51 protein-coding genes (1 of these 51 cut by a window edge) are annotated in these 56,449 nt (G+C 71.6%); 26 read left to right on the top strand and 25 right to left on the bottom strand.

Annotated features, from left to right (window positions below; all coding sequences use genetic code 11):
* The 4 genes in view from ACIBK5_RS28365 to ACIBK5_RS28350 are tightly spaced (at most 50 nt apart) and all read left to right on the top strand, a layout consistent with a single transcriptional unit that may run on beyond the window.
* Nucleotides 1–286 carry the end of an MMPL family transporter gene (locus tag ACIBK5_RS28365; RefSeq protein WP_399023760.1) on the top strand. Its footprint begins 1,811 nt before the window's first position, so only the last 286 of its 2,097 coding nucleotides appear in the window; its start codon lies beyond the left edge, outside the window; it ends in the stop codon at nt 284–286.
* A gap of 50 nt (nt 287–336) precedes the next feature.
* Nucleotides 337–1,581 carry a sensor histidine kinase gene (locus ACIBK5_RS28360; protein WP_399023758.1) on the top strand — a complete coding sequence of 415 codons (1,245 nt, stop codon included), beginning with the start codon at nt 337–339 and terminating at the stop codon, nt 1,579–1,581.
* Nucleotides 1,578–2,240 carry a response regulator gene (locus tag ACIBK5_RS28355; RefSeq protein ID WP_399023756.1) on the top strand — a complete coding sequence of 221 codons (663 nt, stop codon included), beginning with the start codon at nt 1,578–1,580 and terminating at the stop codon, nt 2,238–2,240. The genes ACIBK5_RS28360 and ACIBK5_RS28355 overlap by 4 nt, the downstream gene beginning before the upstream one ends.
* A 39-nt stretch (nt 2,241–2,279) precedes the next feature.
* Nucleotides 2,280–3,464 (top strand): exo-alpha-sialidase, encoded by a 1,185-nt coding sequence (locus tag ACIBK5_RS28350; RefSeq protein WP_399023754.1) that lies wholly within the window; start codon nt 2,280–2,282, stop codon nt 3,462–3,464.
* A gap of 231 nt (nt 3,465–3,695) precedes the next feature.
* Here ACIBK5_RS28350 and ACIBK5_RS28345 read toward each other — a convergent pair whose 3' ends face one another.
* From ACIBK5_RS28345 to ACIBK5_RS28325, 5 genes are read right to left on the bottom strand one after another with little or no spacing between them, the layout of a single operon-like run.
* On the bottom strand, nt 3,696–4,628 hold the full coding sequence (locus tag ACIBK5_RS28345) for a dihydrodipicolinate synthase family protein (RefSeq protein ID WP_399023752.1): 933 nt from the start codon (nt 4,626–4,628) through the stop codon (nt 3,696–3,698).
* Nucleotides 4,625–5,644, bottom strand: coding sequence for an oligopeptide/dipeptide ABC transporter ATP-binding protein (locus ACIBK5_RS28340; RefSeq protein ID WP_399023750.1), 1,020 nt, complete (start codon nt 5,642–5,644; stop codon nt 4,625–4,627). Before ACIBK5_RS28340 ends, ACIBK5_RS28345 begins: the two co-directional genes overlap by 4 nt.
* The gene (locus ACIBK5_RS28335) at nt 5,641–7,614 is read right to left on the bottom strand and encodes a dipeptide/oligopeptide/nickel ABC transporter permease/ATP-binding protein (protein ID WP_399023747.1); all 1,974 of its coding nucleotides are present in this window, start codon (nt 7,612–7,614) and stop codon (nt 5,641–5,643) included. Before ACIBK5_RS28335 ends, ACIBK5_RS28340 begins: the two co-directional genes overlap by 4 nt.
* Complete coding sequence (locus tag ACIBK5_RS28330) at nt 7,611–8,573, bottom strand: ABC transporter permease (protein WP_399023745.1); 963 nt, start codon at nt 8,571–8,573, stop codon at nt 7,611–7,613. Before ACIBK5_RS28330 ends, ACIBK5_RS28335 begins: the two co-directional genes overlap by 4 nt.
* A 31-nt stretch (nt 8,574–8,604) precedes the next feature.
* The gene (locus ACIBK5_RS28325) at nt 8,605–10,233 is read right to left on the bottom strand and encodes an ABC transporter substrate-binding protein (RefSeq protein WP_399023743.1); all 1,629 of its coding nucleotides are present in this window, start codon (nt 10,231–10,233) and stop codon (nt 8,605–8,607) included.
* Nucleotides 10,234–10,477: 244 nt separating this feature from the next.
* Here ACIBK5_RS28325 and ACIBK5_RS28320 point away from each other — a divergent pair, with 244 nt between their 5' ends.
* The 4 genes from ACIBK5_RS28320 to ACIBK5_RS28305 all read left to right on the top strand — a co-directional run bounded on the left by ACIBK5_RS28320 (nt 10,478) and on the right by ACIBK5_RS28305 (nt 13,459).
* A complete protein-coding gene (locus tag ACIBK5_RS28320; RefSeq protein ID WP_399024049.1) occupies nt 10,478–11,200 on the top strand; it encodes a FadR/GntR family transcriptional regulator in 723 nt (240 codons plus the stop codon).
* An 82-nt stretch (nt 11,201–11,282) separates the two neighbouring features.
* Nucleotides 11,283–11,720 carry a protein phosphatase gene (locus tag ACIBK5_RS28315; protein WP_399023741.1) on the top strand — a complete coding sequence of 146 codons (438 nt, stop codon included), beginning with the start codon at nt 11,283–11,285 and terminating at the stop codon, nt 11,718–11,720.
* Between the two features lie 119 nt (nt 11,721–11,839).
* Entirely contained in the window at nt 11,840–12,982 is a 1,143-nt protein-coding gene (locus ACIBK5_RS28310) for an abortive phage infection protein (RefSeq protein ID WP_399023739.1), read from the top strand.
* Between the two features lie 39 nt (nt 12,983–13,021).
* Nucleotides 13,022–13,459, top strand: coding sequence for a VOC family protein (locus ACIBK5_RS28305; RefSeq protein WP_399023737.1), 438 nt, complete (start codon nt 13,022–13,024; stop codon nt 13,457–13,459).
* A gap of 1 nt (nt 13,460) precedes the next feature.
* Here the strand turns inward: ACIBK5_RS28305 and ACIBK5_RS28300 are convergent, their stop codons facing one another.
* The 3 genes from ACIBK5_RS28300 to ACIBK5_RS28290 all read right to left on the bottom strand — a co-directional run bounded on the left by ACIBK5_RS28300 (nt 13,461) and on the right by ACIBK5_RS28290 (nt 16,035).
* Entirely contained in the window at nt 13,461–14,933 is a 1,473-nt protein-coding gene (locus tag ACIBK5_RS28300) for an alpha/beta hydrolase (protein ID WP_399023735.1), read from the bottom strand.
* A 65-nt stretch (nt 14,934–14,998) separates the two neighbouring features.
* Complete coding sequence (locus ACIBK5_RS28295) at nt 14,999–15,220, bottom strand: DUF397 domain-containing protein (protein WP_399023733.1); 222 nt, start codon at nt 15,218–15,220, stop codon at nt 14,999–15,001.
* Nucleotides 15,202–16,035, bottom strand: a complete 834-nt coding sequence (locus tag ACIBK5_RS28290; RefSeq protein ID WP_399023731.1) for a Scr1 family TA system antitoxin-like transcriptional regulator — start codon at nt 16,033–16,035, stop codon at nt 15,202–15,204. The genes ACIBK5_RS28295 and ACIBK5_RS28290 overlap by 19 nt, the downstream gene beginning before the upstream one ends.
* Before the next feature lie 116 nt (nt 16,036–16,151).
* On the opposite strand from ACIBK5_RS28290, the gene ACIBK5_RS28285 reads away from it, so the two are divergent.
* The 6 genes from ACIBK5_RS28285 to ACIBK5_RS28260 all read left to right on the top strand — a co-directional run bounded on the left by ACIBK5_RS28285 (nt 16,152) and on the right by ACIBK5_RS28260 (nt 21,338).
* Nucleotides 16,152–16,358, top strand: a complete 207-nt coding sequence (locus tag ACIBK5_RS28285; protein WP_229845541.1) for a hypothetical protein — start codon at nt 16,152–16,154, stop codon at nt 16,356–16,358.
* A complete protein-coding gene (locus ACIBK5_RS28280) occupies nt 16,355–16,570 on the top strand; it encodes a hypothetical protein (RefSeq protein WP_189723394.1) in 216 nt (71 codons plus the stop codon). The genes ACIBK5_RS28285 and ACIBK5_RS28280 overlap by 4 nt, the downstream gene beginning before the upstream one ends.
* A 62-nt stretch (nt 16,571–16,632) precedes the next feature.
* Complete coding sequence (recO, locus tag ACIBK5_RS28275) at nt 16,633–17,379, top strand: DNA repair protein RecO (RefSeq protein WP_189723392.1); 747 nt, start codon at nt 16,633–16,635, stop codon at nt 17,377–17,379.
* Nucleotides 17,380–17,418: 39 nt separating this feature from the next.
* On the top strand, nt 17,419–18,249 hold the full coding sequence (locus ACIBK5_RS28270) for an isoprenyl transferase (RefSeq protein ID WP_391097412.1): 831 nt from the start codon (nt 17,419–17,421) through the stop codon (nt 18,247–18,249).
* A gap of 158 nt (nt 18,250–18,407) precedes the next feature.
* Entirely contained in the window at nt 18,408–19,808 is a 1,401-nt protein-coding gene (locus tag ACIBK5_RS28265) for an MFS transporter (protein ID WP_399023727.1), read from the top strand.
* Between the two features lie 156 nt (nt 19,809–19,964).
* Nucleotides 19,965–21,338, top strand: a complete 1,374-nt coding sequence (locus tag ACIBK5_RS28260) for a histidine-type phosphatase (protein WP_399023725.1) — start codon at nt 19,965–19,967, stop codon at nt 21,336–21,338.
* A 90-nt stretch (nt 21,339–21,428) separates the two neighbouring features.
* On the opposite strand, the gene ACIBK5_RS28255 is transcribed toward ACIBK5_RS28260, so the two are convergent.
* From ACIBK5_RS28255 to ACIBK5_RS28240, 4 genes are read right to left on the bottom strand one after another with little or no spacing between them, the layout of a single operon-like run.
* Nucleotides 21,429–21,845, bottom strand: a complete 417-nt coding sequence (locus ACIBK5_RS28255) for a Fur family transcriptional regulator (RefSeq protein WP_399023723.1) — start codon at nt 21,843–21,845, stop codon at nt 21,429–21,431.
* A gap of 58 nt (nt 21,846–21,903) precedes the next feature.
* Nucleotides 21,904–22,806, bottom strand: coding sequence for a metal ABC transporter permease (locus ACIBK5_RS28250; protein ID WP_399023720.1), 903 nt, complete (start codon nt 22,804–22,806; stop codon nt 21,904–21,906).
* Complete coding sequence (locus ACIBK5_RS28245; protein ID WP_399023718.1) at nt 22,806–23,573, bottom strand: metal ABC transporter ATP-binding protein; 768 nt, start codon at nt 23,571–23,573, stop codon at nt 22,806–22,808. Before ACIBK5_RS28245 ends, ACIBK5_RS28250 begins: the two co-directional genes overlap by 1 nt.
* A gap of 20 nt (nt 23,574–23,593) precedes the next feature.
* Entirely contained in the window at nt 23,594–24,544 is a 951-nt protein-coding gene (locus ACIBK5_RS28240; RefSeq protein WP_399023716.1) for a metal ABC transporter substrate-binding protein, read from the bottom strand.
* Nucleotides 24,545–24,736: 192 nt separating this feature from the next.
* On the opposite strand from ACIBK5_RS28240, the gene ACIBK5_RS28235 reads away from it, so the two are divergent.
* The 4 genes from ACIBK5_RS28235 to ACIBK5_RS28220 all read left to right on the top strand — a co-directional run bounded on the left by ACIBK5_RS28235 (nt 24,737) and on the right by ACIBK5_RS28220 (nt 28,603).
* The gene (locus ACIBK5_RS28235) at nt 24,737–26,119 is read left to right on the top strand and encodes a glycine--tRNA ligase (protein ID WP_399023714.1); all 1,383 of its coding nucleotides are present in this window, start codon (nt 24,737–24,739) and stop codon (nt 26,117–26,119) included.
* A gap of 137 nt (nt 26,120–26,256) precedes the next feature.
* The gene (locus ACIBK5_RS28230; protein WP_399023712.1) at nt 26,257–26,892 is read left to right on the top strand and encodes a LysE family translocator; all 636 of its coding nucleotides are present in this window, start codon (nt 26,257–26,259) and stop codon (nt 26,890–26,892) included.
* 78 nt (nt 26,893–26,970) lie between these two features.
* Nucleotides 26,971–27,987 (top strand): aldo/keto reductase, encoded by a 1,017-nt coding sequence (locus ACIBK5_RS28225; protein ID WP_399023710.1) that lies wholly within the window; start codon nt 26,971–26,973, stop codon nt 27,985–27,987.
* A gap of 25 nt (nt 27,988–28,012) precedes the next feature.
* Nucleotides 28,013–28,603 carry a TetR family transcriptional regulator gene (locus ACIBK5_RS28220; RefSeq protein WP_399023708.1) on the top strand — a complete coding sequence of 197 codons (591 nt, stop codon included), beginning with the start codon at nt 28,013–28,015 and terminating at the stop codon, nt 28,601–28,603.
* Between the two features lie 45 nt (nt 28,604–28,648).
* On the opposite strand, the gene ACIBK5_RS28215 is transcribed toward ACIBK5_RS28220, so the two are convergent.
* The 3 genes from ACIBK5_RS28215 to ACIBK5_RS28205 all read right to left on the bottom strand — a co-directional run bounded on the left by ACIBK5_RS28215 (nt 28,649) and on the right by ACIBK5_RS28205 (nt 31,471).
* Nucleotides 28,649–29,641 carry a YncE family protein gene (locus ACIBK5_RS28215; protein WP_399023707.1) on the bottom strand — a complete coding sequence of 331 codons (993 nt, stop codon included), beginning with the start codon at nt 29,639–29,641 and terminating at the stop codon, nt 28,649–28,651.
* Nucleotides 29,642–29,714: 73 nt separating this feature from the next.
* Nucleotides 29,715–29,921 carry a hypothetical protein gene (locus tag ACIBK5_RS28210; protein ID WP_382493367.1) on the bottom strand — a complete coding sequence of 69 codons (207 nt, stop codon included), beginning with the start codon at nt 29,919–29,921 and terminating at the stop codon, nt 29,715–29,717.
* A gap of 116 nt (nt 29,922–30,037) precedes the next feature.
* Nucleotides 30,038–31,471 (bottom strand): MFS transporter, encoded by a 1,434-nt coding sequence (locus ACIBK5_RS28205; protein WP_399023705.1) that lies wholly within the window; start codon nt 31,469–31,471, stop codon nt 30,038–30,040.
* 102 nt (nt 31,472–31,573) lie between these two features.
* Between ACIBK5_RS28205 and ACIBK5_RS28200 the strand changes: the two genes are divergently transcribed.
* Nucleotides 31,574–32,464, top strand: coding sequence for a helix-turn-helix domain-containing protein (locus ACIBK5_RS28200; protein WP_399023703.1), 891 nt, complete (start codon nt 31,574–31,576; stop codon nt 32,462–32,464).
* Nucleotides 32,465–32,522: 58 nt separating this feature from the next.
* Here ACIBK5_RS28200 and ACIBK5_RS28195 read toward each other — a convergent pair whose 3' ends face one another.
* Complete coding sequence (locus ACIBK5_RS28195) at nt 32,523–33,977, bottom strand: MFS transporter (RefSeq protein ID WP_399023701.1); 1,455 nt, start codon at nt 33,975–33,977, stop codon at nt 32,523–32,525.
* 78 nt (nt 33,978–34,055) lie between these two features.
* On the opposite strand from ACIBK5_RS28195, the gene dusB reads away from it, so the two are divergent.
* Nucleotides 34,056–35,189, top strand: a complete 1,134-nt coding sequence (dusB, locus tag ACIBK5_RS28190; RefSeq protein WP_399023699.1) for a tRNA dihydrouridine synthase DusB — start codon at nt 34,056–34,058, stop codon at nt 35,187–35,189.
* 23 nt (nt 35,190–35,212) lie between these two features.
* On the opposite strand, the gene ACIBK5_RS28185 is transcribed toward dusB, so the two are convergent.
* The 3 genes from ACIBK5_RS28185 to ACIBK5_RS28175 form a co-directional block, all read right to left on the bottom strand.
* Nucleotides 35,213–37,009, bottom strand: a complete 1,797-nt coding sequence (locus ACIBK5_RS28185; RefSeq protein WP_399023698.1) for a sulfatase-like hydrolase/transferase — start codon at nt 37,007–37,009, stop codon at nt 35,213–35,215.
* Nucleotides 37,010–37,186: 177 nt separating this feature from the next.
* Nucleotides 37,187–39,124, bottom strand: a complete 1,938-nt coding sequence (locus ACIBK5_RS28180) for a glycogen debranching N-terminal domain-containing protein (RefSeq protein ID WP_399023696.1) — start codon at nt 39,122–39,124, stop codon at nt 37,187–37,189.
* Nucleotides 39,121–40,533: an MGH1-like glycoside hydrolase domain-containing protein gene (locus ACIBK5_RS28175; RefSeq protein WP_399023694.1), complete on the bottom strand. Its 1,413-nt coding sequence runs from the start codon at nt 40,531–40,533 to the stop codon at nt 39,121–39,123. Before ACIBK5_RS28175 ends, ACIBK5_RS28180 begins: the two co-directional genes overlap by 4 nt.
* A gap of 121 nt (nt 40,534–40,654) precedes the next feature.
* Between ACIBK5_RS28175 and ACIBK5_RS28170 the strand changes: the two genes are divergently transcribed.
* The 4 genes from ACIBK5_RS28170 (at nt 40,655) to ACIBK5_RS28155 (ending at nt 46,979) form a co-directional block, all read left to right on the top strand.
* Nucleotides 40,655–41,917 (top strand): ROK family protein, encoded by a 1,263-nt coding sequence (locus ACIBK5_RS28170; RefSeq protein WP_399023692.1) that lies wholly within the window; start codon nt 40,655–40,657, stop codon nt 41,915–41,917.
* A 405-nt stretch (nt 41,918–42,322) separates the two neighbouring features.
* Nucleotides 42,323–45,070: a pyruvate, phosphate dikinase gene (gene ppdK, locus ACIBK5_RS28165; RefSeq protein ID WP_399023690.1), complete on the top strand. Its 2,748-nt coding sequence runs from the start codon at nt 42,323–42,325 to the stop codon at nt 45,068–45,070.
* Between the two features lie 175 nt (nt 45,071–45,245).
* The gene (locus ACIBK5_RS28160; RefSeq protein ID WP_399023688.1) at nt 45,246–45,545 is read left to right on the top strand and encodes a hypothetical protein; all 300 of its coding nucleotides are present in this window, start codon (nt 45,246–45,248) and stop codon (nt 45,543–45,545) included.
* Between the two features lie 99 nt (nt 45,546–45,644).
* Nucleotides 45,645–46,979 carry an erythromycin esterase family protein gene (locus ACIBK5_RS28155; protein ID WP_399023686.1) on the top strand — a complete coding sequence of 445 codons (1,335 nt, stop codon included), beginning with the start codon at nt 45,645–45,647 and terminating at the stop codon, nt 46,977–46,979.
* Between the two features lie 7 nt (nt 46,980–46,986).
* On the opposite strand, the gene ACIBK5_RS28150 is transcribed toward ACIBK5_RS28155, so the two are convergent.
* The 6 genes from ACIBK5_RS28150 to ACIBK5_RS28125 form a co-directional block, all read right to left on the bottom strand.
* The gene (locus tag ACIBK5_RS28150) at nt 46,987–48,177 is read right to left on the bottom strand and encodes a serine hydrolase domain-containing protein (RefSeq protein ID WP_399023684.1); all 1,191 of its coding nucleotides are present in this window, start codon (nt 48,175–48,177) and stop codon (nt 46,987–46,989) included.
* Nucleotides 48,174–48,692, bottom strand: a complete 519-nt coding sequence (locus ACIBK5_RS28145; protein WP_399023682.1) for an NUDIX hydrolase — start codon at nt 48,690–48,692, stop codon at nt 48,174–48,176. The genes ACIBK5_RS28150 and ACIBK5_RS28145 overlap by 4 nt, the downstream gene beginning before the upstream one ends.
* Before the next feature lie 91 nt (nt 48,693–48,783).
* Complete coding sequence (locus ACIBK5_RS28140) at nt 48,784–49,290, bottom strand: excalibur calcium-binding domain-containing protein (RefSeq protein ID WP_399023680.1); 507 nt, start codon at nt 49,288–49,290, stop codon at nt 48,784–48,786.
* 109 nt (nt 49,291–49,399) lie between these two features.
* Entirely contained in the window at nt 49,400–50,557 is a 1,158-nt protein-coding gene (locus ACIBK5_RS28135) for an alkaline phosphatase PhoX (protein ID WP_399023678.1), read from the bottom strand.
* A 222-nt stretch (nt 50,558–50,779) separates the two neighbouring features.
* Entirely contained in the window at nt 50,780–52,267 is a 1,488-nt protein-coding gene (locus ACIBK5_RS28130) for a sensor histidine kinase (protein WP_399023676.1), read from the bottom strand.
* Nucleotides 52,264–53,130: a response regulator transcription factor gene (locus tag ACIBK5_RS28125; RefSeq protein ID WP_399023674.1), complete on the bottom strand. Its 867-nt coding sequence runs from the start codon at nt 53,128–53,130 to the stop codon at nt 52,264–52,266. The genes ACIBK5_RS28130 and ACIBK5_RS28125 overlap by 4 nt, the downstream gene beginning before the upstream one ends.
* 217 nt (nt 53,131–53,347) lie before the next feature.
* On the opposite strand from ACIBK5_RS28125, the gene ACIBK5_RS28120 reads away from it, so the two are divergent.
* Together ACIBK5_RS28120 and ACIBK5_RS28115 are read left to right on the top strand one after the other, a co-directional pair.
* The gene (locus tag ACIBK5_RS28120) at nt 53,348–53,953 is read left to right on the top strand and encodes a carbonic anhydrase (RefSeq protein WP_328338405.1); all 606 of its coding nucleotides are present in this window, start codon (nt 53,348–53,350) and stop codon (nt 53,951–53,953) included.
* A gap of 650 nt (nt 53,954–54,603) precedes the next feature.
* Nucleotides 54,604–56,334, top strand: coding sequence for a SulP family inorganic anion transporter (locus ACIBK5_RS28115; RefSeq protein WP_399023672.1), 1,731 nt, complete (start codon nt 54,604–54,606; stop codon nt 56,332–56,334).
* Nucleotides 56,335–56,449: the final 115 nt, after the last annotated feature.

Below are 56,449 nucleotides of genomic sequence, written 5' to 3'. Positions count from 1 at the left end.
GCTGATCGCGTTGCGGACGACGGGTGGGGTGATCGCTTCCGCGGGGGTGGTGCTGGCGGCGACCTTTGCGGTGCTGACGACGCTGCCGATGGTCGGGCTGGTGGAACTCGGGTTCGTCATCGCTGTGGGGGTGTTGCTGGACACGTTCCTGGTGCGTACGTACTTGGTGACCACGGCGAGTGTGCTGCTCAAGCGGCGGATGTGGTGGCCGGGCAGGCTCTCCCGCGCGCCGGAGCGGACGGCCCCTCCGGAGGAGCGGAAGCCCCAGGCCGCGAACGCCCCCTGACCGGCCGAAGGCGTCCCTCCCCTCCCGGAGGGACGCCTTCCTCGCCGAGGATGACGCCTGTGCAGGCACCCACCACCACGACGGCGACCTGGTCGCGTCCCGCAGAGCGGATCATGGCCGCCATCAACCGCGATCCCATGACCGCCCCCCACGCCCTCCGCAACGACTCGGTCCTCGCCGTCGTCGTCGCCGCGTTCGCCGTCGTCGTCGCGCTGCTCATCGACGACGGCCGCAGGCCCGACGCGCTCGGCTGGGCCCTGCTGCTCGTCTCCCACGTGCCGCTGGTGTGGCGCCGCCGCCGTCCGGTGCTCGTCCTGGTCGCCGTGATCACCTGCGTGTTCCCCTACCACTTCCTCGACTACCCGCACACCGCGGCCACCCAGGCCGCCTACGTCGCCCTGTACACCGTCGCCGTCACCGGCCGGCCGCTGCGCACCGTCCTGGTCGGCATCGGCGTCATCACCATGGCGGTGGGCGTGCTGCTCACCATCAGCGCGCAGGAGGCGCTGGGACTGCTGAAGGCGTCCGGCTGGGTCGTCGCCGTCCTGTTCCTCGGCGTCGACGTGCGCTTCTACCGCCAGTACGTCGCCTCCATCGTGGGACGCGCCGAACGGGCCGAACGCACCCGGGAGGAGGAGGCCCGGCGGCGGGTCGCCGAGGAGCGGCTGCGGATCGCCCGGGATCTGCACGACCTGCTCGCCCACAGCATCACCCTCATCGGCGTGCAGACCTCCGTCGCCGCCCATGTGCTGTCCGCCGACCCGGAGCGGCTCGACCGGGAGACGGTCGCCAAGGCCCTCGACGACATCGCCGAGACCTGCCGCAGCGCCCGCGGCGAACTCCGTACGACGCTGGAGGTGCTGCGCGAGCACGGCCCGCCGGAGGCCCGCGGCCCGCTGCCCGGCCTCGACGGCCTGCCCGACCTGGCTCGGGCCGCGCGGCTTGCCGGTGCCCGGGTGGAGCAGACCGTACGGATACGGCAGGCACCGCCCGCCGTCGGCGCCGCCGTCTACCGCATCGTGCAGGAGGCCCTGACGAACGCGGTCCGGCACGCGGGACCCGGCGTCTCGGTCCGTGTGGAGCTGGACGAGCGCCGGGGCGCCCTGCGTCTGTCGGTCAGTGACGACGGCACCGGACCGGCCCCGGGCGGCGAAGCCACGGGCTTTGGGCTCGTCGGAATGCGGGAGCGGGCCCGCAGTGTGGGTGGCACACTCGACGCCGGACCGCGCCCCGGGGGCGGCTTCGAGGTGGCCGCGGTCCTGCCGCTGACGATGACGGGGGAGAGAGCCGGATGACCATTCGGGTGCTGCTCGCGGACGACCAGACCCTGGTGCGGGAGGCGTTCGCGATGCTCGTGGAGTCGGCCCGCGACATGGAGGTCGTCGGCCAGGCCGCCACCGGCAGGCAGGCCGTGGAACTGGCCCGCGGCGGGCGCGCCGACCTCGTGGTGATGGACATCCGCATGCCCGACCTGGACGGCATCGAGGCGACCCGGCTCATCGCGGCCGACGACGACCTCGCGGGCGTCCGCGTCCTGGTCCTCACCACCTACGACACCGACGAGTACATCGTGGACGCCCTGCGCGCCGGCGCCTCCGGGTTCCTGGTCAAGGACACCAGGCCGGCCGAACTCCTGGACGCCATCCGCACGGTCGCGGCCGGGGACTCCCTGCTGTCGCCCGGGCCCACGGCACGGCTGATCGAGCGGTTCCTGCGCAGCCCCTCGGCACCGGCGGCCGGCGGGCCGGAGTGCCTGTCCGAGCGCGAGCGGGAGGTGCTCGCCCTGGTCGCGCGCGGCCTCAACAACACCGAGATCGCCGAGGTGTTGGGCCTGAGCCCGCTGACCGCGAAGACCCACGTCAGCCGCATCATGGGCAAGCTGGCGGCGCGGGACCGGGCGCAGTTGGTCATCGTGGCGTACGAGTCGGGGATCGTGACACCGGGGAACATCTGACGGACAGGCACCATCCGACGCCCCCGCTTCAGGAGCAGGATGAGACTCCTCAGCCGCACCCTCCTCGTCACCGCCGTCCTCCTCACGTCCCTCACCGCGACGGCCACCGCCTCGGCCACCCCCGGCTGTACGTCCTCCGTCCCGTACGTCTCGGGCGAGGGCGGCTACGACACGTACCGCATCCCCGCCACCGTCACCACGCGCGAGCACACCGTCCTCGCCTTCGCCGAGGGCAGACGCGGCGGCGCGGGGGACACCGGCGCCATCGACGTCGTCCTCAGGCGCTCGGCGGACGGCGGCTGCACCTGGGGCCCGCTCACCGTCGTCGCCGCCGGGAAGGGCGACACCCGGGGCAACCCGGCCCCCGTCGTCGACCCGCGCACCGGCGCGGTCGTGCTCCTCACCTCCTACAACAGCGGCAAGGTGACGGAGGCCCAGATCATGCGGGGCGAGGTCACGCCCGAGCAGAGCCGCCGGGTGTTCGTGCAGTACAGCCGGAACGACGGCCGGCACTTCACCGCACCCCGTGAGATCACGCGGCAGGTCAAGCGCCCGTCCTGGCGCTGGTACGCGACCGGCCCCGGCCACGCGATCGCCCTCACCCGGGGTCCGCACGCGGGTCGGCTGGTCGTCCCCGCCAACCACTCGGCGGCCCCGCCCGCCGGCTCTCCGGACACCGGCCAGGAACCCCGCCACTACGGCGCCCACGCGCTCCTCAGCGACGACGGCGGCAGGACCTGGCGCCTGGGCTTCGTCGACGACTCCTACGACGGCGTGAACAACGCCAACGAGTCGATCGCCGCCCAGCTCCCCGACGGCAGGGTCTACTTCAACGCGCGCGACCAGCACGGCACGAGCCCCGGCAACCGCCTCGACAGCCATTCGCGTGACGGCGGCCGGAGCCTCGACCGGCCCTACACCGTGCAGCCCACCCTGAACGAGGTACCCGTCGTCCAGGGCAGCGTCCTGCAACTCGCCGGGAAGCGAGGACCCTTGCTGTTCTCCGGACCCTCCGTCCCCACCGCCCGCCGGGCGATGGCTCTCTGGCGCAGCACCGACGGCGGCGCCACCTTCACCAAGGCGCTGACGCTCTCCCAGCAGCCCGCGGCCTACTCCGATCTGGTGCCGCTCGGCCGCAAGACGGTGGGGATCCTCTACGAGACGGGAGCCCGGGGGACCTACGAGACGATCGAGTTCCGCCGCCTGCGGACCGACCGGCTTTAGGCCGTGTCCGCAAAGTCCCGCCTGCCCCGCGACGCCTGGCACGCTCCCCCACTGCCTCAAGGGCGTGGGAGGTGCCCCCACTCGCCGCACCGGGCGAACCCCCAAGTACATCCAGTACGAGGGGCTCCGCCCGGCACTCCCCCAGCCTTCGGCCGGGGGGACCCCCAGAGCACGCACCAGACGCCGCGGGGCCCGCCCTCCGGGCGGACGCCGGGACTTTGCGGACACGACCTAGAGCAGCCCGGCCGCCGCCAGGTACTTCCCGACCCGCTCCACCTCGTCCGGCGACAGCGGCACCTGCGGCTCCGCCGTCGCCGGGCAGTCGATCACGCCCCGCAGGTGCAGCGCGGCCTTGAAGGCACCGATCGCCGAGGAACCGGGGCCCATCCGGGCCGGGTCGCCGACCGTCACCATGCCGAACAGGGCGCACAGCCGCTCCTGTTCGGCACGGGCCTCCTCCCAGTCCCCGGCGCGGCACAGGCCGTCCAGGCGGACGTAGCCGTGCGGGTCGACGTTGCCGAGGCCGGGCACCGTCCCGTCCGCGCCGAGCGCGAGCGCCGCGTCGACGATCAGCTCGGAGCCGGTCAGCACGCTGAAGCCGCTGATGCCCTGGCGGTCCCGGGCGCCGGTCAGGACCTGGCGGAAGGCGGCCAGGTCCCCGCTGGAGTCCTTCAGACCGGCCAGCACACCGTCGGCGGCCAGTTCCAGGACCACGTCCGCGGGCAGCTTGGTGTGGACGGCGGCGGGAAGGTCGTAGGCGATGACCGGTACGGGGCTGCCGGCCGCGACCGCGCGGAAGTGGCGGGCGATCTCCGCCGGGTGGGTGCGGGCGTAGAACGGGGCGGTGACGACGACCGCGTCCGCTCCGGCCGCCGACACCGACGCGACATGGTCCAGGACCCGGGCCGTCGTCATGTCGATCGCCCCGGCCAGCACCGGGAGCCGCCCGCTCACATGCGCCGCGACCGACTCGACCACCAGTCTGCGCTGCCGGTCCGGCAGATACGCCGCCTCGGACGTGGAGCCGAGCACGAACAGTCCGCTCACTCCACCGGCCAGCAGATGGTCGACGAGCCTGAGCAGCGAGGGGACGTCCACCTCGCGGTCCGGTGTCAGGGGTGTGCACACGGGCGGGATGACACCGGTCAGCGGGGTGAGGGTCATGGAGCCTCCATCGGGGCGCGTCGGCGGGCGAGGTCGCGGGTCGACTCGTCCTCCTGGACAGGATGGTGGCAGCGGAAGCGGTGCGCGGGGGCCGACGCGGCCGAGAAGTCCGGCATCGCCTCCGCACACGTCCCGTCCGCCTTCCAGCAGCGCGTCCGGAACGGGCAGCCGCTCGGCGGGCGGGTCGCCGACGGCACCGGACCGACCAGCGGGATCGGGTCGATCGGGTCGAGCAGGCCGGGCGTGGCGGAGAACAGGGCGCGGGTGTACGGGTGCCGGGCCCGGTCGGTGACCAGGGCGGCCGGGGACTCCTCCACGATCCGGCCCAGGTACATGGTGATCACACGGTCGCTCATCCGCCGTACCGTCTGGATGTCGTGCGAGACGAACACCAGGGCCAGGCCCAGGCGTTCCTTCAGATCCAGCAGGAGATTGAGGATCTGCGCCCGGACCGACACGTCCAGGGCACTCGTCGGCTCGTCCGCCACGACCAGGTCCGGGTCCAGCGCCAGCGCCCGGGCGATCGCCACGCGCTGCCGCTGCCCGCCCGACAACTGGCCCGGCAGGGCGTCGGCGAGGGCCCGGGGGAGACCGACGAGCGACATCAGCTCCCGCACACGATCCTCGCGACTGCTTCTGGTGCCCCGGTCGTGCACGTCGAGCGGGTCCCGCAGGATCTGCCGGACGGGCAGGCGGCGGTTGAGGGCCGTCGACGGGTCCTGGAAGATCATGCCGGTGCTGCCGCCGACGGCCCGCCGGCGCTCCCCGGCCGGCATCGCCCACAGGTCCCGGCCCCGGAACGACACCGTCCCCCGGGTCGGCCGCTCCACCCCCACCAGCACCTTCGCCAGCGTCGACTTCCCACAGCCCGACTCGCCGACCACACCGATGGTCTCGCCGGGCGCGATGGCCAGATCGGCGCCGGTCAGGGCATACACCCGGTCCCGGGTGAACAGGCCGCCGCTGCGGGCCTTGTGGACGACGTGAGCGTCCGCCAACTCCACGAGCGCGTTCATGACACCGCCTCGGTCTCGGTGGCCGACAGCTCTATGGCCGGGTGATGGCAGGCCGCCGTGTGCGCCTCGGGGCCGGCCAGGGCCGGAGCCGTCGTCCGGCAGACCTCGCTCGCCCGCGGGCACCGGTCCGCGAACCGGCAGCCCGCCGGGAAGTCCGCCGGAGACGGCACGATGCCCCTGATCTGCGTCATCCGCTCCTGCGCCGACTCCAGCGACAGCACGCTGCCCAGCAGGCCGCGCGTGTAGTGGTGGGCGGGTGCCTCCACCAGGTCGGCGGTCACACCCGTCTCCACGATCTGCCCGCCGTACATCACCACCACCCGGTCGGTGACGTCCGCGATCAGCGCCAGGTCGTGCGAGACGAGGATCAGCGCGAAGCCCAGCTCCTCGCGCAGCCGCAGCAACAGCTCTATGACCTGGGCCTGCACGGTCACGTCGAGGGCCGTCGTCGGCTCGTCGGCGACGATCAGCTTCGGGTCGCGGGACAGGGCCATGGCGATCAGGACGCGCTGGCGCTGCCCACCGGACAGTTCGTGCGGGTAGCTGCGCAGGGTGCGTTCGGGGTCGAGGCCGACCATCGTCAGCAACTCGGCCGGACTGCGCCGCCCGCCGCGCCGGACGACCTGCCCCAGCTGGGCGCGGATCGTCATCGCCGGGTTCAGCGACGACAGCGCGTCCTGGTAGATCATCGCCATCTCGTGGCCCAGGAGCTTGCGGCGTACGCGCATCGGCTCGGCGATCAGATCCCGCTGCTGGAACCGCACCTGTCCGCTGACGCGCGCCCCCTTCGGCTGGAGGCCCATGACCGCCAGCGCGGTCAGCGACTTGCCGCAGCCCGACTCGCCGACCAGGCCCAGCACCTCACCGGGATGCACCTCGAAGCTGATGCCGTCCACGATGTCCACGCCGCCGTGCCGCTGGTCGAAACCGATCGCGAGGTTCTCCACCGCGAGCACCGGCTGACCGTCCCTGGACACCCGGCGGGCCCGGGCCCGCAGCCGCCGGGCCGCCTCCGCCAGGCCGGGCAGTTGTACGACCTCCCCGGTGCCGGGCTCCGGCGCCTGGAGCCGGTCGTCGCCGGGCGCGTCCACCTCCCGGGCCGACGGGGCCGCCCACGCGTCGGACACACCCTCGGACAGGATGTTCAGCGACAGCACCGTGACCAGCATCAGCAGCCCGGGGAACACGGTCGCCCACCAGCCGCCGGTCAGCACCATGTTCTTGCCGTCCGCGATGACACTGCCCCAGGACGGGTCGGGCGGCCGTACACCCGCCCCGATGAAGGACAGCGACGCCTCGAAGACCACCGCCTCGGCGACCTGGACCGTGCAGAACACCAGCACCGGAGCGGCACAGTTGATCGCCACGTGCTTCAGCACGATGTGCGGGGTACGGGCGCCGATCACCCGTTCCGCCGTCACATAGTCCTCGCCGTACTGGTCGAGGACGTTCGCCCGGACCACCCGGGCCACCGGTGGCGTGAACAGGAACGCGATCGCGCAGATCAGCACCGTGATGCCACCGCCGAAGACGGCCACCAGCACGGCGGCCAGCGCGATGCCCGGGAACGCCATCACGACGTCCAGACAGCGCATCAGGGTCTCGTCGACCGCCTTGCGCGAGGTGGCCGCGATCGCGCCGAGCAGCGCGCCGACCACCAGCGCCAGGCCGGTGGCGCCGAGCCCGATCGCGAGCGACCAGCGCGCCCCGTACATCAGCCGGCTGAGGATGTCCCGGCCGAGGCTGTCCTGGCCCATCCAGTGCCCGGCGGACGGATGCCCGGTGCCGTCGGCCGGCGGCTGCTGGTCGAGGGGATCGTGCGGGGCGAGGACCGGCGCGAGCAGCGCCATCAGGACGACGACCGCCAGGAAGCAGACGGCGACCTTCGACAGCAACGGCAGCCGGCGCCAGCCGCGCAGCCGTACACCGGGCCGGGACAGCGCCTCGGAGAGGCTCTTGCGGGTCATCATGTGGTCGCATCCCTCAGTCGCGGGTTGACCAGCAGGTAGAGGACGTCGATGACGAGGTTCACGACGACGAACCCGGCCGCCGTGGTCAGGACGACGCCCTGCACGACGGCCGGGTCGCCGTTCTTCACGGCGTCGATCATCAGCTTGCCCATGCCGGGCAGCGAGAAGATCGTCTCGATGACGACCGCGCCGCCGAGGAGATAGCCGACGCGCAGCCCGAGCACGGTGAGGGGATTGATGAGCGCGTTCCGCAGGACGTTCCGCCCGACCACGACCCGCGGCGGCAGCCCGCTCCCGATCGCCGTCCGTACGTAGTCCTTGTCCAGCTCCTCCACCACGGCCGTCCGCACGATCCTGGTCAGCTGCGCCGCCACCGGCAGCGACAGCGCGAAGGCCGGCAGGGTCATGGTCTTCAGCCAGCCGGTGAAGGAGTCGGCCGGGTTGATGTAGCCGCCGGTCGGGAACCAGCCCAGGTCGACCGCCAGGTACTGGATCATCAGCAGCGCCAGCCAGAAGCCGGGCGCGGCGACGCCGGTCAGCGACACCACCCGGATGATCTGGTCGGGCAGCCGGTCCCGGTAGATCGCCGCGGTCACCCCGCCCAGCAGGGCCAGGACGACCGCGATGCCCAGGCCCAGGAAGGTCAGCTGGAGGGTGAGCGGCAGCGCGGTGGTGACCTGGTCGATCACCGGTGCCCGGGTCAGCGCGCTGGTGCCCATGTCGCCGTGCAGCACGTCGGCGACGAAGTCCACGTAGCGCACGGGCAGCGGGTCGAGCAGGCCGTGCTCCTCCCGGAAGTCGTGCAGCTGCTGGGGTGTCGGGTTGGCGCCCTGGAAGAACGCGGACGCCGGGTCGACGTCCGAGAACCGCATCACCAGGAACACGAACAGCACGATGCCGAGCATCAGCGGCACGAGCAGGGCGATGCGGCGGAGCAGAATCCGTACGACGGCGATCACGTGGCGAGGGCCCCCTGTCCGAACGACACGGCTAGGCCCACTTGGCCTGGAGGAGGTTGATGCCGGGGTACGGCTGAGGCCTTATCCCGCTGAGCCGCTGGGGGTTCCAGGCCGTCATCAGCTCGTTGTGGACGACCGGGTAGAGCACGGCCTGTTCGGCGACGACGTCGATGTAGTCCTGGACCATCGTCTTCTTCTTCCCGGCGTCCGGCTCCCGGGTGGCCCGGTCCATGTCCCTGAAGAGCGCCTTGGCGACGGAGTCGCCCGCCCACCGTGTGTACTGCATCCACAGGTTCTCGGGCCCGTAGTTGTAATGCATGATCAGATCGGCGTCGAGGCCGAACTGGTTGGGGTTGGAGGCGGCGGCGACCACTTGGTAGTCCTGCTTCTGGTCCATCTTCGTGAAGACGGCGGTCGTCTCCTGTGGGGAGAGGGTCGTCTTCACCCCGATCGCGTCCCAGGAGGACTTGATGGTCGGCAGGCAGTCCACGATCCAGCTGACGTTCACGGCGAGGATCTCGATGCTCAGCCCCTTGACCCCGGCGGCCTTGAGCAGCGCCTTCGCCTTGTCCGGGTCGTACCCGTACACGGTCTTGGCCCGGCGGTAGGACGGGTTGCTCTCGTCGAGGAAGGAGCTCGACGGCTTCCCGCGCCCCTTGAGCGCGACCTCCACCATCTTCTCGGTGTCGATGGCGTAGTGCAGGGCCTGGCGCACGCGTACGTCGTCGAAGGGCTTGTGCTTCGTGTTGAACATCAGGAACAGGTTGTTCATCCCGGCCCCGCCGGCGACCGTCAGACCGCCGCTCTCCAACTGGCCGATGTTGGCGTACGGGATGTTGTCCGCGATCTGCGCCCCCGCGCTCGACCCGGAGATCTTCGCGACGCGGGGCGCGGCGTCCACGATCGTCAGCCAGTTCATCTTCCGGAAGGCGGGCTTGCGCGGCCCGTTGTAGTCGGCGAACGCCTCGAAGGTGGTGTTCGACTTGGGGTGGTGGGCGGTCTGCCGGTACGGCCCCGACCCGACGGCCAGCCCCTTGATGGCGTCGTCCCAGCCACCCGGCTTGGAGAACACGTGCTTCGGCATGATCTTCGCGAGCGTCAGCCGGGAGAGCCCGTCCGGGAACGGGAACTTGAGCACCAGCTCCACGTTCCGCGCGTCGATCTTCCGGACCTCCTTCAGCCAGCTCGCGAAGAAGCCCTTGGCGAGGGTCTGGGTGTCCGGGTCGAGGATCCGCTCGAAGACGAACACGACGTCGTCGGCGGTGACGGGCTTCCCGTCGTGGAACTTCGCACCCGCCCGCAGCGCGAACTTCCAGGACGTGCTGTCCGGGTCCTTCGGCACCTCGGTCGCCAGGGCCGCGTACGGCTCTCGGGAGATCGGATCCGTGTCGAGGAGCCCCTCGTAGATGTGGTTGTTGGCGGCCATGCAGAACGCGGACGCCGTCTGGGTGGGATCCCAGCTGCCGTCGTTGCCGTAGCCGATCACCGCGGTGAGCGTCCGGTCCGCGCCGTCGCCCCCGCCGGTCTCGTTGGTGGACTCCGGCCCGGACGAACAGGCCGACAGCGACGCGGAGACGGCGGCGGCCGCGCCCAGCGCGCCGGTGTACTTCAGGAAGGTCCGGCGGTGCGGCGCCGGTACGTCGTGGGTCACGTCGCGCACGGGTCCTCCAGCGGAGAGGTCTGGAAAGGGTGTGAAGGGGCGGGAGATACGACGTCCTACGTCCTGCCGGTCAGCGCGACCATAGGAGGGGGCGTGAGGGCGGTCAAGAGGGCGCACACGAATGGCGTATCTGCCAGAGGTCGCACCAATGGCACTGTGAAATGGCGTGAGTTGACGGCCTATCAGGGCTGCCCGGCACCGGGTACCGCCAGAGGTGGGACGTGGGACGTCCATGGCGCGTACGATGCGGCGCATGTCCGAGGAGCCCAGGACCAGCCGGATACAGCGCCAGGTCGTCCAGCTCATCCTCGACCGCAGACTCACCGCCGGCGCGCCGCTGCCCACCGAGGCCGAACTGATGGACACCCTCGGCGTCAGCCGCAACTCCGTCCGCGAGGCCCTCAAGGCCCTCCAGGCCCTCGACATCGTCGAGATCAGACACGGCTACGGCACCTATGTCGGCCAGGCCTCCCTCACCCCGCTCGTCGACGGCCTGACCTTCCGCACCCTGGCCCGGCACGACGACGACACCGGCGCCCTCGCCGAGATCCTCCAGGTCCGCGAGGTGCTGGAGGAGGGCCTGATCCGCCGGGTGGCCGCGACACTCACCGAGGCGGAACTGGACAGGCTGGAGCGCGTGGTGACCCGTATGGAGTCGGCGGGCGCCACGGCCCGCATGGGCAGCACCTTCCCCGACCTCGACCGCGAGTTCCACGAGGTCCTGTACGCCTCCCTCGGCAACGCCCTGGTCCCCCAGCTCCTCGCCGCCTTCTGGACCGTCTTCCGGCGGGTCTCCGGCGCCCGCGGCTGGACCGACGACCCCACCCCCGAGATCACGGTCCGCCGCCACCGCGACATCGTCACGGCCCTGCGCGCCCGCGATGTGGAGGGCGCGCAGCGGGCGATGGCGGTCCACTTCCGGGGGATCGAGGCGCGGGCGGCGGAGGAGTCGCGGGGGGTGGGCTGATTTCGCACCCGGGCGGGCGAGGAGTCCTGGGGGCGGGCTGATTTCGCACCCGGGCGGGCGGGTGCGGAGCATGATGAGGGGCGTGAGTGATGTGTGGAGCGAGACTGACACCGGCGTCCTCAGACTGCCCTCCGGCCGGCTGGTACGGGGACGAGGCCTCCGCCACCCCCTGGACCCCAGCGCGCCCGTGCCCTCCTACGGCGTCTACCTCCTCGGCGGGCAGCCGCCCGAGGTCCCCTGGGGGTCGGGCTGGATCCGCTGGCCCGATTTCCGTCTCCCGTCGGACCGGCCGGCCGCACGCCTGGCGCTGGCCGACGCGTGGGAGCGGGCCGCCTCGGAGCGCGTGGAGATCGCCTGCGACGGAGGCCGCGGCCGCACGGGCACGGCCCTGGCCTGCCTGGCCGTTCTGGACGGCGTGCCGGGTGAGGAGGCGGTGGCGTACGTCCGCCGGCACTACGACCGGCGTGCGGTGGAGACGCCCTGGCAGCGGCGGTACGTGCGCCGGTTCGGCGAGGGCTGAGCCCGAGGAGCTGAGCCCGAGGATCCCCTCCTTCGGCGCGGCGCCTCATACCTTGGTCGCGCTGCCGTAGACCGACGGCCGACAGCGGACCCGGGGCCCGCCTCGGCACAGTGAACGGCATGGAAGAGACCAAGGGGAGCAAGCAGGGCAAGGGAGTCAGCCGGGCGCAGTTCCTGGCCGGGGCCGCGGCGCTGGGGGCCGCCGGGATGGTGGCATCGGCCGGGCAGGCCCGGGCCACGGAAGCCGGGCACGGCCGGGGACTGCGCCGGCAAGGCGTCGTCTACACCGTCGGGGAGGGTGAGACACCCGGCACCGCGTGGAGCGCCCGGCGGATGCGGGCGGATGTGCGGGCCATCCGTGACGACCTGCACGCCGACACCATCGACGTCACGGGGGACGGCGTCGAACGGCTCACCGCCACCGCCGCCGAGGCCGCCGAACGCGGGCTGCACATCTGGCTGCAGCCGACCCTCGGGGACGCCCCGCAGCGGGACATCCTGGAACACCTCGCCGAGACCGGCAGGTTCGCGGAGCGGCTGCGGCGCCAGGGCGCGAGTGTCGACCTCAGCGTCGGCTGTGAGTTCTGGCTGTTCGTCCCCGGCATCCTGCCGGGCGAGACGGTCCTGGAACGCATCAGGCACCTCCAGAACGGCACCGTCGACTGGCCGCGGACGCGCCGCCGGCTCGCCGAGTTCACGGCGAGGGCCGCGAAGGTCGGCCGCTCCGTCTTCAACGGCAACCTCAGCTACGCCGCCGCCCAGAGCATCGACGACCCGGACTGGAGCCTCTTCGACATCGTCGGCATCGACTACTACTCGTACTTCGAGAAGCGGTCCGACTACGTCCGGGAGCTGAAGCAGTACCTGCGCTGGGGCAAGCCGCTCGCCATCACCGAGTTCGGCACGTGCGCGTACGTCGGCGCCCCCGAGACGGGCGGCATGGGCTGGGACATCGTCGACTACGACAAGGAGCCGCCGGAGATCAAGGGGGACCCGGTCCGCAGCGAGCGCGTCCAGGCCGAGTACGTGGGCGAGCTGCTGGACGTCTTCGCCTCGATGGGCCTGTACGCGGCGATGACCTTCGAGTTCATCAGCGCGGACGCCCCGCACCGCCCGGACGAGCCCCGGCTCGACCTCGACATCGCGACGTACGCCATCACCAAGGCGATCAAGGACCGTCCGGACGACCCCGCCTCCGGCTGGCACTGGGAACCGAAGGAGGCGTTCCACGCGGTGGCCCGCCGATACGCCCGACGGGCGTGACCCGGGGCACGGAGGGACGATGGCTGAGGAGGTGCGCCTATGGAATGGACCCTTGAGGTGATCACCGTACCGGTCACCGACGTGGACCGGGCCAAGGCCTTCTACGTGGACCGATGCGGTTTCCGCGCCGAGATCGACGCGTTGTTCTTCGAGGGCGTGGGCCGCTTCGTCCAGCTCACGCCGCCCGGCTCCCGCTGCTCCATCGTGCTGGAGTCCGGGATGCCCCAGGCGCCGGGGCAGCCCCTGGCGGCTCCCGGCTCGCTGCAGGGCCTCCAGCTCTGTGTCACGGACATCGAGAAGGCCAGGGCGGAGCTGGTGGGACGCGGGGTGGAGGTGTCGCCGGTCCTGCACGTGAGCGCGTCCGGCTGGGCGGAGGGCCGGGGTGAGGAGAGCTGGAACTCCTTCCTCTTCTTCCAGGACCCCGACGGCAACGGCTGGGCGATCCAGGAAGCCCCGGCACCCCTCGCCCAGCGCTGACCTAGGCGCAGTAGGTGTCCCGGTCCGGGCGCTCGCCCGTCGCCAGGAAGCGGGAGACGGTCCGGTCGCCGCAGGCGTTGCCGTTGGCGAGGTAGGCGCCGTGGCCCGTGGAGTTCACCGTCACCATGACGGCCCGGTCGCCGAAGGCACGCCGGAGCTCGCGGGCCCCGCTCAGCGGGGTGGCGACGTCCCGCACGTTCTGCACGAGCAGGATGTTGGAGGGACCGTCGTCGGTGATCCGAACCGGCGGCTCCTTCGGCGTGAACGGCCAGGCGGCACAGGGCATGGCACCGCGCGGCATGCCCGCCGTCAGGGGGAACCTCGCCCGGCTCTCGTCGGTCCCCTTCTGGTAGTGGGCGACGGACTTGGGCCAGGCGACGTCGTTGCAGAGCGTGCCGACGCCGACGGCGGCGGCGCTCTGCATCATCGACTCGTCCGGGGCCTCGGGCACGGGCGGCACGGTGCCCTTGCGCGTGGCCAGGATCATCTGCGCCAGCGCGGGGTACTCGTCGGGTCCGTAGAGGCTGTTCAGCATGGTCTGGCGCAGGACGTTGCCGTTCAGCTCCGGCGGGTTGGCACCGGGCCAGGGGAGGGGCTCGCGGTCGAGCCGTTCGGCCAGCCGCAGGAAGAGGGGGCGTACGTCTGCGGCCTTACGGGCCACCCGGTGCGGATTGCCGGGCCGGGACGCCCACTTGGCGAACTCCGGGAAGTTGTCCTCCACGCCGGTCTCGAACGCGGCGAGCCAGGCGCGTCCCACCCGGGTGGGGTCGGGGTTGTCGTTGCTGTCCAGCACGATGCGGTCGGTGCGGTGCGGGAACAACTGGCTGTAGAGGGAGCCGACGTATGTGCCGTACGAGTCGCCCCACGCGGAGATCCGGCTCTCGCCCAGGGCGGCCCGGACGCGGTCGAGGTCGCGGGCCTCGTTGGCGCTGCTGATGTGCCGTATCAGCTCACCGCCGTTGCGGGCACAGGCGCCGGCGATACGCCGGGCGGTGGCCATGGTCTCGGTGACGGAGCCGTCCGGGGCGGGCCAGGGCAGTTTGGCGAGGGCCAGGTCCTTGCTCTCCAGCCCACACGAGGCGGTACTGGACGGCGCCATCCCGCGCGGCGCGAACCCGATCAGGTCATAGGCGTCCCGCACCTCCTGCGGCAGCTTCTGCCCCTTGCCCGACGGATCATCGAGACTGACCCCACCGGGCCCGCCCGGGATGAGTAACAGCGCACCCCGGCGAGCGGAGGGCTTCTCACTGGGGAGACGGGAGACGGCGATCTGGATCTGCCGCCCGTCGGGGTCGGAGTAGTCCATGGGCACGTCGACGGTGGCGCACTGCTGACGGGGGTCGAGGCCGGGGCCCTCGCACTTGGTCCAATCGAGAGGCTCGGCAGGGGCGGCCGAAGCGGTCAGCGGGACGGCGAGCCCGAGCAGGACGGCGGAGGCCGCGATCAGTGAGGAGTTGCGCTTGATCTGCGTCATGGGAGGAGCCTGACGGCACCCCGACCCTGACTACATCCGGGCAACTGCCCTCTTCTTCAGGGGGTTTACCCCCTACTCCCACCCCCGGAGCCGGCGGCCCCGACCGTGCGTATGAACGCCCTCCACGCATACGACCCGACCAGGAGCACAGGGCCGTCGGCCATCTTGCTGTCGCGGACGGGGACGGTGCCCGGGACTCCGTCGGCGACCTCGACGCAGCTGCCCCCGTTGCCGTCGCTGTAGGTGCTCTTGCGCCAGCCCGCTTTGCTCAGGTCGTAGTCGCGCATCGTCTGAAGTCCTCCGCCGCCGACTCGATCAGGGCCAGGGACGCCTCTGGCGACAGCGCGGCGGCCCTGAGCAGATCGTAAGCCGCGCAGGCGTGCTTCACCACAGCCGGATCGTCCAACAGATTTCCCGAATACACGGCTTCTGTATAGGCGGTGGGCGGAGCGTCCTCGAACTCCATCAGCTGCACCATGCCGTTCATGAGCGCGTACGCCCCAGCCGCGTACGGCAGCACCTGCACCATCACCGTCCGCTCCCGCGCCAGTGCCACCACGCGCTCCAGCTGCTCCGCCATGACGGCGGGTCCGCCGACCGGGATGCGCAGCACGTTCTCGTGGAGGATCACCCAATACACGGGGCGGGTAGCGTCCTTGAGGATCTGCGCGCGCTCCATACGGCCCGACACCTTTTCGGCGATGAACTCGTCCGGCGCGAACGGGTTCATCGCCAGCGTGACCGCCCTCGCGTAGGCCGGTGTTTGCAGCAGCCCCGGCACCAGCGCGGGCGCGAACTCGCAGATCTCCGTAGCCTGCGCCTCCAGCTCCGCTGCCTTGGCGAAATAATCCGCATACCGCTTATCGTCAATCAGCTTCCTGCACAACCGCTCGAAAATACCGTCGGTTTGCAGCACCCCGTCGATCCGCTGCGCCACGTCCAACTGTGGCTTGCGAATGGCCTGTTCGAACTGGCCGATGTATCCGCCGGAGACGAAAACCCGTAGCCCCAGCTCCACCTGGGTGATCCCCGCGTCCTCCCTCCGTCGCTTGAGCTCCGTGCCGAAGAACTCCCACGCCGCCTGACGAGAACCGTTGGCCATTGCCGAACCCCTTTGTGCTGCCCCGCAGTTGTAGGGCACAGACCCCTCCCGAGTGTAGGCGCGGAGCGTCACCGTGGGGATGCGAAGAGTGAAACTGGAAATGGAAGGGGAGCACGGTGGAGGCACGACACTCGGCGCACTGCGTCGAAGAAGCGGAGGACGCGGTGAAAGAATTGCGGGCAGAACTCGCGAAGGCGGGAATTACCCTGCCGTCACTGGGCCTGGACCCGGTGAGTCTTGCGCGGGAAGCACCCTGTCCGCTCGTGGAATTGGGCCGGTGTTCCGTGGAGACCGCCCGGCGGCTCGCGGCGGTGCTGCGATGAAGCCCCCGGTCGGCGCGTATGTCGTGGACACCCGCAGCGGACGCATCGGCATCGTCATGGGGCATGAGGGGCCCTATGTGCAGCTGCGGCCGTACGGCGGCGGGAAGGAATGGGACGTGGACCCCGGCGCCGTCCGGCACGCCACCCCGGCCGAGCGGCTGAGCGCGGCGACGGCGTACGCCAACGCACGCAGCAGGGGTGAGGTCCCTTGACCCGGACGACCAGGGAGGCCCGGACGACCCGGGCGACCCGGTGACCCTGCGAGAATGACGCCATGAGTCTGTTCCGCGACGACGGCATCGTGCTGCGCACCCAGAAGCTGGGTGAGGCGGACCGGATCATCACGCTGCTCACGCGCGGTCACGGACGGGTACGGGCCGTGGCCCGGGGCGTGCGCCGGACGAAGTCGAAGTTCGGTGCGCGCCTCGAACCCTTCTCGCACGTCGACGTGCAGTTCTTCGCGAAGGGGAGCGAGCTGATCGGGCGTGGACTGCCGCTGTGCACGCAGAGTGAGACCATCGCGCCGTACGGCGGCGGGATCGTCAGTGACTACGCTCGGTACACCGCCGGGACGGTCATGCTGGAGACCGCCGAGCGGTTCACCGACCACGAGGGGGAGCCGGCCGTGCAGCAGTATCTGCTGCTCGTCGGCGGACTGCGGACCCTCGCCCGGGGCGAGCACGCTCCCCATCTCGTGCTCGACGCCTTCCTGCTGCGCTCCCTCGCCGTCAACGGCTACGCCCCGAGCTTCACGGACTGCGCGAAATGCGGGATGCCCGGGCCCAACCGGTTCTTCTCGGTCGCCTCGGGCGGCTCCGTCTGCGTGGACTGCCGGGTGCCCGGCAGCGTCGTACCCTCGCCCCAGGCCCTCGAACTCCTCGCCGCGCTGCTTACGGGAGACTGGGACACCGCGGACGCGTGCGAGGCGCGGTACGTCCGCGAGGGCAGCGGGCTGGTGTCCGCGTATCTGCACTGGCACATGGAGCGCGGGCTGCGTTCCCTGCGCTACGTCGAGAAGTAAGCAACACAGAAGCAAGCGAGCACGAGGAGCGAGAGACACATGGCCGTACGCGGGATCCTGGGGCGGCAGCGCCGGGAGTACAGGACGCCGGAGCCGCACCCGTCCGGCGCACGGCCGCCGAAGCTCGGAGAGCTCGTACCGAAGCATGTGGCGATCGTCATGGACGGCAACGGCCGCTGGGCCAAGGACCGGGGCCTGCCGCGTACCGAGGGCCACAAGGTCGGCGCCGAGCGGGTGCTGGACGTGCTCCAGGGCGCCATCGAGATGGGCGTGGGCGCCATCTCCCTGTACGCCTTCTCCACCGAGAACTGGAAGCGCTCGCCCGACGAGGTGCGCTTCCTGATGAACTTCAACCGGGACTTCATCCGCAAGACCCGCGACCAGCTCGACGAGCTGGGGATCCGGGTGCGCTGGGTGGGCCGGATGCCGAAGCTGTGGCGTTCCGTGGCCAAGGAGCTCCAGATCGCCCAGGAGCAGACCAAGGACAACGACAAGCTCACCCTGTACTTCTGCATGAACTACGGCGGGCGGGCCGAGATCGCCGACGCCGCGCAGGCGCTGGCCGAGGACGTGAAGAGCGGCAAGCTCGACCCGTCGAAGGTCAACGAGAAGACCTTCTCGAAGTACATGTACTACCCGGACATGCCGGACGTGGACCTGTTCCTGCGCCCGAGCGGTGAGCAGCGCACCTCCAACTACCTGATCTGGCAGAGCGCGTACGCCGAGATGGTGTTCCAGGACGTGCTGTGGCCGGACTTCGACCGGCGTGACCTGTGGCGGGCGTGCCTGGAGTTCGCCTCGCGCGACCGGCGGTTCGGCGGGGCCATCCCGAACGAGGAGCTGCTGGCCATGGAGGGCAAGCAGGAGTAGGGCTCCTCGCTTCAGATCCCACCGGCCCCGGCAGCCCCACCGGCCCTGGCAGCCCCACCGGCCCTGGCAGCCCCACCGGCCCTGGCAGTCCCACCGGCCCCCTGGGCCCGGCAGCCCCTGCGGTGGCAGCCGGGCCCCACCGGCGGTGTGCTGGTGGCATGGGTTCGACGGCCGTCAGCGCGCCCCAGCAGACCTCGAAGCGGGCCGGGGCCTTCGTCGCGGCCTCGCTCGCCCTGCTCTGCATCCAGCTGGACTTCTTCGCGCTCAACCTGGCCATCCCCGGCATCTCCGCCGAGCTGGACACGACGGTCTCGGCGGCCCAGTGGACGCTGTCCGCCTACATGCTCGCCATCGGCTGTCTCTTCATCGTCGGCGGACGGCTGGGCGATCTGCTCGGCCGCCGGCCGATCCTGCTGATCGGGACCGGCCTGTTCGCCGCCGCCTCCGTCGGCTGTGCTCTCGCGCCCACCCTGGGCGTCCTCGTCGTGTGCCGGGTGGTGCAGGGTGCCGGGGCGGCACTGATCTTTCCCGTGTCGGTCTCCGTCATCAGCAACGCCTTCCCCGAGGAGACCCGGGCCCGGGCGCTCGGCGCGATGTTCGGGATCGCCAACGTCGGCACCGCCCTCGGGCCGTTCGTGGGAGGTGGCTTCACCGACGGGCCCGGCTGGCGATGGATCTTCTGGCTGCTGGCGCCGCTCAGCGCCCTCTCCCTGCTGATCGCCCTGCGCTACGTCCCCGACTCCCGGGACGAGAGCGCTCCCCGCCAGATCGACCTGCCCGGCTGTCTGGCCGTGGTGACCAGCCTGGCCGCCCTGACCCTCGCCGTGGAGCGGGGCAGCGCCTGGGGCTGGGACCACGCGCGCACACTCGCCCTGCTGGGCGTCGCGGTGGTGGCCGGTGCGCTGTTCGTCCTGCGGGAGCGGACCTGCCGGCATCCGCTGGTCGACTTCCGGCTCTTCCGCAACATCCCCTTCGACCTCGTCACCGTGATGGGGTCGGTGGCCAACATGGGCTACGCCGTCACCGTGTTCCTCGCCACCCTGCAGTTGCAGCAGGTGCGGGGCCTGTCCGCGATCCTGTCCGGCACGGTGTTCCTCGCCCCGGCCGTGATGGTGGCCTGCGCCGGGCCCATCGGCGCCTGGCTCTCCACCCGGATGCGCCCCACCAGCGTCATGGCCCTGGCCGGGACCATCGCGGGCACCGGCATGATCGGGCTGAGCTGGGCCTGGTCCTGGTGGGTCTATCTGCCCGTCTTCACCTGGTGCGCGCTCGGCCTGGGCCTCGGCTGGACCTTCGCCAGCGTGGCCACCCAGCAGGTCGTCCCGCCCGCCCGCGCCGGCGAGGCCTCCGGTGTCGTCCTCACGGCCCTCGTCACCCTGGGTGCCATCGGCCTCGCGGCCGTAGCGGCGGCGATCACCTCCCTCACCCCCCAGACCGGCCCGGAGCGCGCCTACGACCTCCTCCTGCGTATCGGCGGCGTCGTCATCCTCGCCTCTTCCGCCCTGTCGCTGCTCGTCCGCCGCAGGCTCACCGCCCGAGGCCTCATGCCGTCCGCCTGAGGTTTTTTTGGCAAGGCCAGGACGGTCGGCCACGCCCCGGCCGCCACCGGGCCACGCGAAGTTCACGTACCGACTCGACGATGCGGCGGATCACCCGGTCTGCCGCATCAGTCGCTTCAGTCGCTTTGGTGCGGTCCCGAACGAAACGGCACCTCCATGAGACGTCTCACCCCCGCGCTGGCCCTCGGCCTCGCCACCCTGGTGGTGGCCCCGTCGGCCGCCCTGGCGACGGACCACCACACCGGCCATGACTCCGGCACCGTCCGCGACAGCTTCGGCACCAAGGCCTCCTACGCCCCGCAGCAGAACACCCACTCCTACCAGCGGCCCCCGGCCGGTTATACGGCCGTCTTCACCGAGAACGTCTCCCGGCACGGCTCCCGCGCCGCCACCGACGGCGAGGACGGCGACCTGATCCTCGCCCTGTGGGACAAGGCACAGGCCGAGGGGCAGCTCACGCGTAAGGGGCGGGAGTTCGGGCCCCAGGTGCGGGCTCTGGAAGCCGAGATGGCCAAGGTCGGCTACGGCAGCCTCAGCGGCCGCGGCAAGCAGGAGATCGAGGGCACGGCCGTACGCATGGAGCAGCGGCTGCCGGGGCTGTTCCGGCAGATCGCCAAGGACGGCGACAAGATCGACGTCGTCAGCTCCGGGCAGGGGCGGGCCGTCGACAGCGGCAACCTGTTCGCGGCGGCGCTCGGGAACACCGACCCGGCGCTGAAGCCGCTGATCGGCCCGGCCCGCGCCGACGAGAACCTGCTGTACTTCCACAAGGCGGCCGGGGGCGCCGCCTACCGCGACTACATCGCGGGCGACCAGCGCCTCGCGGACACGCTCGACAAGCTCACCGACCAGCCGAAGACCCACCGGGCCGCCCGCAGCGTCCTGCGCGAGCTCTTCACCCCGGCTTTCGTCCAGCGGATCACCGACGGCGAGTTCGCCTCGATCGGCACCGAGGTGCAGGCCGCCCAGGCCGTCTACAACCTGTACGCCATCGCCCCGGCCATGAGCGCGGAGAGCCCCGGCGGCAAGGGCTGGGGCATGGAGCGGTACATCTCGCGCGGCGACGCCGCCTGGTTCGGATACCTCAGCGACGTCGAGGACTTCTACGAGAAGGGCCCCGGCTTCGCCGACAGCGACATCACGTACAAGATGGCGGACGTCCTCCTCGACGACTTCTTCAAGCAGGTCGAGGCCAAGCGCGCCGGCACCAGCGACCTGGGCGCCGAACTCCGCTTCACCCACGCCGAGGAGATCATCCCCCTCGCGGCACTGATGAAGCTCCCGGGCAGCACGCAGGGTGTCACGGCCGCGCACCCCTACACCTACGCCGACAACACCTGGCGCGGCGCCTCCGTCGCCCCCATGGCCTCCAACATCCAGTGGGACGTCTTCCACAAGGGCAACACCTATCTCGTCCGCATGCTCTACAACGAGAAGGAGGCGGCCTTCAAGGCGGGCTGCCACCCCATAGCCAAGGGCAGCAAGTTCTACGACCTCAAGGAACTGGAGCGCTGCTTCAATCGAACCTGAAGGTCACTGACCTCAGGGGCGCGGGGCTGTATCGATATGCGGCTCCGCCGCGTGGGCGCGAGCAACCACAACGCACCCGCACCCGACAACTCACCGGTCCGCAGCCGCACACTCCGCACAGGTTCCGAAAATCTCCACCGTGTGAGCCACGTTCACAAACCCGTGCTCCGAGGCAACGGCCTCCGCCCACTTCTCCACAGCCGGCCCTTCCACCTCAACAGCCTTGCCGCACCCCCGGCACACAAGGTGGTGGTGATGGTCATCCGTGGAGCAACGGCGGTACACGGACTCGCCGTCGGCGGTACGCAGGACATCGACCTCACCGGCGTCGGCGAGGGACTGGAGCGTGCGGTAGACCGTGGTGAGCCCGACCGAGTCGCCCTTGTGCTTGAGCATGTCGTGCAGGTCCTGCGCACTGCGGAACTCGTCGACCTCTTCCAGGGCCGCCGACACGGCGGCCCGCTGCCGGGTGGCGCGGCCCTTCACGGACGGTCCAGCGGTCGTCACCGTTGCCTCCTCACGTCTGCCTTGCCCGGGTCATTGTGCCAGCCCGGGGTGGGGGCGGTCAGACGCCGACTTCGTCGGCCGCCCCCCGGGTACCCGGAATCGCGCACTCGCCGGGGTCGTGCGCGGATTGCGCGGAAGCCCGGGCGCGGGCGCGGCGGCGGGCCAGCGGAGCCGCGAGCGCCGTCAGCACGATGAACGCGCCGATGGTCAGCAATACGATCGTCGCACCGGGCGGGACGTCCTGGTAGTACGAGGTGACCGTGCCGCCGATCGTCACGCTCACGCCGATGGCGACGGCGATCGCGAACGTGGCCGCGAAGCTGCGGCTGATCTGCTGGGCCGCCGCGACGGGCACCACCATCAGCGCGCTGACCAGCAGCAGACCGACCACGCGCATCGCCACCGTCACCGTGACGGCCGCGGTGATCGCCGTCAGCAGGTTCAGGGCACGCACCGGCAGGCCCGTGACCCGGGCGAACTCCTCGTCCTGGCTGACCGCGAACAGCTGCCGGCGCAGGCCGAGCGTGACCAGGACGACGAAGGCGGCCAGCACGCAGATCGCCGTGACGTCCGACTCGGACACCGTCGACAGGGAGCCGAACAGGTACGACGTCAGGTTGGCGTTGGAGCCCGTCGGCGCGAGGTTGATGAACATCACACCGCCCGCCATGCCGCCGTAGAACAGCATCGCGAGGGCGATGTCGCCGCGGGTCTTGCCGTACCAGCGGATCAGCTCCATGAGGACCGCGCCGAGGACGGAGACGAGGGTCGCCATCCACACCGGGGACCAGGTCAGCAGGAAGCCGAGGCCGACGCCGGTCATCGCCACGTGGCCGATGCCGTCGCCCATCAGGGCCTGGCGGCGCTGGACCAGGTAGATCCCGACCGCGGGGGCCGTGACGCCGACCAGGACGGCGGCGAGCAGGGCCCGCTGCATGAAGGCGTAGTCGAGGAAGTCCATCAGCTCAGCAGTCCCGTACGGATCGGTTCGACGCCCGCCGGTGCGTGCGGGTGTACGTGGTCGTGGCCGGGGAGGGCGTGCTGCCCGACCGCCTTCGGGGGCGGTCCGTCGTGCACCACGCAGCCGTCGCGCAGGACGACCGCCCGGTCGATGAGGGGCTCGAGCGGGCCCAGTTCGTGCAGCACGAGCAGCACGGTGGTGCCCTGGGCGACCTGCTTGGTGAGGGTGTGCGCGAGGACCTCCTGGCTGGCCAGGTCGACGCCGGCCATCGGCTCGTCCATGATCAGCAGCTCGGGCTCGGAGGCGAGGGCGCGGGCGATCAGGACCCGCTGGTGCTGGCCGCCCGAGAGGGCGTCGACGGAGTCCTTGGCCCGGTCCGCCATGCCGACCAGGTCCAGGGCGCGTCGTACGGCCTCGCGGTCGGCCTTGCGCAGCACGCCGAAGCGGGCCCGGGACAGGCGGCCCGAGGAGACCACCTCGGTCACCGTGGCGGGCACGCCGCCCGCGGCGGTGGTGCGCTGCGGGACGTAGCCCACGCGGTGCCAGTCGCGGAACCGCGCGCGGTCCGTGCCGAACAGCTCGATCTCGCCGGCGCCGGTCTGCACCTGGCCGATGATGCCGCGTACGGCCGTGGACTTGCCGGAGCCGTTCGCGCCGAGCAGCGCGACGACCTCGCCGCGTCGCACGGTGAGGTCGATGCCGCGCAGGACGGGGCGCGAGCCCAGTTCCGCGCGGACGCCGCGCAGGGATACGACGGGCTCGGTCATGCCGTCCTCCGATCGGTGAGTCACTTGGCTCCCAGAGCCGTCCGCAGGGCCTTGAGGTTGGCTTCCATGACCTGGAAGTAGTCGTCGCCCCGGGACTTGTCGGTGATGCCCTCAAGGGGGTCGAGGACGTCCGTCTTCAGGTTCGCGTCCCGGGCCAGGGTCTTCGCGGTCCGGTCGGAGACCAGCGTCTCGTAGAAGACGGTGGTGACGCCGTCGGCCTTGGCCTCCTGCTGGAGCTCCTTGACCCGGGCGGCGCTGGGCTCGCTCTCGGGGTCGACGCCGGAGATGGCCTCCTGGGTGAGGCCGTAGCGCTCGGCGAGGTAGCCGAAGGCGGCGTGGTTGGTGAAGAAGACCTTGGACTTGCTGTCCTTCAGGCCGTTCTCGAAGTCGCTGTTCAGGCCGTTCAGCTTCTTGACCAGGGCCTCGGTGTTCTTCTTGTAGTCGGCCGCGTGGTCCGGGTCGGCCTTCTCGAAGGCCTTGCCGACGCCCTGGGCGATCTCGGCGTACTTCACGGGGTCGAGCCAGACGTGCGGGTCGCGGCCGTGCTCCTCCTCCTCGGAGTGCGCTTCCTCGCCGTTCTCATGGGTGTGGCCGCCGGTCCCATGGTCCTCGAGGTGGGTCAGCGAGGCCGCGTCGATCTTCGTCTCGATGCCGGTCTGTGTCACGGCCTCGTCGACGGCGGGCTGGAGCCCCTTGAGGAAGAGCGCCGCGTCGGCCTCCTCGAGCTGGGCACGCTGCTGGGTGCTGATCTCCAGGTCGTGCGGCTCCTGGCCGGGCTCGGTCAGACTGGTGACGTTCGCGTGGTCGCCGCCTATCTGCTCGGCGAGGAACGCCATCGGGTAGAACGACGCGACGACGTCGAACTTCTCCGTGTTGCCCGTCGCCGCGCTGTCGCTGGAGCAGGCGGTCAGAGCGCCGAGGCCGAGAGAGGCGGCCGCGGCGGCGGGTATGAGGCGTCGTCGTACGTTCATGACACTCATTTTCAACAAATATGGAAACCGTTGTCAACAAACGTCCTGAACAGGCTTGAAACAGGGTCCGCGACCCTCTGGCGGCCGCTGAGGGGGGAGCGATTTGATTGGAGGGGCGTCCCCGCCGGTAACCTGAATCATTCGCTGGAAGCAACTCGCTTCGTCGCCCGTCGTCGTAATGAAGAGAGCACCGTGGCCGCCGACAAGATCGACACCATCGTCAGCCTGAGCAAGCGCCGTGGCTTCGTATTCCCCTGTAGTGAGATCTACGGCGGTCAGCGCGCCGCCTGGGACTACGGCCCGCTGGGTGTCGAGCTCAAGGAGAACCTCAAGCGCCAGTGGTGGCGCTACATGGTGACGTCGCGCGAGGACGTGGTCGGTATCGACTCGTCCGTCATCCTGGCCCCCGAGGTCTGGGTCGCCTCCGGCCATGTCGCCACGTTCACGGACCCCCTCACCGAGTGCACCTCCTGCCACAAGCGGTTCCGCGCGGACCACCTGGAGGAGGCCTACGAGGAGAAGAAGGGCCGCGCCCCGGAGAACGGGCTCGCCGACCTCAACTGCCCCAACTGCGGAAACAAGGGCACCTTCACCGAGCCCAAGCAGTTCTCCGGCCTGCTGTCGACCCACCTCGGCCCGACGCAGGACTCCGGCTCCGTCGCCTATCTGCGGCCCGAGACCGCGCAGGGCATCTTCACCAACTTCTCCCAGGTGCAGACCACTTCGCGCCGCAAGCCGCCGTTCGGCATCGCCCAGATGGGCAAGTCCTTCCGCAACGAGATCACGCCCGGCAACTTCATCTTCCGCACCCGCGAGTTCGAGCAGATGGAGATGGAGTTCTTCGTCAAGCCGGGCGAGGACGAGAAGTGGCAGGAGTACTGGATGGAGCAGCGCTGGAACTGGTACACCGGCCTCGGTATGCGCGAGGAGAACATGCGGTGGTTCGAGCACCCGAAGGAGAAGCTCTCCCACTACTCCAAGCGCACCGCCGACATCGAGTACCGGTTCTCCTTCGGCGGCAGTGAGTGGGGCGAGCTGGAGGGCGTCGCCAACCGCACCGACTACGACCTCGGTGCCCACTCCAAGGCCTCCGGCCAGGACCTCACCTACTTCGACCAGGAAGCCGGCGAGCGCTGGACGCCGTACGTCATCGAGCCCGCGGCCGGTGTCGGCCGCGCGATGCTGGCGTTCCTCCTGGACGCCTACGTCGAGGACGAGGCGCCCAACGCCAAGGGCAAGATGGAGAAGCGCACCGTGCTGCGCCTCGACCACCGCCTCGCGCCGGTGAAGGTCGCGGTGCTCCCGCTGTCCCGGAACCCGGAGCTCTCCCCGAAGGCCAAGGGCCTCGCCCAGGCGCTGCGCCAGAACTGGAACATCGACTTCGACGACGCCGGCGCCATCGGCCGCCGCTACCGCCGTCAGGACGAGATCGGTACGCCGTTCTGTGTGACCGTCGACTTCGACACGCTCGAGGACAACGCGGTCACCGTCCGCGAGCGTGACTCGATGAAGCAGGAGCGGGTGTCCCTCGACCAGATCGAGGGGTACCTGGCGGCCCGCCTGGTCGGCTGCTGACCGCCTTTCGCGTACACGACGGTGCCGGGTTCCTCTTCGGAGGGGCCCGGCACTTTCGCGTTCATGGGGGAGTGGTCCTCCAGCGGGGCGGCCGATTGGACCTGTGTACCGGGGCGGCGCCGCGCCAGGGTGGGCGCATGAGTATCGCGTTCCTGCTGACCACCCTGGTCGTCGTCGCCACGCCCGGCACCGGCGTCGTCTACACCCTCGCCGCCGCGCTCTCCCGAGGGCGCCGCGCGAGTGTCGTCGCGGCCGTCGGCTGCACGCTCGGGATCGTGCCGCATCTGCTGGCCACGGTCACCGGCGTCGCCGCGCTGTTGCACGCGAGCGCGACCGCCTTCGAGGTGCTGAAGTACGCCGGGGTCGCCTATCTGCTGTACATGGCGTGGGCGACCGTGCGGGACAAGGAGGCGCTCGTGGTGGAGGAGCGGGCGGCGGCGCCGGGGCCGGTGTCGCCGGGGCCGGTGTCGGCGCGGCGGGTGATCGTGCGAGGCGTGCTGATCAACATCCTCAATCCGAAGCTGACGATCTTCTTCTTCGCGTTCCTGCCGCAGTTCGTGAGCCCGGGGGAGCCGCACGCGGTGGTGCGGATGCTGGGGCTGGGCGGGGTGTTCATGCTGGCGACGTTCGTGGTGTTCGCGGTGTACGGGGTGCTGGCCGCGTCGGTGCGCAGTCATGTCATCGGGCGGCCGCGGGTGCTGGCGTGGCTGCGGCGGGGGTTCGCGGGGTCGTTCGTGGCGCTGGGGGCGAAGCTGGCGTTCACGGCGCGGTAGTCGTCGATGGAGAAGGCGCTGACATCTATGGACTGACAGATATTGAAATCTGTCAGCTGTTATGGCAGGGTGGATGGCATGACGATGCGAACCCGACCCCTCGGAACCACCGGCCCCCAGGTCTCCGCCCTCGGTCTCGGCTGCATGGGCATGTCCGCGCTGTACGGCGAGGCGGACCGGGCCGAATCCATCGCGACCCTCCACGCGGCGCTCGAAGCGGGCGTCACCCTGCTCGACACCGGCGACTTCTACGGCATGGGCCACAACGAACTGCTGATCGGCGAGGCCCTGCGCGCGGCCCCCGCGGCCCGGCGTGAACAGGCGCTGGTCAGCGTCAAGTTCGGCGCCCTGCGCGGCCCGGAGGAAAGCTGGCTGGGCTACGACGGCCGGCCCGCCGCCGTGAAGAACTTCGCCGCGTACTCCCTCCAGCGGCTCGGCGTCGACCACATCGACGTCTACCGCATCGCCCGCCTCGACCCGGACGTGCCGATCGAGGAGACGGTCGGCGCGATCGCGGAACTCGTCGAGAAGGGCTATGTGCGGCACATCGGCCTGAGCGAGGTCGGCGCCGAGACCATCCGCAGGGCCGCCGCCACCGCGCCGATCTCCGACCTCCAGATCGAGTACTCCCTCATATCGCGCGGCATCGAGGACGAGATCCTGCCCACCACGCGTGAGCTGGGCATCGGGATCACGGCATACGGGGTGCTTTCGCGGGGCCTGATATCGGGCCACTTCACCGCGGACCGGCAGCTCGGCGCGGGAGACTTCCGGACGATGTCGCCGCGGTTCCAGGGCGAGAACCTCCGGCACAACCTGGATCTGGTCGAGGCGCTGCGGAAGATCGCCGAGCAGAAGGGCACCAGCGTCGCGCAGATCGCCATCGCCTGGGTGCTCTCCCGCGGCTCAATCCACAAGACGGACATCGTGCCGCTGGTCGGCGCCCGCCGCCGCGACCGGCTCACGGAGGCGCTGGGCGCACTGGACGTGACACTGGACGCGGCCGACCTGGCCGCGATCGAGGAGGCCGTACCGGCCGGTGCCGCCGCCGGGGACCGCTACCCGGCGGCCCAGATGGCGCACCTCGAGAGCTGAACCGGGCTCCGGGTACGGTCAGGGCATGGCACCGACCAGCGAGACCCTGACCGCCGAGCGCATCCTCGAGGCCACCGAGGAGGTGCTGCGCCGCCACGGCCCGGCCAAGGCCACGGTCGTGGACGTCGCCCGGGCGCTCGGTGTCAGCCACGGCAGCGTCTACCGCCACTTCCGGACCAAGGCGGCCCTGCGCGAGGCGGTCACCAAGCGCTGGCTGGACCGCACGTCCGGGGAACTGTCCGGAATCGTCGCCGGCGGCAGCGCCCCGGAGGCCCGGCTGCGGGACTGGCTCGCCGCGCTGTTCGCCGCGAAGCGCCGCAAGGCGGGCGAGGACCCGGAGCTGTTCGCCACCTACATGGTCCTCACGGACGAGGCCGGCACGGCGGTGAACGAGCACATCACCGACCTGGAGTCCCAGCTGACCCGCATCATCCAGTCCGGCGTGGAGGACGGCGACTTCGCGGCCACCGACCCGGAGGCCTCGGCCCGCGCGGTCTTCCAGGCGACGGGGCGTTTCCACGACCCCTGCTACTCGCGGGAGTGGGAGGAGCCCGGAGTGGAGGGGGAGTTCGAGGCTCTGGTGGAGCTGGTGGTGCGGGGGCTGCGAGCCGCCTGATGCCGGAGGAAGCAGCCCCGTCGCCCTGCCCGCCCGGTGCGAACGTCAGGCGCCGGGCAGGAGTACGGATGAGTCCGGCTCCAGCCCGGCGGCGAAGTCGCCTACGACGGCGAAGCGTTCCAGGTCTACGACGGCGACCCGGTTCGTGCCCAGCTGGGACACGTAGGCCAGGGGCCTTGCGGGGTGCAGGGAGACGGCCGACGGGGTTCCGTCGAGCTGGAGGGACCGGATCGGGCGGAGATCGGTGGTGCTGAACACGGTGAGGGTGTTGGCGACGATGTCCGTCGCCAGCAGCCGCTCCTCGTCGAGGGTGTAGACCCGCAGCGGGTCTCCGCCTACCTTCCGGGTCCGCCGTACCCGCAGGCTGTGCGCGTCCAGGGCGACCAGGGAGGCGCTCTTGCGGGCCCCGACGAACAGTGTCTTCTCGTCCCGGCTGAGACAACTGCTCTCGGGCAGCCGGCCGGGCGTCGCGAGGAGCGGTGGGGCGGAGGCGTCGTGCGGGCGGACCAGGCTCACGGTGTGTGACAACAGGCCGGTGACATAGGCGCGTTCACCGTCACGACTGAGCGTGAACAGGTGCGTCTTCACGCCGTGGGCGGGAACCGCCCTGGTCGGGGCCTGGTCGGTGGTGGGGTCGTCGAAGCCGAGCAGGACCGCCTTCTCCTCGCTCAGCGCGTACAGCCGGTCGTGGCGGTCGATGCCCATGCCGTGAATCCGGTTGAACGGCCGGGTGTCGATGGTCCGTGCCAGGGCCCGCTCGGTGAGGTCGATGACGAACACCGCGGCGCCGCCCTCGCCGACGGTGGCGGACATGCGCACGCCGTAGTGGCCGACGTAGGCGAAGCGGCGGCGCGAGTCGACGACCATCTCGTGCGGGTAGTCGGGCAGCGGGACGGAGTTGAGCCGCCGCCCCGACGCCGTGTCGTAGAAGCCGACCGCGTGGCCGCTCTTCTCCACGACGGCCAGGACGTCAGCGGCCTCAGTGGCCTCAGTGGCCTCAGCGGCTCGGGGGGCACCCAGGGTCGCGGGTGTGCTCACCCCGCCGGCTAAGGTCCCGGCTCCCGCCGCCTTGATCACAGATCGACGTGTCACCACGGTCTCTCTCCTCCGGTCATGCCGCCGTCGGGTCCACGGTGGCCTGGTGGGCCTCCGCCAGGTGCTCTTCCGCCTTCAGCCAGGGCAGGAACTGCGCGCCTCTGCGCCAGCCGCAGGTGTCGCATCTGATCGTGCGCTGCATGCCCGTGCGCTGTACCCGCACCACGTGCTCACGGCCGTGCTGGTCCCAGCGGCTCACCTTGCTCGTGTCGATCTGCGTCATGACGCCTCCCGCGTCCAGGAATCCGGCCCGTCCGGTCCGCTCGCAGTAAGGAGTGTGCGGCAAGACCAACATCAACAGGGCTTCCCCGGATGCGAGTTATCAGGCCGTGAGATGCCTCAGACGACCGTGCGCGGCAGCCTGAGGCTCAGCAGACCCGTCAGCACCACCCCGGCGAGCTGCACCAGCAGCGTCGTGACCAGGGCGTCCCGCATGCCCATCCCCGGGACCAGGGAGAGGAACAGCGTGCCCAGGGTGGCCACACCGAGGGCCAGTGCCGACTGCTGAGTGGTGATCATCACGCCGCTGCCGACACCGGCGCGGGCGGGCGGCACCTCGGAGAGGACGACCCGGTAGATGACGGGCAGTTGCAGTGCCTGGCCCGCACCGGCGACCGCCGCGCCCGGGAGCAGTTCGACGAAGCCGAGGTGCGGCCAGAAGCGCCACGCGGCCAGGGCCATCAGCGCCAGGCCCACGCCCTGGAGTACGGCACCGGCCGTCACCACCCGCGTCCCGTACCGGGCGACCAGCCGCGGGCCCAGCAGGGAGAAGACGAAGAACACCACCGCCAGAGGCAGGAGCGCCAGGCCCGCGGCGACCGGGCCGAGCCCGGCGCCCTCCTGCAAGGCCACCGCGATCACGAACATGAAGCCGCTGAAGCCGATGGAGAAGGGCAGCACGAGCAGCAGTCCGCGGCGCAGTGAGGTGAGCGCGAACAGGCTCGGCGGGACCAGCGGCGTACGGCCCTCGCGGTCGGCCCTGCGCTCCACCGCGTAGAACGCCGCCGCCACGAACGGGAACGCGGCCAGCGACAGCCACGTCCACAACGGCCAGCCCGCCGCCCGCCCTTCGGTGAGCGGGACGAGCAGGGTGAGCAGCGAGGCCCCGAGGAGGAACGTGCCGGGGACATCGACCGGCTCCGGCCGTGGCGAGCGGGTCTCCGGCACCACCCGGACGGCCAGCACCAGGCCGGCCAGGACGACCGGCACATTGACGAGGAACACCGAGCGCCAGCCGGTACCGGCGATGTCGGCCGCGACGAGGACACCGCCCAGGATCTGTCCGGCGACCATGGACAGCCCGGCGGTCGCGCCGTACAGGCCCATGGCCTTGGCGCGCCGGGGGCCGGTCGTGGTGGCCTGGATGGTGGCCAGGACCTGCGGCAGCATCGCGGCGGCCGACGCGCCCTGCGCGACCCGGGCCGCGACCAGTGACCAGGCGTCCGGCGCCAGTCCGCACGCCAGCGAGGTCAGCCCGAAGGCCGCCATACCGCCGAGGAACAGCCGCCGCCGGCCGAACAGGTCACCGAGCCGGCCCCCGAGGACCAGCAGGACGGCGTACGACACCCCGTACCCGGCGACGACGAGTTCGAGGACCGCCTCGCCCGCGGCGAGGTCGGTGCCGATGGTGGGCAGGGCGACGTTGACGATGAAGAAGTCGACGAGGGGCAGGGCCGCGGCCAGCAGCACCGCGAACAGACCGAGCCCGCCGAGCACGGGGGGCGGGGAGGCTGGCGAGCGGACGGGGCGTGAGGCGAGGGATTCCGTGGTCACGGTGATGAGCCTGCTGCCGCACCCAGGCTGGTACCAGAGTGTCTTTATCCTGGTAGCCGCACCACCTGGAAACAGGGTCCGGGCGGCGGCAGGCTGGAGGGTATGACGACCATGGCCGAGGAGACGGCGCTGCGCGGGCCCGCGGCGCCCCGCGACGGGAATGTCCGGCGGCACGAGCTGGCGGCGTTCCTGCGCAGCCGCCGGGAGCGGATCGCCCCCGAGCAGGTCGGCCTGCCCCGGGGCCGCCGGCGCCGTACGCCGGGTCTGCGCCGTGAGGAGGTCGCCCAGCTCTCGGCCGTGGGCGTCACCTGGTACACGTGGCTGGAGCAGGCCCGTGACATCCAGGTCTCCGTCCAGGTCCTCGACGCGCTCGCCCGCGCGCTGCTGCTCGACCCCGGCGAGCGCGCCCACCTCTTCCAGCTCGCGGGCGCGGCCGACCCGACGCCCGCGACCACATGCCCGTCGGTCACGCCGGCGATGCGGGCGGTGCTGGAGCAGGTCGAGCCGTTCCCGGCGTGCCTGCAGAACAGCCGGTACGACATCCTCGCCTACAACCGCACGTACGGGCTGCTGCTGTGCGACCTGGACACGGTGCCGCCCGAGAACCGCAACTGCATGGTCCTGTCCTACACGCACGTCGAGTGGCAGTCGTCGATCGTGCATCTGGAGGAGACCCAGCGCCTGATGGCGGCCCGTTTCCGCGCGGCGATGGCCGGCCATCTCACCGAGCCCGCCTGGAAGATGCTGCTCAAGCGCCTGCGCACGGAGTCCCCGGAGTTCCGCACGGCCTGGGACCGCCACGAGGTCGTGTCCCACCGCAACAAACGCAAGGAGTTCCTCAACCGCCACGTCGGCCGCATCGCCGTCGATCACACGGACCTGTGGCTGACACCGGGGGCGGGGCCGCGGATCGTGACATACGTACCGGCGGACGAGGAGTCCCGGAAGCGACTGGAGAGGCTCCAGACGATCGCCGAGGGCCGGCACGGCTAGAGCGGGGCCGAGGCGGCACGGCCGCCACGCCGTGTTGCCGCGAGGCAGCGAAGCACGGCTACCTGGCACGCTCCGCGGTCGCCATCACGTCCCGTACCTCCGCCGACTTCAGCCGCTCCGCCGTCCGGTCGGCGGTACGGCGGGCCCACCGCCCACTCGTCACCGCCCCCAGCACCAGCACGGCGAAGCCGCACACCGCGAGGATCCACCACCCCGGTCGCGCCGCCGACACGAACGTCTCCCGGTATGACGACGAGCCCACGCCGGAGGCGAGTACCGCGCCCACCACCGCGACCCCGAGGGTCTGTCCGAGCTGGCGGCTCGTCGAGGCGACCGCCGCGGCGACGCCCGCCTGGGCGCGTGGCATGCCGGACACCGCCGTGTTGGTGATCGGCGCGTTGACGAAGCCGAAGCCGATGCCGAAGAGCACGTAGCCGGCGAAGAGGGTGACGTCGGAGGTCTCGGCCTCGAAGGCGGCGAAGAGGATGCCGCTCGCGGTCATCGCGAAGCCGGCGATGAGGAGGGGGAGGCGTGGGCCGCGGGAGCCGACCAGGCGGCCGGAGAGCGGGGCGCAGAGGAACGTCGGGGCCGCCATGGGGAGCATCCACAGGCCCGCCTCCAGGGCGGTCAGGCCGCGGACGTTCTGGAGGTACAGCGTGGACAGGAAGAGAAAGCCGCCGAGCGCGGCGAACGCGCTGACCGCGATGGCCGTGGCCCCGCTGAACGGCGCCGAGCGGAAGAACCGCAGATCGATCAGGGGTTCGGTGCGGCGGGGCTCGTACCAGAGCAGGCCGAGCAGGGCGGCCAGGGCGACCGCGGCCAGCGGGGCCGTCGAGCTGAACGGCGTGGTCGGCGCCTCGATGATCGCGTAGGTCAGGGCGCCGAAGAGGGCGATCACCAGGAGCTGGCCGACCGGGTCGGGGCGGCGGGCCTTGGCGGCGCGGGACTCGGGGACGAAGCGGAGGGTGAGGAGGAGGGCGGCGAGGCCCACCGGCAGATTGATCCAGAAGATCGAGCGCCAGCCGACCGACTCGACGAGGAGGCCGCCGACCAGCGGGCCGGCGGCCATCGATATGCCGACGACCGCGCCCCAGGCGCCGATCGCCCGGGCCCGTTCGCGCGGGTCGGTGAAGGTGTTGGTGATGATCGACATGGCGACCGGGTTCAGCATCGAGCCGCCCACCGCCTGCACCATCCGGAAGGCGACCAGCGCCTCCAGGTTCGGTGCGAGGGAGCAGAGGACCGAGCCGATGGTGAAGACCACCAGGCCCGCCATGAAGACCCGCTTGCGGCCGATCCGGTCGGCCGTGGAGCCCGCGAGCATCAGCAGCGAGGCCAGGACCAGGGTGTAGGCGTCGATCGTCCACTGCAGGCCGGACGTGCTCGCGTGCAGGTCCTGCTGCATGGAGGGCAGGGCCACGTTCAGGACCGTGTTGTCGAGGCTCACGATCAGCAGGCTCATACAGCAGATCGCGAGCACCAGCATGCGGCGGCGGGGGCTGAGCTCGGGCATGCGTGCCATCGTACGCCGATTTCAATAGTGTGGCTAACTAATGAATTTTACCGTCTCATTGCACGGCACAATGGATGCATGTCCACGCCCCTCCAGATCGGCCCGCACACCGTCCAGCCCCCTGTCGTCCTGGCCCCCATGGCCGGGATCACCAACGCGCCCTTCCGCACCCTGTGCAGGGAGTTCAGCGGAGGAAAGGGCCTGTTCGTCAGCGAGATGATCACCACCCGGGCGCTGGTCGAACGCAACGAGAAGACGATGCAGCTCATTCACTTCGACGAGACGGAGCGGCCCCGGTCGATCCAGCTCTACGGCGTGGACCCGGCGACCGTCGGCAAGGCCGTCCGCATGATCGCGGAGGAGGACCTCGCCGACCACATCGACCTCAACTTCGGCTGTCCCGTGCCGAAGGTCACAAGGAAGGGCGGCGGCTCCGCGCTGCCGTACAAGCGGAACCTGCTGCGGGCCATCCTGCGCGAGGCCGTCAGCGGCGCCGGCGATCTGCCCGTGACGATGAAGATGCGCAAGGGCATCGACGACGACCACATCACCTTCCTGGACGCCGGCCGGATCGCCGTCGAGGAGGGCGTCACCTCCATCGCGCTGCACGGCCGCACCGCCGCCCAGCACTACGGCGGCACCGCCGACTGGGACGCCATCGCCCGGCTGAAGGAGCACGTGCCGGAGATCCCGGTGCTCGGCAACGGCGACATCTGGTCGGCCGAGGACGCGCTGCGGATGGTGCGCGAGACCGGCGTCGACGGCGTGGTCGTGGGACGCGGGTGCCTCGGGCGGCCGTGGCTGTTCGCCGACCTGGTGGCCGCCTTCGAGGGGCGCACCCAGGACATCGCCCGCCCGGCGCTGCGCGAGGTCGCCGACGTCATGGTCCGGCACGCCACCCTGCTCGGCGAGTGGATCGGGGACGAGGCGCGCGGGGTCATCGACTTCCGCAAGCACGTCGCCTGGTACCTGAAGGGCTTCGCGGTCGGCTCCGAGATGCGCAAGCGCCTCGCGATCACCTCCTCGCTGGAGGAACTGCGCTCCGGGCTGGACGAGCTGGACCTCGACCAGCCCTGGCCCGCCGGCGCCGACGGGCCCCGGGGCCGCACGTCCGGCAACAACCGTGTGGTGCTGCCGGACGGCTGGCTGAAGGATCCCTACGACTGCGCCGGGGTCGGCGAGGACGCCGAACTCGACACCTCCGGCGGCTGATCGGCGGGCTGACCGGCGGCTGATCAGCCTTCTGAGCGGTGCGGTGTGGAGCCGTACGCCTTGAGGAAGCGGTCGCGGAAGGAGCTCATCTTCCACACCGGGGCGTCGCGGTCGGGCTTGAGGCCCTCCGTCCAGTTCCAGTCCGCGACCTTGTCGAGGACCTTCGGGTCCTTCGCGACGATCGAGACCGGCACGTCCCGGCTGGCGCGGATGCCGCTGACCCGGGCCATGGGCTGGTGGTCGCCGAGGAAGACCAGGACGGTGTCGTCGGTGCCGTAGCGCTCCAGCCACTGGGTGAGGCTGGTGACCGAGTACTGGATGGACTTGCCGTACTCCTGCCGGGACTGGGTGGTGTCGGTGAGGACGTCCGACGCCTTCTTGCCGGCCTTCTGGACGGCGTCGAAGCGTGAGCCGTCGCCGAGTTCGTCCCAGTCGACCATCTTCGGCAGGGGCGCCCAGGGCTGGTGACTGGAGGTCAGGATGACGAACGACATCAGCGGCTTGTCGCGCTTCTCGCCGTGCACCTGGCGCTGGAACGCCTCCAGCGCGTACTGGTCGGGCATGGTCGACCAGCTGAACTTCGGGCCCCGGTAGCCCAGGTCCCGGGAGTCGTAGAGCTTGTCGAGGCCGTACCACTTCTCCTCCGGCCAGCCCTTCTGCACGCCGGGCATCACGCCGACCGTGTCCCAGGCGCCGGTCTTCTGGAACGCCTTGGTGAGGGTGAGATGGTCGCCCGCGGTCACCGTGCGGTAGCGGCGCTGGTTGTCGATCCACAGGCCGGACATGGTCGTGGAGTGGCCGAGCCAGCTGCTGCCGCCGAAGGTCGCCGAGGTCAGCCAGCCGCTGCGGGCGGCGAAGCCGGCCTTCGTCAGCGCCTTGGTGCTGGTGTCGAGCGTCCGGTCGACGCCGGGCGCCATGATCGGGTCCTCGACGGCGCTGCGGCCGTAGCTCTCGATGAACGTGAAGATGACGTCCTTGCCGCGCAGGTCGGGCAGCAGCTGCTCGGGCGGGGTGTTGCCGAAGGTGTCCGCCTGGGCGTGCTTCGCGAAGGCCGCCTCGTCGCGCAGGGACTCCACCGTCCGCTGGGCGTGGACCCGCAGGGCCCCGGCGCCGCGCTCGGAGGCGATCGGCCCGCCGAAGAGCGTCAGGCCCAACGCGGAGCAGGTGACCCAGACGACGCCGGCGATCAGCGCGCCCCGGGCCGCCCGGGGCCGGTGGCGGACGAGCAGGTCGCTGAGCCGGATCGTCGCCGCGACCATGGCGGCCGCCAGGAGAAGGACCAGCACGATCGCCCCTACGGCGGCGGCGGTCGCGACACCCCCGCCCAGCGTGTCCCCGACGTACGCCTGGGCGTCGGGCAGCAGGTCCCAGTCCAGCGCGGCGTTGAAGCCGCGGCCCAGGTACTCGTTGAACCCCATGTCGAGCAGGTTCACGGCGGTCAGCGCGGTCAGGCCGAGCCCGTACAGCGTCGCCGCGGCCAGCCGGGGCCTGCGCGGCAGCCACAGCATCACGACGGCCCCGACGACCGCCTCGGCCGGTATGCGCGTGAAGCTCTTCGGCCCCACGGCGGGGAGGGTGTTGGGCAGCAGCAGGGCGCCGAGGACCAGGGCGGCGGCGAGGGTGGTGGTCGTCCAGCGGAGGGCGCGGGCGGCGCGGGGGTGGCGGGTGCGCCAGGTGCGTAGGCGGGTGAGGCGGGATCCGCGGGTGGGACTCTCCACCGCCTCGGTGACGGCCCCCTCCTTCTCCCCGTGCTCCGTCTCGGACTCGGCCCCCGGGACACCCGGCTGCGACGACTGGCGGAGGCGTGTGAAGACAGGCACCCGGAGGTCCTTCCCGTACGAAACCCGGCGAGGTGGCGGACCCGCGTGGGGGTACGGGTCCGCCTCAGTTCCGTACGGGGCGCCCACCAGGTGCGTTCAGCCCGCCGGGCCAGCGCTCGGCAAACACCCGGCAAACGCCCGGCCAACCGTCCGGCCGGCCGTCCCGCCAACCGCCGCTCAGACGCCCCCGACCGCCGTGAGCAGTGCCAACGGGGCCGAGGCCGAGCGGGATTCGCGTACGCAGGCGTGCGGGTACGGCACCGGCTCCGGGTGGGTGTCGCGGCTGTAGCCCGCGAGGACCTCGGGGAGGCGGTTGCCGGTCGCGGTCGCCGCGTCGACCAGGCCGCGGGCGATCGCGCGGGCCTCGTCGTGCAGTCCGTAGCGGGCCAGGCCCAGCGCGATCAGCGCGTTGTCGTGCGGCCAGACCGAACCGCGGTGGTAGGAGAGCGGATGGAAGGCCGGCTGGCCGGCGGCCAGGGTGCGCACGCCCCAGCCGGAGAAGAAGTCCGGTTCGAGGAGGCGCCGGCCGACCTGTTCGCCGTACTCCTTGTCGAGCAGGCCCGACCACAGCAGATGCCCGGCGTCGGAGGCGAGGGCGTCGACCTGGTCGCCCCGGCCGTCCAGCGCGAGCGCCGGGAAGGAGTGCTCCGCCATCCAGAAGTCCCGCTGGAAACGGTCGCGCAGGTCACCGGCCGCCTGCTCCAGCAGGTCCGCGTACGTCCCGTCCTGCCACACCGTGCGCGCGAGCCACGCCGTGCGGCGCAGCGCGTCATAGGCGTAGCCCTGGGCGCCCGCGGCCGTCACCGGCCCGTGGGGGCGGGTCCCCTCGGCGGAGCAGATGGCGCCGGGGGAGTCCTTCCAGTTCTGGTTGGCGAGGCCGCCCTGGTCTGCGCGGTAGACGAGGTAGCCGCGCGAGGTCAGGCCGCCGTGGTCCAGCATCCAGCCGACCGCGGCGCGGGCGTGGGGTTCGAGGCGGCGGGCCAGGGCGGTGTCGCCGGTCTGCTCCGCGTAGGCGCCGAGCAGGACGAGGAACAGCGGCGTGGCGTCGACCGAGCCGTAGTAGCGGCCGTAGGGGACCTGGCCGAAGTGGGCCAGTTCGCCGTGCCGCACCTCGTGGACGATCTTCCCGGGCTGGGCGACCTCGCTCGTGCCGGTGTCCGTGGCCTGGGTCGCGGCGAGCGCGGGCAGGGTGGCGGCGGCCAGCCGGGGCCGGTAGGGCAGCGCGAACAGCGAGGTGAGCAGGGCGTCCCGGCCCAGCAGGGTCAGGAACCAAGGGGCGCCGGCGGCCGGCACACGCAGTTCCTCGCCGTCCGGGCCCCGCGCCGGGACCTGGAGCGCGGCGAGGTCGGTGAGACCCCGGGAGCAGGCGGCGGCCAGCTCCGGCCAGCCGGCCGGGAAGGCCAGGCCCTCCACGAACTTGCCCTCCCGGGCGAGCAGTTGTTCCCTCACGGCGGCCGGGGAGCGGGGTACGCGCAGGGCCCGCTTCTCGCCGTGCGGGCGGGCCATGACGCGCAGGACCAGCTCGGCCGTGCCGTGCGGTGCGAGCTCCAGGGTCCACACCAGGCGGCGGGCGCCGGTGCCGGTCTCCTCCACGGCGTCCGGCTGGGGCTCGGCCGTCACGGTCGTGCACGAGCGCCACTCGCCGCGCCGGTAGGTGAACTCCACGCCGTGGCCGAGGACCTGGCGGGAGCGGACCGCACCGGCCTTCGTGTAGGTGCGGTGGTCGGAGCGCAGCTCGAACTGGTCGGTGAAGTCGGCGTCGGCGGTGACCGCGAGGCGGACCGTCGTCGGCGCCGGGCGGTTGCTGGTGATGCGCAGGGTCTCGACGAACGAGGAGTCGCCGACGGCCTGTTCACGGAAGAGCGTGCAGGCGGGCGGCTCGTCGCGGCCGCCGCGCGGCACGAGGACGCAGCGCGCGGTGTCCCCGTCGGCCACCGGCGTGAGCGTGTCGGGCACGGCACCGTCCACGGTGAGCTGCCACCGGCTGAGATGCCGTGCGTCCCGTACGAACATTCCGTCCGGGGCGCTGCCGCCCCGGTAGCCGCTGATGTCGCCGCGGTCCCCCACGGCGGCGAACGTCCCGCCGTGCACGAGCAGATGATGCCGGTCCGTCATCCCCGGTCCCCTCCCTTGATCGCCGTGACGCCGTTTCTGTCCCCTGCGGGCCGGTCGTGCAGCAGGTCGAGCGTGAGCGCGGCGGTCCAGCCGAAGCCGGTGGCGCCGCAGGCCTGTGCCGTGTACGGGTCGACGTACTCCGCGAAATCGGAGGCGCCGGCGGTGTGCAGGATGCCCTTGCGCAGGGCGTCGGCCCGGCCGCGCTCGCCGTGCAGCCGTAGACCGCCCTCCAGCAGCCAGTTGGTGTTGAACCAGGCCGGGCCGCGCCAGTAGCGGTGCGGGTCGAAGGCCTCGCCGAGCAGGTCGTAGCTGGGCACCAGGCGGGTGGTGCCGCCGAGGCCGAAGTGCGGGCCGCACATCGTGCGGACCAGGGTGACGGCGAGGTCCCGGGGCAGGGACGGCAGCAGCAGCGGGATCAGCCCGGAGACACCGCGCTCGGGGATCAGCTCCCCGGCGCGCACGTCCCGGCACATGAACATCCCGGCGGCGGGCTCCCACAGCCGCTCCACCAGGGCGGCGGTGAGCCGCTCGGCACGGTCCCGCCGGGCCGAGCCCGCCGCGCCCAGTTCGTGGGCGATCCGGGCCAGGGCGTACTCGGAGGCGATGAGCAGCGCGTTGAACGCCGGGTCCTCCACGGCGAACTCCCCGGCACCGTCGGCGTATCCGCGGTCCCGGTAGTCGCTCGCGAGCCGCACGTACCGCCCGTAGTCCAGGTCCGTCGGACGGCCCTCGGGGGAGCCGTGGTCGAGGTCGGCGCGGCGGAAGGAGCGGGCCGGGGCCGGGGTGACCCGGGAGAGCGGACGGTCCCAGCAGGGGCTGTTGTCCATACCCTGCTCCCAGGGGTGCACGACGGACACCAGACCGCCCCCGCCCAGGTCGCGCCGGTGCAGCAGATACCGGTGCCAGGCCGCGAGGCGGGGATACACCCGGGCGAGGAAGCCGCGCGCCCGCGACAGACCCGGGTCGGCGAGGTGGACCAGCCACGCGGCCAGCGCGTGGACCGGTGGTTGCACGATCCCGGAGGTCTGTACGGTGCGCGGGGCGCCCGCGGTGCGTCCCGCGGTGGAGGAGCGCCAGAAGTCGGGGCTCGGGAAGTACGCGTCGAGGGGGACGGAGGGGTTGAAGACGATGTGCGGGATCCGCCCGTCCGCCCACTGGGCCGCCAGCAGCGTGTCCAGTTCCGTCTGGGCGCGTAACGGCGAGACGTGCCGCAGGCCGATCGCGATGAACGCCGAGTCCCACGACCACTGGTGCGGATACAGGCTGCGCGAGGGCACGGTGGACGTCCCCGTCCAGCCCGCCTCCAGCACGGTGGCGGCCCTGATGTGCAGGGGTGAGGCGGTGCTGGACGGATCGTATGCAACGGTGCGTCCCGCAGGGCGGGGGGCGCGTTGGGCGGTGCGGTCCACTCGGGGCTCTCCGAAAAGACGTCCGGCCGGCCGGTTCGGCTGCGGCTACCGTGGGGTTACGTCTATTTAACACGCAAAACCCACTATGTAAGGCAAGGTTGGGAAACACAAGGGGGTGTGCATGACCGGACAGCCCGGGAGAACAGGACAGCGGACGGGACAGGGGACGGGGCGGAGAACGGGACGAGGTGCCGGCCAGGCCAGCGCCGGCGAACTGCTCGAACTGGTGCGCAGTCGCCGCGCGGTGACCCGGGGCGCGCTCCAGCAGGCGACCGGACTGTCCCGGGCCACCGTCGGGCAGCGGCTCGACCGGCTGTTCCGCGCGGGCTGGCTGCGCGAGGGTGCCGGGGGACCGGTGGACTCCCCGCTGGGCGGACGTCCCTCCATCACCCTGGAGTTCGACGACGAGCACGCCGTCGTCCTGGCCGCCGACCTCGACACCCGGCACGCGCGGGCGGCCGTGCTGTCGCTGAGCGGCGAGATCCTCGCCGAGCACTCCGGCACCCTGGTCGTCGAGGACGGGCCGGACATCGTGCTCGGCGAACTCGGCCGCTGGTTCGCCGAGCTGCTGGAGAAGGCGGGCCGCCCGGCCGAGTCGGTGTGCGGGGTCGGGCTCGCGGTGCCCGGCCCGGTCGACACCGAGACCGGCCGTGTCGTCCAGCCGCCGATCATGCCCGGCTGGGACGGCTACGGCATACGGGGCCGGCTGGCCCGGGCGCTCACCGAGCACACGGGAGCCGCCGCCGTGCCCGTGCTGGTGGACAACGACGCCAACCTCATGGCGTACGGCGAACAGCGCACCGGCTACCCCGACTGCTCGGCCTTCGTGCTGGTCAAGGTTTCCACCGGCATCGGCGCCGGGGTCGTGGTGGACGGCTCGGTCTTCCGGGGCATCGACGGAGGCGCCGGGGACATCGGGCACATCCGGGTGCCGGAGGGCGCCCAGGCGCTGTGCCGGTGCGGTTCGTACGGCTGTCTGGCCGCCGTCGCGAGCGGCGGGGCCGTGGCGCGGCGGCTGGCGGAGGCCGGGGTGCCGGCGGCCTCCGGCTCGGATGTGCGGGACCTGCTGGCGTCGGGACACCCTGAGGCGGTCGGTCTCGCCCGGGAGGCGGGGCGCCGGGTCGGGGACGTGCTGGCGACCGTGGTGACCCTGCTGAATCCAGGCGTGCTGATGATCGCCGGGGATCTGGCCGGAACTCCCTTCCTGACAGGTGTGCGCGAACTGCTCTACCAGCGGGCGCTGCCCCGCTCCACGGCCCATCTGGACGTGGTGACCTCCCGGCTGGGCGAGCGTGCGGGGCTGGTGGGAGCGGGTGCGATGGTCGTCGAGCATCTGTACGCCCCCGAGCGGGTCGAGGAACGGCTGCGGGCGCTCGGGGTATGACCGGGACATTTCGCCCCCGCCACCCGTCCGCATGGTGAAATCCGGCTGGCTGTGGCAGCGTGATTCTCGCCACCTCTGATAAGCGTTGCGCTCAGATGAGCGGATCTTGAGCGACTGCACTTCTCCAAGGGGTGGCACTGAGTGCCACGCTTTGATCGTTCATCGATCGAACTCAAGCGTGCCGATCGCCGCTCAGGTGAGCACTCAGTGGGCTCAATGGAGGTTCATGCGTTCAAGAAGTGAACACATGCGGCTGTGATTGCTTGCCAAGCCTTGACTTTCGATCCGCTGGCGGACGAGTGGTTACAGGCGCATGACGCGCGCATGGACGTACCCAGACGCCTTCGATCTGGGTATGTTCCTCGCCGTCAGGGCAGCCACCGCGTCCTCGAGGAGTCGAGACCCGTGTCGGAAAACAAAGATCTCCCGGTAGCCGAGCAGGCCGCGAGCGTTGAGGGCGTGAAGTTCGTTTACGACTTCACCGAGGGCAACAAGGACCTCAAGGACCTCCTCGGTGGCAAGGGCGCGAACCTCGCCGAGATGACCAACCTGGGCCTTCCGGTCCCGCCCGGCTTCACGATCACCACCGAGGCCTGCAAGGTCTACCTCGACAGCGGCGAGGAGCCGGCGGCACTGCGTGACGAGGTGAGTGCACACCTCGACGCCCTCGAGGCCCGCATGGGCAAGAAGCTCGGCCAGGCGGACGACCCGCTGCTGGTGTCGGTGCGCTCGGGTGCCAAGTTCTCCATGCCCGGCATGATGGACACCGTCCTCAACATCGGCCTCTCCGACAAGTCGGTGCAGGGCCTCGCCAAGCAGGCCGGCGACGACCGCTTCGCCTGGGACTCCTACCGCCGCCTCATCCAGATGTTCGGCAAGACGGTCCTCGGCGTCGACGGGGAGCTCTTCGAGGACGCGCTGGAGGCGGCGAAGGCGGCCAAGAAGGTCGCGGTCGACACCGAGCTGGAGGCGGCCGACCTCAAGAAGCTCGTCACCAAGTTCAAGAAGATCGTCAAGGCCGAGGCCGGCCGGGACTTCCCGCAGAGCCCGCGCGAGCAGATGGACCTCGCCATCCACGCGGTCTTCGACTCCTGGAACACCGACCGGGCCAAGCTCTACCGCCGCCAGGAGCGCATCCCGCACGACCTGGGCACGGCCGTCAACGTCTGCTCCATGGTCTTCGGCAACCTCGGCCCCGACTCCGGCACCGGCGTCGCCTTCACCCGCGACCCCGCCTCCGGCCACCAGGGCGTCTACGGCGACTACCTGCAGAACGCGCAGGGCGAGGACGTGGTCGCCGGCATCCGCAACACCGTGCCGCTCGCCGATCTGGAGCGGATCGACAAGAAGTCGTACGACCAGCTGATGCAGATCATGGAGACGCTGGAGAACCACTACAAGGATCTCTGCGACATCGAGTTCACCATCGAGCGCGGTGTGCTGTGGATGCTCCAGACCCGCGTCGGCAAGCGCACCGCGGGCGCGGCCTTCCGGATCGCGACCCAGCTGGTGGACCAGGGCCTGATCGACGAGGCCGAGGCGCTCACCCGTGTCAACGGCGCCCAGCTCGCGCAGCTGATGTTCCCGCGCTTCGACGAGGACGCGAAGGTCTCGCAGGTCGGCCGGGGCATCGCCGCCTCGCCGGGCGCGGCGGTCGGCAAGGCCGTCTTCGACTCGTACACCGCCGTGAAGTGGTCGCGTTCGGGCGAGAAGGTCATCCTGATCCGCCGCGAGACCAACCCCGACGACCTGGACGGCATGATCGCCGCCGAGGGCATCCTGACCTCGCGCGGCGGCAAGACCTCCCACGCGGCCGTCGTCGCGCGCGGCATGGGCAAGACCTGTGTCTGCGGTGCCGAGGAGCTGGAGGTCGACACCAAGCGCCGCCGGATGACCGTCCCGGGCGGACATGTCGTCGAGGAGGGCGACGTCGTCTCCATCGACGGCTCCTCCGGCAAGGTCTACCTCGGTGAGGTGCCGGTCGTGCCGTCGCCGGTCGTGGAGTACTTCGAGGGCCGGATGCACCCGGGTGCCGACGACGCCGACGAGCTCGTCGAGGCCGTCCACCGGATGATGGCCTTCGCCGACCGCAAGCGCCGGCTGCGCGTACGCGCCAACGCGGACAACGCCGAGGACGCGCTGCGGGCCCGCCGCTTCGGCGCCCAGGGCATCGGCCTGTGCCGCACCGAGCACATGTTCCTCGGTGACCGGCGTGAGCTGGTGGAGCGGCTGATCCTGGCCGACACCCAGAACGAGCGCGAGGAGTCCCTCAAGGAGCTGCTCCCGCTCCAGAAGCAGGACTTCGTCCAGCTCTTCGAGTCGATGGACGGCCTCCCGGTCACCATCCGCCTCCTGGACCCGCCGCTGCACGAGTTCCTCCCGGACATCACCGAGCTGTCCGTCCGGGTGGCCCTCGCCGAGTCCCGCCAGGAGCCGCACGAGAACGAACTGCGCCTGCTCCAGGCGGTCCACCGCCTGCACGAGCAGAACCCCATGCTCGGCCTGCGCGGCGTACGTCTCGGCCTGGTCATCCCCGGCCTGTTCACCATGCAGGTCCGGGCGATCGCCGAGGCCGCGGCCGAGCGCAAGGCCGCCAAGGGCGACCCGCGCGCCGAGATCATGATCCCGCTCGTCGGCACGGTGCAGGAGCTGGAGATCGTGCGCGAGGAGGCCGACAAGGTCATCGCCGAGGTGGAGGCGGCCTCGGGCGCGCAGCTCAAGCTGTCCATCGGCACGATGATCGAGCTGCCGCGCGCCGCCCTGACCGCCGGTCAGATCGCCGAGGCGGCCCAGTTCTTCTCCTTCGGCACGAACGACCTGACCCAGACGGTGTGGGGCTTCAGCCGGGACGACGTGGAGGCCTCGTTCTTCACGGCGTACCTGGAGAAGGGCATCTTCGGTGTCTCCCCGTTCGAGACGATCGACCGTGACGGCGTGGGCTCCCTCGTGAAGCTCGCCGCCAAGGCCGGCCGTGAGACCCGCCCCGACCTCAAGCTCGGCGTCTGCGGCGAGCACGGCGGCGACCCGGAGTCGGTCCACTTCTTCCACGAGGTCGGACTCGACTACGTCTCCTGCTCCCCGTTCCGCATCCCGGTGGCCCGTCTGGAGGCCGGCCGGGCGGCGGTCCGGTCCCAGGGCAGCGACCACCGCTAGACCCGCGGCCCGCCTCAGGGCCACCCAGGACCCGGAGCCGTCGGCGGTCCCCGACCCTCACCGATCGCGGCGGCTCCGGCTCACGGAGAAGAGCGGGAGCGGCACCTTTGTGCGGAGGTGCCGCTCCCGCTTTCCTCGATGCTTCCCTCGTGCGGCCTTCGGGGACACTCGGGGCATGGACGAGAAGCCAGCCCCGGGCACCCTGAGCGCAGGCCGGCGTTCGCACCTGGACGAGGCACTGGAGATTTTCGAAGCCGACCTGAACCCTGGCGACCCCGTGCACCGCAGAGCCGGACAGCTCGCCAATCTCGCCGTGCAGGTGCTCGGCGAGTATGTGGACCTCCTCGCCGAGGCCGACAGGCACCTGCCGCCGGCCGAGCGCGCGCGGGTCGTGTCCGCGCACAAGGAGCGCGCCCTGGAGGGGGCGTCTCGCCTTGCGGAGATCCTCGACATCGAGGTGCGGGCCGCGGACTGACGAACACGCGACGTGCGCACGTGGGTCCGCCTCACCCGTTCAGGTGAACGTCCGGGTCCGCCCCGGCACGGCTGATGCCGGCAGGGCACGTATGTGGGTATGTCGTGCCCGCGTCCGTGGACCTTCCTCGTTCTCGCGTTGTTTCTCCTCCCCCCGGCCGCCACTGCCGCCGCCACCGAGGGAGACCCGGTCGTCTCCGTTCTGGAGCGGGCCGCGAGCCCCCTGCGTACCGCCGAACCCGGCGGGGACGTCGGCGACCTCCGCCCGGTAGGCCGAGCGGTCGGGGGCGCGGTCGTGGTGGGGATGGGCGAGGCGACGCACGGCTCGCACGAGTTCCTCACGGTCAAGGACCGGGTCTTCCGGTACCTGGTGGAGAGCCGGGGCTTTCGCACCTTCGCGCTGGAGACGGCATGGAGCACCGGAGCGCGCCTCGACGACTACGTCGTGCACGGCAAGGGCGACCCGCGCCGCATCATGCGGGAGGACTTCCAGTACACCTACGCGCTGAACAACACCGCCGAGAACCTGGCACTGGTGGAGTGGATGCGGGCGTACAACCGCGAGCACCCCGGGGACCCGGTCCGGTTCATGGGCGACGACTGGGGCTACACCGGGCCGGAGCTGTACGACCGGGTGACGGAGTACGTGGCCCGGGTCCGTCCCGACCTGGTGCCGCGCTTCGAGGAGTTGTACCGGGGGCTGCGGCCGACGGTCCCCTCCGGCGTGTACCAGAAGGCCTATCTCGCCCGGCCGCTCTCCGAACGGCGGGAGATGGCCTCCCGGACCGGACGCGCCCTGAAGCTGCTCGAGTCGCCGGTGCCCGGCGGGGAAGTGGGCGCGTTCGCCGAGGTGCTGCGGCACGCCACGGTCATCCACCAGACGGCGACCGGCTACGGCTTCGACTTCGAGGACCCGCGGCAGGTCGCCGAGGCCATGCGGTGGCGGGACGGCGTCATGGCGGACAACGTCGTCTGGTGGCATGAGCACACCGGGCACCGGATCCTGCTGGCGGGCCACAACAACCACATCGGCTACGAACCCGAGGACCCGAAGGTCCTGCCCAGGACGCAGGGGGCGTTCCTGCGCGACCGGCTCGGCGGCGGCTATGTGAGCATCGGGCTCACCTTCGGCCGTGGCGCGTTCAAGGCCACCGACCCGGAGGAGACGCGGATGCTCACCCACACGGTCGGCCCCGCCCGGCCCGGCGGCAACGAGCACACGCTGGACCGGGTGCGCCACGACCGCTACGTCCTGGACCCGCGGACCGTACCGGCCCCGGCCCGCCACTGGCTGGGCACGGCCCGGCCCACGCGCAGTGTCGGCACCGCCTACCCGGAAGAGCGCAACGAGTTCGACATCGCGCTGGGCCGCTGCTTCGACCTCCTGATCCATCTGAAGCGGGTGCGGGCCGTCGACCTGCTGCCGACGGCCTGAGCGCCGGTCACCGCCGGCACAGCAGCCGGTCGACGATCCCCTGGAGGGTCTTCTCGGTGGTGAGGAGGTGGGCGTTGTCGGTGGTCCTGCCCTGGACCGTGACGACCACGGACCGCCCGCCGTCGGCGGTGACGCCCGTTCTGACGAAGGTGCCTTCGAGGTCGCCGTGGTGGCCCCAGCGGCCGCCGCCGCACGGCAGCGGCTGTCGCATCAGGCCGAGGCCGTAGCGCATCCCGGGCGTGAACCGCTGGTGTTCCTCGTTGCTGGGGACGGTGGTGCGCATCGCGGCGAGCTCCCGGGGCGGCAGCAGTTCGCCGGTGAGCAGGGCCGTGAAGAACCGGTCCAGGTCGCGGGACGTGGAGACCAGCGCACCGGCGGCACCGGCCCACGCCATGTTCCGGACGGTGGTGTCGGTGTAGCCGCCGGACCCGGCGAACCGGTGGTAGGTGCGGGCGTACGGCTTCGGCGGGTACGGGTCGTCTCCCGGGACGCGGGTGCCGCGCAGCCCCAGCCGGCGGACGATCCGGGCCTCCACCTCCTCGGCCCAGGGGCGTCCCGTGACCTTCTCGATGACGGCGCCCAGGAGGTGGTAGCCGGTGTTGGAGTAGCTCCAGCGGGGCTCGGGGTCGCCGGGGGCGGCAGGGGGAAAGTCCGGGGCGTGCCGGAGGGCGGCGGCGACGAGGTGCTCGGGGTCGATGTGGTCGAAGCGGTGGCGCTCGAAGTCGGGGGCCGTCCTGCCGGTCAGCCCGGTGCTGTCGTAGTCGTGCAGGCCGCTGGTGTGCTGGAGGAGGTGTCCGACGGTGATGCGGCCGCCGTCGTTGCCGTGTCCCTGGACGAGGCCGGGCAGCCAGTGCTCCACCGTGTCGTCCAGGGACAGCCGTCGCTCGGCGGCCAGGTGCAGCACGGTCGCGGCCACGAAGGACTTGGTGACGCTGGCGGCCCGGAAGTGCGCGCCGTCCGGCACGGGGCGGCCGGTACCGAGGACGGCTTCCCCGGCGCTTGCCTCGACGGTGTGCCGTCGGTCCCGGACGCGGATGTGGAGGCTGACCGCCCGGGTGGTTTCCAGGGCCCTCGCCGCTTCCTGTCGCAGCCGCTCCGGTGTGAGGGGTGTCGTGGCCGGGGACGAGGGCGTGTTCAGGGCCAGGGACAACGCGAGGGAAGCCAGGACGGCTGCCGCCAGGCGGCGTGGCGCGGTCACTGGGGCAGGCCTTCCCGCAGGCAGACGACGGTGCCGGTCAGCGCGGCCGTGTGCAGCGTGGTCAGCGTCGGCAACAGGTTCGTCAGCGGGGTGGATTCCAGGTCGCTGAGGGCGAACAGGCCGTCGTCGTCGTGCTCGGCGCTGCGCCTGACGGACAGCTCGGCGGGGAGACGGCCGCCGTGGAAGTAGAAGTCGATCACCGGGCCCGTGCCGTTCACGTCGGCCCGGTGGTCGTAGCCGATGAGCCGGGGATCCCGGTCGAGGACGATGCCGGTCTCCTCGTACAGCTCCCGGCGCGCGGCACCGAGGGGGTCCTCACCGTGGTCGAGCATCCCGCCCGGCAGTCCCCAGAGCCCGGCGGCGGGCTGGCAGCCGGCGTAGCGCAGCAGCAGGATCCGGTCCTCGGCGTCGAGGAGCAGAACGCACGAGGCGACGATGGTCTGCGGCAGCGTCTTGACCCACTCGGCGCGCGGCAGCACGGGCTGGGCGTCGGGGGCGGGCACGGTCGTGTCCACGGTGAGGTTCCTTCCGTCGGCCGGGCAGCCCGTACGAGCTGCCCAACCGGAGGAACGGCCGGACGCACCGATGGTCACCGGCCCGCCCGGCTCACGTGTCGCAGGCGACCCCGTCGTTGTCACGGTCCAGGTGGGAGGCGTACCCCGGTTCGCCGCGGTGGATCGGGGCGGCGCCGGCGGCGCGGACGGCGGTGCAGTTGGCGTAGTAGACGGCCTCGCCGCCCGAGTCGCTCCCCGAGTCACCGCCACCGGAGCCGCCGCCGGCCGCCGGCCGGGCGGTGACCGTGGTGGTGGCCCGGACCGTCTTCGTGGCGGTGACGGTGGGGGCGGGCTCCGGCTTCTTCGCGAGCGGCGTCGCGGTGGCGGTGGTCGTCGCGGTCACCGTGACGGTCGGCTGCGGTTTCGCGGACGCGGGCTTCGCGTCGGTCGTGGACTCTCCTCCGCTCGCGCCCATGCCGATGCCGAGGAAGAGGGCCAGGCCGAGGGCGGGGAGCACATAGCGCTTCCGGGCCCAGCGGGGCGCCGGGCGCGCGGGCCCCGGCATGGGCGGCGGCGCGGGGTAGGGGCTGTTCTGCGGGCCGGTGTACGGATTGGTCATGGTCATCCCCCCAGAGGTGGTACGTGAGGGGATGACCGTAGGACCGGGAGGCCCTCGATGAGGGTGAGGTGACCATCTTGTGATGGTTATGTGAAGCCGCGTCGTGCGGCTACGAGCGGAACGGGCCCTTCACCTCGTAGGTGATGCCTCCAGAGGAACTGCCGGTCGTGCCGCGTTGGCTGGAGAAGTAGAGGCGGGTGCCGTCCGGGGAGAACGCCGGGCCCGTGATCTCGGAGCCCGACTGGCCGTCTACGCGCAGGAACGAGGCGACGACGTCGTCCGGGGTGATGACGCAGATCTCCATGTTGCCGCCGTCCTCGGCGACGAAGAGGTCACCGGAGGAACCGCCGGTGATGTTGTCGACGCCGGTGAGGGGGGCCGTGCCGTTGACGAGGGAGTCGTCGTAGGCCAGTTCGTACGTGTTGTTCAGCAGGTTGAGCTGCCAGACGCGGTTGTCGCCCTTGGTCGTGAACCAGACGGTGTCGTTCGCGTAGTGGCAGCCCTCGCCGCCGTTGAAGGACTTGGAGCCGGAGACCTGGGAGCGGGTGGCCGTGGGGGAGCCGTCCGGGTCGGGGACGTCCGTCCAGGTGAAGGAGCCGCTCGTGGCGCTGCCCGCGACCATCACCTGGAGCTTGCCGGACGACAGGTTGCCCCAGGTCGTCGGGACGAAGCGGTAGAAGCGGCCGTTGCTCTCGTCCTCGGTCAGGTAGATCACCTTGCGCACCGGGTCGGCGGCCGCCGCCTCGTGCTTGAAGCGGCCCATCGCGTCGCGCCGGGTCGCCGCGTTCGTGCCCCACGGGTCGGTCTCGTAGACATAGCCGAGGGACACCTCCTCGCAGGACAGCCAGGTGTTCCACGGCGTCTTGCCGCCCGCGCAGTTCTGGCGGGTGGAGGAGAGGACGCGGTACGCGGCCGTGATCGCGCCGGTCGACGAGAACTTCACCGCGCTCGCGCCGCCCGAGGGGTTGATCTCGGAGTTGGAGACATAGATCCAGCCCGTGCCGTCGGCGTAACAGGCGCCGCCGTCCGGGGCGTTGTGCCAGGTGTACGACGTGCTCCCGACCCGCTGGCCGGAGCGGGCGATCACGCGGCTGGTGAAGCCGCTCGGGAGCCTGATGCCGTTGGCGTCCGGGGAACCCAGCGCCCCGTAGGGGCCGGAGCCGGGCTGTGCCGGGGCCGCGTGGGCGGCGCCGCGCCACAGGGTTCCGCCCAACGCGGCCGAAGTGCCGCCGATGACGGCCGCACGCAGGAGGCTACGACGTTCCACTCTCACTCCAAGAGGTGCCGTACCGCCCTGCCGACGGTCGACGGCAGGGTTGTGCTTGGGGGAGGCGGAAAGGACGTTATGGGGACAGGGTTGACGGAGCATGGACAACTCGTGGCCGCGGGGCGGCATGCTGTGTGCCGCCCGCGGGCCCGCCTCGCGGTGCCGCCCGGGTGTCCGGCGAAGCAGTCCGTGCGTTCTCGTGCGTTACGTTCTCGCACGTTCTCACGCGGGCAGCGCCGGTGCCTCCCGTCTCGGCCTCCTCGGCCGGTCGCCGCCCGGCCCGGGCCCCTCGACCGGCGGGCGTACGGAGGGCAGCCGGATCACCACGTCCAGGCCGCCCGTCGCCGCCGCGTGCAGGGTCGCCTCGCCGCCGCTGGCGTGCGCGAGCCGCTGCACCAGGGCGAGGCCGAGCCCCGTGCCGCCCTTGGGGGCGCCCGGGGCGCACCAGAACCGGTCGAAGGCGCGGGCGCGCTGCTCCTCCGTCATGCCCGGGCCCTCGTCGGTGACGTGCAGGTCGACCCAGCGCGGGCGGCTGTCCCGCAGGGCCCGGCGGGACGGGGCCTGCAGACGCAGCTCGATGGTGACGGTGCTGCCGGCCGGGGACGCCCGCAGCGCGTTGGAGAGCAGGTTGTCCATGATCTGCTCGACGGCTCCCGGCACCGCGAGCACCGGGCCCACGCTTCCCGCGAAGAGCACGAGGGAGACGTCCTCCCGCGCGAACAGCGGCTGCCAGGTGCGGTGCCGTTCCGCGCAGACCGCGCCCAGGTCGACCGTGGCCGGGATGGCCGCGTGTTCCTCCAGCCGGGCCATCGCCAGCAGGTGCTCGACCATCCGGGCGAGCCGGTCCGTCTCCGTGACGGCGGCGGTGAGGCTGCCCCGGGCCCGGGCGGCCACGTCCGGCTCCAGGTTCTCCAGCCGCAGTCGCAGCGCAGCGAGCGGTGTCTTCAGCTGGTGCGAGGCCTCACCCGCGAACGCCCGCTGAGAGGCGAGCAGATGGGCGAACCGGGCCGCGGTGTGGTTGAACGCGGCGGCCAGACTGCGCACTTCCGGCGGGCCCTTCGTGATCGTCACCGGGGTGAACCCGCCACCGCGCTCGGCCAACTCGTGTGCGGCGTCCTCCAGTTCGAGGATGGGACGCCCGGCCCACCGGGCGAAGGCGAAGGCGACCAGGGCGACCGCCGTCAGCACGGCGAAGCCGCCCAGCGCGAGCAGCAGCCACACGTGGTGGACGCGCTCGTGCACCATGCGCGTGGGCACCGTCAGCCACACCGCGCCCACCGGCCGCGCCTCCTGGCCGACCGGCGCCGCCACCGACAGGTACTCGACACCGCCGATGGTCGAGGTGCGCACATCCACCGTCGAGGTGCCCCGCAGTGCGGCCGCGATGCCCGGCCGAGCGGCCAGATTGCCGGACATCGCGGCGTCCCTCGGGTGCGAGGTGGCGAGCGACGCGCCCGAGGCGTCGACGATCACCACCTTCCCGCCGATGCGCTTCGCGCAGTGCGTCACCCGCTCGGGCAGGTCCCGCTCGGCCCGCCCAGCCGCCAGGGACAGCGCGGCGTACGCGGAGACCGACTCGGCCTCGTCCTTCGCCGCGTTGACCACCCGCTCCCGCTCCCCGCGCGAGTACACGAAGCCCAGCGGGATCTCCAGGCAGAGCAGCACCAGCGCGGCGAGGCTGAGATAGCTGAGCAGCAGCCGGCGGGTCACGGAGAGGCCACCCGCGCGGCGTTCGGCCCGGTGTGCACGGACAGCCGGAAACCGACGCCCCGCAGCGTCCGGATCCACGCCGGGTGACCCAGCTTGCGGCGCAGCGCCGCCACATGGACGTCCAGCGTCTTGGTCGGGCCGTCGTAGTGCGGGTCCCAGACGCGGTCCAGGATCTGCTGGCGCGAGTAGACCGCGCCGGGGTCCTCGCTGAGGAGCGCCAGCAGGTCGAACTCCTTGGGGGTGAGCAGGACGGGGGCCTCGCCGACCCAGACCTGGCGGGTACGGCGGTCCACCACGAGCGGGCCCGGGTCGTGCGGGGGATCGGGGGCGGGGTCGTACGAGGCCGCCGCGGGAGGCTCGTAGGAGAGGGCGGGGGCCGGTTCGTACGGGGGTGGCGGTGCGGGGACGGGGTCGTACGACGGCTGTGGCTGGTGCTGTGCTTCGGGGGTGGCCGGGGAGCCCGGGGCGCCTGGTGTGCCCGGTGCCTCGGGGAACGCCTGGTGGGTGCGTTGCGTGCGCCGGGTCACCGCCCGGACCCGGGCCACCAGCTCTCGTACGCTGAAAGGTTTCGCCAGGTAGTCGTCGGCGCCCAGTTCCAGGCCCAGAACGCGGTCGGCCTCCTCGCCGCGTGCGCTGAGGATGACGATGGGGACGTCCGAGACCTGCCGGATGCCCCGGCAGACGTCGATGCCGTCCATGTCGGGCAGTCCCAGGTCGAGCAGGACGACGTCGTTGTACGGGCCTCTGAGCCCGTCCGTGCCCGTGGCGACATGATCGACCGTCAGCCCGAAGTGGCCGAGCCCCTCGGCGAGCGGCTCGGCGATCGTCTCGTCGTCCTCGATGAGCAGCACTCGTATGCCCATACGTCCTGTCTCTCCGTGAGCCGGCATGAATCCGGGCAGCGTGAATTCGCATTCTCCGCCCGGGAGTTCACACGCTACAAGATGACCGTTCGTCTGTATATGCGGGACAAAGAATGTTCAATTCCTGGCCGGGCTCTGGAGTTCGCTTAACCTTCCTCTGTAGGTCGGCCGTCTACGGTGGGGTGCAGCGGAAGAAATCCCAGCTCAGGAGGCGGAGTTGAAAGCACTGCTCGACCGGGCGCGCACGTTCAGGACGCGCATCGATTTCGACAGCGGCGAATACCGGAAACTGGCTGAAGGGCAATATCCGGAGGTGCTGTTCATCACCTGTTCGGATTCGCGGGTCATACCCGCGCTGATCACCGGCGCGCGGCCCGGTGAGATATTCGAGCTGCGCAACGCGGGAAATATCGTGCCGCCCTACGGACGGCCCGGGGCCTCCGGCGAGGCGGCCACCATCGAGTACGCACTGGAGGTGCTCGGGGTTCAGGACATCGTGGTGTGCGGTCACTCACACTGCGGTGCGATGGGCGCGCTGAAGTCCGGCGACGACCTCTCCGCACTGCCCGGCGTCGACGCCTGGCTCCGCATCGCCCGCCCGGAGCTGACCTCCGTACTGGAGACCGCGCCGGACGACCCGTCACTGCCGGAGGTCTCCCAGGGCAACGTCGTCAACCAGCTGGCCGCACTGCGGAGTTACCCGGTGGTGCGACAGCGTCTCGACTCGGGCCGGCTGCGGCTGCACGGCTGGTACTACGAGGTCGACACGGGGTTCGTGTACGAACGCGGCGACGACGGCACGTTCCAGGTGCATGCCGCGTGAGCGGGGCGCACGCGCGGGGACGGGGTGCCGCACGGGGTGCCGCCGCACAAGGTGGCCGGGGGGCCGGCCCGGGGGGAGGTACGGCGGACCCGGGAGCGGCTGGGGCCGAGGGGGGCGTCTCGGACTGGGCGGCGAGTGGTCCGGCAGGGGGTGCTGCGAACTGGGCGGCGAGTGGTCCGGCAGGGGGTGCTGCGAACTGGGCGGCGAGTGGTCCGGCAGGGGGTGCTGCGGACTGGGCGGCGACTGGTCCGGCAGGGGGTGCTGCGGACTGGGCGGCGACTGGTCGGGTGGAGGACACGGGGGGTTGGCGGTCGGAGGGAGCCGCGGGTCGCGTCGCTGACTGGGGGGCGGGCGATTCGATGGGGGGTGCTGAGGGCTGGGGGCCGGGGAGCCCCGGGGAGGGCACGGGGAGTTGGGGGCCGGCCGGGTCTGCGGACGTCCTCGCGGACTGGGGGCCCGGAGACCGTCCGGGGGGTGGCTTCGGGGGAGGCCCGGCGGTGGGGGGACCTGCCGGAGCTCGGGCAGGGAGCGGCCCTGCCGTAGGCCTGGCAGAGGGCGGTCCCGGTGGAGGTCGGGCAGGAGGTGGCTCTGGCGGAGGTCAGGCGGGAGGTGGCTCTGCCGGAGGCACGGCGGGGCCCGGCGGTGAAGGTGTGCTGGGCGGGCTCCTCCGCAAGGTGACGGGGGGCGCGCAGGGGAGGGGCGGCAAGGCCGGGGGCAGGCAGGATCTCGTCACCGACATCACCGCCTCGCTCGTCGTCTTCCTCGTCGCGCTGCCGCTGTGCATCGGTGTGGCCGTCGCCTCGGGCGTCCCGGCCGAACTCGGGATCATCTCCGGGGTGATCGGCGGCCTGGTCGTCGGCGCGGTCAAGGGCAGTACGCTCCAGGTCAGCGGACCCGCCGCCGGGCTCGCCGCGCTCGTGGCGGACACCGTCGCCGATGTCGGCGTGGCCATGCTCGGCGTGATCGTGCTCTTCGCCGGCCTGCTGCAGATCGTCCTGGGCCTGGTGAAACTCGGCCGGATGTTCCAGGCCACCTCGGTCGCCGTAGTCCAGGGCATGCTGGCCGGCATCGGCGTGCCGCTGATGTTCAGCCAGGCCTATCCGATGGCCGACGCCAAGGCCCCCGGCACCGCGCTCGAGAACATGGCCGGGATCCCCGGGCTGCTGGCCGGCATCCTGACGAACCCGCAGGCGATGATCGCCACCCTGCTCGGCATCGTCACGATCGTGCTCAGCTTCGTGTGGAAGAAGGTGCCCGGCCCGGCGGGGAAGATCCCGGCCGCGCTGGTCGCCGTCGGCATCGGCATGCTCGTCGCCGCACTGCCCGGCGTGGACGTGAAGACGCTCCAGGTGGGCAACCTGCTCGCGTCCGTGAGCCTGCCGGGCGCGGAGCAGTTCGGCGCGCTCACCGACGGGGCGATCATCACCGCCATCCTCACCTTCACGGTCATCGCGTCCGCCGAGAGCCTGTTCACGGCCGCCGCCGTGGACCGGATGCACAGCGGCCCGCGCACCCGCTACAACACCGAGCTGGTCGCCCAGGGCGTCGGCAACACCGTCGCGGGCGTCCTCGGCGCACTCCCGATCACCGCGGTCGTGGCCCGCAGTTCGGCGAACGTCCAGGCCGGGGCCAAGACCCGGCTCTCCCGCACACTGCACGGCCTCTGGCTGCTCGCCTTCGCGCTGCTGCTGCCGCAGGTGCTCGCGCTGATCCCGATCTCCGTGCTCGCCGGTGTCCTCGTGCACAGCGGCTGGAAGCTGTTCGCGCCCGCCGAGTTCCCGAAGATGTGGCGGCAGGACCGGGGCGAGTTCGCGGTGATGACGCTGACCACGCTGGTCATCGTGGCCACCGCGCTGCTGGAGGGCGTGCTGTTCGGCGTCGCCGCGGGCATCGTGCTGGCCGCGCTGCGCATGTCGCAGACCGTGATCCGCCAGCACCTGGAGGAGGACACGGCCAAGGTCGTCATGGCGGGCAACGCCACGTTCCTGCGCCTGCCGAAGGTGATCGAGGCGCTGGAGGCGGCCGCCGCGTCCGGAAAGCCGCGGATCCGGCTCGACCTGACCGGCGTGACCCACCTCGACCACGCCTGCCGCAACCAGGTCGAGGAGTTCACCGCCCAGCAGCGCGGACTGGGGCTCCGGGTGGAACTGCTGATGCCCGGAGAGGCCAAGCAGGCCGAGCCGGCCGGTTCCCGCACCGTCGCGTCCGCCGGAGAAGTCCCGGCCGGGGCGCCGCTGCCCAGGCGCCCGGTCGCCGCCACGGGGGAGGGGTCGGCCGAGGCGGGGGAGCCGTCGCCCTGGCCCACCGCCGACGCCGAGTGGTTCTACCTCGACACGCGGCCTCTGCCGGAGGAGCAGTCCCGCTCGTCCCTCCTGGGATGAAGCCCTGAATCCCCGTGCGGGACAAGCCGCGGTGGGGGGGGCGCCCCCCCCGGGGGGGGCCCCCCCCCCGCCCGGGGGCCCGGGGGGGGGGGCCCCCCCCGCCCCGGGGACACCC

The sequence above is a fragment of the Streptomyces sp. NPDC050546 genome (assembly GCF_044457425.1).
Lineage (GTDB): Bacteria > Actinomycetota > Actinomycetes > Streptomycetales > Streptomycetaceae > Streptomyces.
Note: the sequence above shows the minus strand (reverse complement) of the source record. Positions and strands in the feature narration are given on the sequence as shown.

Excerpts from the sequence above, each read along its gene's own strand:
- ACIBK5_RS28195 (WP_399023701.1), bottom strand. The coding sequence starts at position 33,977 with ATGCCCGAGCTCAGCCCCCGCCGCCGCATGCTGGTGCTCGCGATCTGC.
- ACIBK5_RS28210 (WP_382493367.1), bottom strand. The coding sequence starts at position 29,921 with ATGACGCAGATCGACACGAGCAAGGTGAGCCGCTGGGACCAGCACGGC.
- ACIBK5_RS28125 (WP_399023674.1), bottom strand. The coding sequence starts at position 53,130 with ATGGGCATACGAGTGCTGCTCATCGAGGACGACGAGACGATCGCCGAG.
- ACIBK5_RS28240 (WP_399023716.1), bottom strand. The coding sequence starts at position 24,544 with ATGAACGTACGACGACGCCTCATACCCGCCGCCGCGGCCGCCTCTCTC.
- ACIBK5_RS28200 (WP_399023703.1), top strand. The coding sequence starts at position 31,574 with ATGACGACCATGGCCGAGGAGACGGCGCTGCGCGGGCCCGCGGCGCCC.
- ACIBK5_RS28335 (WP_399023747.1), bottom strand. The coding sequence starts at position 7,614 with ATGATGACCCGCAAGAGCCTCTCCGAGGCGCTGTCCCGGCCCGGTGTA.
- ACIBK5_RS28225 (WP_399023710.1), top strand. The coding sequence starts at position 26,971 with ATGACGATGCGAACCCGACCCCTCGGAACCACCGGCCCCCAGGTCTCC.
- ACIBK5_RS28355 (WP_399023756.1), top strand. The coding sequence starts at position 1,578 with ATGACCATTCGGGTGCTGCTCGCGGACGACCAGACCCTGGTGCGGGAG.
- ACIBK5_RS28160 (WP_399023688.1), top strand. The coding sequence starts at position 45,246 with ATGGACGAGAAGCCAGCCCCGGGCACCCTGAGCGCAGGCCGGCGTTCG.
- ACIBK5_RS28140 (WP_399023680.1), bottom strand. The coding sequence starts at position 49,290 with ATGACCAATCCGTACACCGGCCCGCAGAACAGCCCCTACCCCGCGCCG.
- ACIBK5_RS28245 (WP_399023718.1), bottom strand. The coding sequence starts at position 23,573 with ATGACCGAGCCCGTCGTATCCCTGCGCGGCGTCCGCGCGGAACTGGGC.
- ACIBK5_RS28270 (WP_391097412.1), top strand. The coding sequence starts at position 17,419 with ATGGCCGTACGCGGGATCCTGGGGCGGCAGCGCCGGGAGTACAGGACG.
- ACIBK5_RS28170 (WP_399023692.1), top strand. The coding sequence starts at position 40,655 with ATGACCGGACAGCCCGGGAGAACAGGACAGCGGACGGGACAGGGGACG.
- ACIBK5_RS28265 (WP_399023727.1), top strand. The coding sequence starts at position 18,408 with ATGGGTTCGACGGCCGTCAGCGCGCCCCAGCAGACCTCGAAGCGGGCC.
- ACIBK5_RS28250 (WP_399023720.1), bottom strand. The coding sequence starts at position 22,806 with ATGGACTTCCTCGACTACGCCTTCATGCAGCGGGCCCTGCTCGCCGCC.
- ACIBK5_RS28340 (WP_399023750.1), bottom strand. The coding sequence starts at position 5,644 with ATGAACGCGCTCGTGGAGTTGGCGGACGCTCACGTCGTCCACAAGGCC.
- recO (WP_189723392.1), top strand. The coding sequence starts at position 16,633 with ATGAGTCTGTTCCGCGACGACGGCATCGTGCTGCGCACCCAGAAGCTG.
- ACIBK5_RS28230 (WP_399023712.1), top strand. The coding sequence starts at position 26,257 with ATGAGTATCGCGTTCCTGCTGACCACCCTGGTCGTCGTCGCCACGCCC.
- ACIBK5_RS28155 (WP_399023686.1), top strand. The coding sequence starts at position 45,645 with ATGTCGTGCCCGCGTCCGTGGACCTTCCTCGTTCTCGCGTTGTTTCTC.
- ACIBK5_RS28310 (WP_399023739.1), top strand. The coding sequence starts at position 11,840 with ATGGAAGAGACCAAGGGGAGCAAGCAGGGCAAGGGAGTCAGCCGGGCG.
- ACIBK5_RS28180 (WP_399023696.1), bottom strand. The coding sequence starts at position 39,124 with ATGACGGACCGGCATCATCTGCTCGTGCACGGCGGGACGTTCGCCGCC.
- ACIBK5_RS28345 (WP_399023752.1), bottom strand. The coding sequence starts at position 4,628 with ATGACCCTCACCCCGCTGACCGGTGTCATCCCGCCCGTGTGCACACCC.
- ACIBK5_RS28260 (WP_399023725.1), top strand. The coding sequence starts at position 19,965 with ATGAGACGTCTCACCCCCGCGCTGGCCCTCGGCCTCGCCACCCTGGTG.
- ACIBK5_RS28295 (WP_399023733.1), bottom strand. The coding sequence starts at position 15,220 with ATGCGCGACTACGACCTGAGCAAAGCGGGCTGGCGCAAGAGCACCTAC.
- ACIBK5_RS28350 (WP_399023754.1), top strand. The coding sequence starts at position 2,280 with ATGAGACTCCTCAGCCGCACCCTCCTCGTCACCGCCGTCCTCCTCACG.
- ACIBK5_RS28280 (WP_189723394.1), top strand. The coding sequence starts at position 16,355 with ATGAAGCCCCCGGTCGGCGCGTATGTCGTGGACACCCGCAGCGGACGC.
- ACIBK5_RS28220 (WP_399023708.1), top strand. The coding sequence starts at position 28,013 with ATGGCACCGACCAGCGAGACCCTGACCGCCGAGCGCATCCTCGAGGCC.
- ACIBK5_RS28320 (WP_399024049.1), top strand. The coding sequence starts at position 10,478 with ATGCGGCGCATGTCCGAGGAGCCCAGGACCAGCCGGATACAGCGCCAG.
- ACIBK5_RS28300 (WP_399023735.1), bottom strand. The coding sequence starts at position 14,933 with ATGACGCAGATCAAGCGCAACTCCTCACTGATCGCGGCCTCCGCCGTC.
- ACIBK5_RS28360 (WP_399023758.1), top strand. The coding sequence starts at position 337 with ATGACGCCTGTGCAGGCACCCACCACCACGACGGCGACCTGGTCGCGT.
- dusB (WP_399023699.1), top strand. The coding sequence starts at position 34,056 with ATGTCCACGCCCCTCCAGATCGGCCCGCACACCGTCCAGCCCCCTGTC.
- ACIBK5_RS28305 (WP_399023737.1), top strand. The coding sequence starts at position 13,022 with ATGGAATGGACCCTTGAGGTGATCACCGTACCGGTCACCGACGTGGAC.
- ACIBK5_RS28290 (WP_399023731.1), bottom strand. The coding sequence starts at position 16,035 with ATGGCCAACGGTTCTCGTCAGGCGGCGTGGGAGTTCTTCGGCACGGAG.